General features: G+C 53.7%; 50 protein-coding genes (1 of these 50 running past the window's edge). 30 read left to right on the forward strand and 20 right to left on the reverse strand.

Annotated features, from left to right (window positions below; translation table 11 throughout):
* The 11 genes from ACYVGU_RS12940 to ACYVGU_RS12990 form a co-directional block, all read left to right on the forward strand.
* A protein-coding gene (locus tag ACYVGU_RS12940; protein ID WP_460615069.1) for an alpha/beta fold hydrolase crosses the window boundary here: on the forward strand, nt 1-671 show its 3' portion. It extends 106 nt beyond the left edge of the window; the window shows 671 of its 777 coding nt (coding positions 107-777); its start codon lies beyond the left edge, outside the window; its stop codon occupies nt 669-671.
* A 164-nt stretch (nt 672-835) separates the two neighbouring features.
* The gene (locus tag ACYVGU_RS12945) at nt 836-1,513 is read left to right on the forward strand and encodes a CBS domain-containing protein (RefSeq protein ID WP_460615070.1); all 678 of its coding nucleotides are present in this window, start codon (nt 836-838) and stop codon (nt 1,511-1,513) included.
* Between the two features lie 13 nt (nt 1,514-1,526).
* Entirely contained in the window at nt 1,527-2,993 is a 1,467-nt protein-coding gene (locus ACYVGU_RS12950; protein WP_460622437.1) for a BamA/TamA family outer membrane protein, read from the forward strand.
* 38 nt (nt 2,994-3,031) lie between these two features.
* Nucleotides 3,032-3,925 (forward strand): diacylglycerol kinase catalytic domain-containing protein, encoded by an 894-nt coding sequence (locus tag ACYVGU_RS12955; protein ID WP_460615072.1) that lies wholly within the window; start codon nt 3,032-3,034, stop codon nt 3,923-3,925.
* 126 nt (nt 3,926-4,051) lie between these two features.
* Nucleotides 4,052-4,933, forward strand: a complete 882-nt coding sequence (locus ACYVGU_RS12960) for a DUF6089 family protein (RefSeq protein WP_460615073.1) — start codon at nt 4,052-4,054, stop codon at nt 4,931-4,933.
* A 42-nt stretch (nt 4,934-4,975) separates the two neighbouring features.
* The gene (gene porG, locus ACYVGU_RS12965) at nt 4,976-5,737 is read left to right on the forward strand and encodes a type IX secretion system protein PorG (RefSeq protein WP_460615074.1); all 762 of its coding nucleotides are present in this window, start codon (nt 4,976-4,978) and stop codon (nt 5,735-5,737) included.
* A gap of 180 nt (nt 5,738-5,917) precedes the next feature.
* A complete protein-coding gene (locus ACYVGU_RS12970; protein WP_460615075.1) occupies nt 5,918-6,664 on the forward strand; it encodes an undecaprenyl diphosphate synthase family protein in 747 nt (248 codons plus the stop codon).
* 9 nt (nt 6,665-6,673) lie between these two features.
* Nucleotides 6,674-9,205, forward strand: a complete 2,532-nt coding sequence (bamA, locus tag ACYVGU_RS12975) for an outer membrane protein assembly factor BamA (RefSeq protein ID WP_460622438.1) — start codon at nt 6,674-6,676, stop codon at nt 9,203-9,205.
* Between the two features lie 40 nt (nt 9,206-9,245).
* A complete protein-coding gene (locus tag ACYVGU_RS12980) occupies nt 9,246-9,929 on the forward strand; it encodes an OmpH/Skp family outer membrane protein (RefSeq protein WP_460615077.1) in 684 nt (227 codons plus the stop codon).
* A gap of 45 nt (nt 9,930-9,974) precedes the next feature.
* Nucleotides 9,975-10,607 carry an OmpH/Skp family outer membrane protein gene (locus ACYVGU_RS12985; RefSeq protein WP_460615078.1) on the forward strand — a complete coding sequence of 211 codons (633 nt, stop codon included), beginning with the start codon at nt 9,975-9,977 and terminating at the stop codon, nt 10,605-10,607.
* 163 nt (nt 10,608-10,770) lie between these two features.
* Nucleotides 10,771-11,865, forward strand: a complete 1,095-nt coding sequence (locus ACYVGU_RS12990) for an RluA family pseudouridine synthase (RefSeq protein WP_460622439.1) — start codon at nt 10,771-10,773, stop codon at nt 11,863-11,865.
* An 81-nt stretch (nt 11,866-11,946) separates the two neighbouring features.
* Here ACYVGU_RS12990 and ACYVGU_RS12995 read toward each other — a convergent pair whose 3' ends face one another.
* The 8 genes from ACYVGU_RS12995 to mazG form a co-directional block, all read right to left on the reverse strand.
* Nucleotides 11,947-13,569 (reverse strand): tetratricopeptide repeat protein, encoded by a 1,623-nt coding sequence (locus ACYVGU_RS12995; protein ID WP_460615080.1) that lies wholly within the window; start codon nt 13,567-13,569, stop codon nt 11,947-11,949.
* A 47-nt stretch (nt 13,570-13,616) separates the two neighbouring features.
* On the reverse strand, nt 13,617-14,633 hold the full coding sequence (locus ACYVGU_RS13000; RefSeq protein WP_460622440.1) for a PstS family phosphate ABC transporter substrate-binding protein: 1,017 nt from the start codon (nt 14,631-14,633) through the stop codon (nt 13,617-13,619).
* A 485-nt stretch (nt 14,634-15,118) separates the two neighbouring features.
* Entirely contained in the window at nt 15,119-15,934 is an 816-nt protein-coding gene (locus tag ACYVGU_RS13005) for an energy transducer TonB (protein WP_460622441.1), read from the reverse strand.
* Between the two features lie 329 nt (nt 15,935-16,263).
* Nucleotides 16,264-17,094 carry an energy transducer TonB gene (locus tag ACYVGU_RS13010; RefSeq protein WP_460615083.1) on the reverse strand — a complete coding sequence of 277 codons (831 nt, stop codon included), beginning with the start codon at nt 17,092-17,094 and terminating at the stop codon, nt 16,264-16,266.
* Nucleotides 17,091-17,612, reverse strand: coding sequence for an ExbD/TolR family protein (locus ACYVGU_RS13015; RefSeq protein WP_460615084.1), 522 nt, complete (start codon nt 17,610-17,612; stop codon nt 17,091-17,093). The genes ACYVGU_RS13010 and ACYVGU_RS13015 overlap by 4 nt, the downstream gene beginning before the upstream one ends.
* 11 nt (nt 17,613-17,623) lie before the next feature.
* Nucleotides 17,624-18,253: an ExbD/TolR family protein gene (locus tag ACYVGU_RS13020; protein WP_460622442.1), complete on the reverse strand. Its 630-nt coding sequence runs from the start codon at nt 18,251-18,253 to the stop codon at nt 17,624-17,626.
* Nucleotides 18,254-18,323: 70 nt separating this feature from the next.
* Complete coding sequence (locus ACYVGU_RS13025) at nt 18,324-19,187, reverse strand: MotA/TolQ/ExbB proton channel family protein (RefSeq protein ID WP_460615174.1); 864 nt, start codon at nt 19,185-19,187, stop codon at nt 18,324-18,326.
* A 281-nt stretch (nt 19,188-19,468) separates the two neighbouring features.
* Nucleotides 19,469-20,308 carry a nucleoside triphosphate pyrophosphohydrolase gene (mazG, locus tag ACYVGU_RS13030; RefSeq protein ID WP_460622443.1) on the reverse strand — a complete coding sequence of 280 codons (840 nt, stop codon included), beginning with the start codon at nt 20,306-20,308 and terminating at the stop codon, nt 19,469-19,471.
* A 168-nt stretch (nt 20,309-20,476) separates the two neighbouring features.
* On the opposite strand from mazG, the gene glmM reads away from it, so the two are divergent.
* The 4 genes from glmM to ACYVGU_RS13050 all read left to right on the forward strand — a co-directional run bounded on the left by glmM (nt 20,477) and on the right by ACYVGU_RS13050 (nt 24,584).
* Nucleotides 20,477-21,865: a phosphohexomutase domain-containing protein gene (gene glmM, locus ACYVGU_RS13035; RefSeq protein WP_460622444.1), complete on the forward strand. Its 1,389-nt coding sequence runs from the start codon at nt 20,477-20,479 to the stop codon at nt 21,863-21,865.
* Nucleotides 21,866-21,996: 131 nt separating this feature from the next.
* Entirely contained in the window at nt 21,997-23,145 is a 1,149-nt protein-coding gene (locus ACYVGU_RS13040; protein ID WP_460622445.1) for a cysteine desulfurase family protein, read from the forward strand.
* A 247-nt stretch (nt 23,146-23,392) separates the two neighbouring features.
* Nucleotides 23,393-24,058: a hypothetical protein gene (locus tag ACYVGU_RS13045; RefSeq protein WP_460622446.1), complete on the forward strand. Its 666-nt coding sequence runs from the start codon at nt 23,393-23,395 to the stop codon at nt 24,056-24,058.
* A 40-nt stretch (nt 24,059-24,098) separates the two neighbouring features.
* Nucleotides 24,099-24,584, forward strand: a complete 486-nt coding sequence (locus tag ACYVGU_RS13050; RefSeq protein WP_460622447.1) for a YlmC/YmxH family sporulation protein — start codon at nt 24,099-24,101, stop codon at nt 24,582-24,584.
* Between the two features lie 103 nt (nt 24,585-24,687).
* Here the strand turns inward: ACYVGU_RS13050 and hemH are convergent, their stop codons facing one another.
* On the reverse strand, nt 24,688-25,731 hold the full coding sequence (gene hemH / locus ACYVGU_RS13055; RefSeq protein ID WP_460622448.1) for a ferrochelatase: 1,044 nt from the start codon (nt 25,729-25,731) through the stop codon (nt 24,688-24,690).
* A gap of 206 nt (nt 25,732-25,937) precedes the next feature.
* On the opposite strand from hemH, the gene era reads away from it, so the two are divergent.
* The 3 genes from era (at nt 25,938) to ACYVGU_RS13070 (ending at nt 28,799) form a co-directional block, all read left to right on the forward strand.
* Entirely contained in the window at nt 25,938-26,837 is a 900-nt protein-coding gene (era, locus tag ACYVGU_RS13060; protein ID WP_460615092.1) for a GTPase Era, read from the forward strand.
* Nucleotides 26,838-27,009: 172 nt separating this feature from the next.
* Nucleotides 27,010-28,332 carry a ribosome biogenesis GTPase Der gene (der, locus tag ACYVGU_RS13065; RefSeq protein WP_460615093.1) on the forward strand — a complete coding sequence of 441 codons (1,323 nt, stop codon included), beginning with the start codon at nt 27,010-27,012 and terminating at the stop codon, nt 28,330-28,332.
* A gap of 212 nt (nt 28,333-28,544) precedes the next feature.
* The gene (locus ACYVGU_RS13070; RefSeq protein ID WP_460615094.1) at nt 28,545-28,799 is read left to right on the forward strand and encodes a hypothetical protein; all 255 of its coding nucleotides are present in this window, start codon (nt 28,545-28,547) and stop codon (nt 28,797-28,799) included.
* Nucleotides 28,800-28,892: 93 nt separating this feature from the next.
* On the opposite strand, the gene ACYVGU_RS13075 is transcribed toward ACYVGU_RS13070, so the two are convergent.
* The 4 genes from ACYVGU_RS13075 to ACYVGU_RS13090 all read right to left on the reverse strand — a co-directional run bounded on the left by ACYVGU_RS13075 (nt 28,893) and on the right by ACYVGU_RS13090 (nt 31,981).
* Nucleotides 28,893-29,459, reverse strand: coding sequence for a hypothetical protein (locus tag ACYVGU_RS13075; RefSeq protein WP_460615095.1), 567 nt, complete (start codon nt 29,457-29,459; stop codon nt 28,893-28,895).
* Nucleotides 29,460-29,638: 179 nt separating this feature from the next.
* The gene (gene murQ / locus ACYVGU_RS13080) at nt 29,639-30,439 is read right to left on the reverse strand and encodes an N-acetylmuramic acid 6-phosphate etherase (RefSeq protein WP_460622449.1); all 801 of its coding nucleotides are present in this window, start codon (nt 30,437-30,439) and stop codon (nt 29,639-29,641) included.
* An 86-nt stretch (nt 30,440-30,525) separates the two neighbouring features.
* Nucleotides 30,526-30,789 carry a cytochrome b5-like heme/steroid binding domain-containing protein gene (locus ACYVGU_RS13085; RefSeq protein WP_460615097.1) on the reverse strand — a complete coding sequence of 88 codons (264 nt, stop codon included), beginning with the start codon at nt 30,787-30,789 and terminating at the stop codon, nt 30,526-30,528.
* Nucleotides 30,790-30,832: 43 nt separating this feature from the next.
* Complete coding sequence (locus ACYVGU_RS13090; protein WP_460615098.1) at nt 30,833-31,981, reverse strand: formimidoylglutamase; 1,149 nt, start codon at nt 31,979-31,981, stop codon at nt 30,833-30,835.
* A gap of 185 nt (nt 31,982-32,166) precedes the next feature.
* On the opposite strand from ACYVGU_RS13090, the gene ACYVGU_RS13095 reads away from it, so the two are divergent.
* The 6 genes from ACYVGU_RS13095 (at nt 32,167) to ACYVGU_RS13120 (ending at nt 42,485) form a co-directional block, all read left to right on the forward strand.
* Nucleotides 32,167-33,963, forward strand: coding sequence for an AMP-dependent synthetase/ligase (locus ACYVGU_RS13095; RefSeq protein ID WP_460622450.1), 1,797 nt, complete (start codon nt 32,167-32,169; stop codon nt 33,961-33,963).
* 447 nt (nt 33,964-34,410) lie between these two features.
* Nucleotides 34,411-34,887 (forward strand): MarR family winged helix-turn-helix transcriptional regulator, encoded by a 477-nt coding sequence (locus ACYVGU_RS13100; protein ID WP_088845435.1) that lies wholly within the window; start codon nt 34,411-34,413, stop codon nt 34,885-34,887.
* Between the two features lie 144 nt (nt 34,888-35,031).
* Nucleotides 35,032-37,440, forward strand: a complete 2,409-nt coding sequence (locus ACYVGU_RS13105) for a 3-hydroxyacyl-CoA dehydrogenase/enoyl-CoA hydratase family protein (protein WP_460622451.1) — start codon at nt 35,032-35,034, stop codon at nt 37,438-37,440.
* 170 nt (nt 37,441-37,610) lie between these two features.
* Nucleotides 37,611-38,789 carry an acetyl-CoA C-acyltransferase gene (locus ACYVGU_RS13110; protein WP_088845437.1) on the forward strand — a complete coding sequence of 393 codons (1,179 nt, stop codon included), beginning with the start codon at nt 37,611-37,613 and terminating at the stop codon, nt 38,787-38,789.
* Nucleotides 38,790-39,122: 333 nt separating this feature from the next.
* Complete coding sequence (locus tag ACYVGU_RS13115) at nt 39,123-40,910, forward strand: acyl-CoA dehydrogenase family protein (protein WP_460615102.1); 1,788 nt, start codon at nt 39,123-39,125, stop codon at nt 40,908-40,910.
* Between the two features lie 150 nt (nt 40,911-41,060).
* The gene (locus ACYVGU_RS13120) at nt 41,061-42,485 is read left to right on the forward strand and encodes a Glu/Leu/Phe/Val family dehydrogenase (RefSeq protein ID WP_460622452.1); all 1,425 of its coding nucleotides are present in this window, start codon (nt 41,061-41,063) and stop codon (nt 42,483-42,485) included.
* A gap of 100 nt (nt 42,486-42,585) precedes the next feature.
* On the opposite strand, the gene ACYVGU_RS13125 is transcribed toward ACYVGU_RS13120, so the two are convergent.
* Nucleotides 42,586-44,031 carry a hypothetical protein gene (locus ACYVGU_RS13125; protein WP_460622453.1) on the reverse strand — a complete coding sequence of 482 codons (1,446 nt, stop codon included), beginning with the start codon at nt 44,029-44,031 and terminating at the stop codon, nt 42,586-42,588.
* Nucleotides 44,032-44,438: 407 nt separating this feature from the next.
* On the opposite strand from ACYVGU_RS13125, the gene ACYVGU_RS13130 reads away from it, so the two are divergent.
* Nucleotides 44,439-44,678, forward strand: coding sequence for a hypothetical protein (locus ACYVGU_RS13130; protein WP_460622454.1), 240 nt, complete (start codon nt 44,439-44,441; stop codon nt 44,676-44,678).
* A 143-nt stretch (nt 44,679-44,821) separates the two neighbouring features.
* On the opposite strand, the gene recG is transcribed toward ACYVGU_RS13130, so the two are convergent.
* From recG to mutY, 4 genes are all read right to left on the reverse strand, one after another.
* Nucleotides 44,822-46,921 (reverse strand): ATP-dependent DNA helicase RecG, encoded by a 2,100-nt coding sequence (gene recG / locus ACYVGU_RS13135; RefSeq protein WP_460615106.1) that lies wholly within the window; start codon nt 46,919-46,921, stop codon nt 44,822-44,824.
* Between the two features lie 80 nt (nt 46,922-47,001).
* Nucleotides 47,002-47,598, reverse strand: a complete 597-nt coding sequence (gene gldD / locus ACYVGU_RS13140; RefSeq protein WP_460615107.1) for a gliding motility lipoprotein GldD — start codon at nt 47,596-47,598, stop codon at nt 47,002-47,004.
* Nucleotides 47,599-47,759: 161 nt separating this feature from the next.
* The gene (locus tag ACYVGU_RS13145; protein ID WP_460615108.1) at nt 47,760-48,188 is read right to left on the reverse strand and encodes a single-stranded DNA-binding protein; all 429 of its coding nucleotides are present in this window, start codon (nt 48,186-48,188) and stop codon (nt 47,760-47,762) included.
* Nucleotides 48,189-48,283: 95 nt separating this feature from the next.
* Nucleotides 48,284-49,378 (reverse strand): A/G-specific adenine glycosylase, encoded by a 1,095-nt coding sequence (mutY, locus tag ACYVGU_RS13150; protein WP_460622455.1) that lies wholly within the window; start codon nt 49,376-49,378, stop codon nt 48,284-48,286.
* 197 nt (nt 49,379-49,575) lie between these two features.
* Between mutY and ACYVGU_RS13155 the strand changes: the two genes are divergently transcribed.
* From ACYVGU_RS13155 to ACYVGU_RS13170, 4 genes are all read left to right on the forward strand, one after another.
* Nucleotides 49,576-49,878 (forward strand): HU family DNA-binding protein, encoded by a 303-nt coding sequence (locus tag ACYVGU_RS13155; protein ID WP_044000827.1) that lies wholly within the window; start codon nt 49,576-49,578, stop codon nt 49,876-49,878.
* An 82-nt stretch (nt 49,879-49,960) separates the two neighbouring features.
* Nucleotides 49,961-50,872, forward strand: a complete 912-nt coding sequence (locus tag ACYVGU_RS13160) for a tetratricopeptide repeat protein (protein WP_460622456.1) — start codon at nt 49,961-49,963, stop codon at nt 50,870-50,872.
* 339 nt (nt 50,873-51,211) lie between these two features.
* A complete protein-coding gene (locus ACYVGU_RS13165) occupies nt 51,212-52,819 on the forward strand; it encodes an Rne/Rng family ribonuclease (protein WP_460615111.1) in 1,608 nt (535 codons plus the stop codon).
* 224 nt (nt 52,820-53,043) lie between these two features.
* Nucleotides 53,044-55,380, forward strand: a complete 2,337-nt coding sequence (locus ACYVGU_RS13170; RefSeq protein ID WP_460622457.1) for a hybrid sensor histidine kinase/response regulator — start codon at nt 53,044-53,046, stop codon at nt 55,378-55,380.
* Nucleotides 55,381-55,400: 20 nt separating this feature from the next.
* On the opposite strand, the gene ACYVGU_RS13175 is transcribed toward ACYVGU_RS13170, so the two are convergent.
* A complete protein-coding gene (locus tag ACYVGU_RS13175; RefSeq protein WP_460622458.1) occupies nt 55,401-56,117 on the reverse strand; it encodes a LytR/AlgR family response regulator transcription factor in 717 nt (238 codons plus the stop codon).
* Between the two features lie 336 nt (nt 56,118-56,453).
* On the opposite strand from ACYVGU_RS13175, the gene ACYVGU_RS13180 reads away from it, so the two are divergent.
* Complete coding sequence (locus ACYVGU_RS13180) at nt 56,454-56,861, forward strand: hypothetical protein (protein ID WP_460622459.1); 408 nt, start codon at nt 56,454-56,456, stop codon at nt 56,859-56,861.
* Nucleotides 56,862-56,973: 112 nt separating this feature from the next.
* On the opposite strand, the gene ACYVGU_RS13185 is transcribed toward ACYVGU_RS13180, so the two are convergent.
* Nucleotides 56,974-57,645 carry a porin family protein gene (locus ACYVGU_RS13185; RefSeq protein ID WP_460622460.1) on the reverse strand — a complete coding sequence of 224 codons (672 nt, stop codon included), beginning with the start codon at nt 57,643-57,645 and terminating at the stop codon, nt 56,974-56,976.
* Nucleotides 57,646-57,671 lie beyond the last annotated feature (26 nt).

Below are 57,671 nucleotides of genomic sequence, written 5' to 3' on the forward strand. Positions count from 1 at the left end.
ACGACGTGGTAGCGAAGTTCAGCTCAAGCCACCGCGTCATCATCCCGCTGCTTCCTATTTACGATATGCCGTTGCTGAAGGCGGGCGTGCCAGGCCTGGTGGGCTTTGTAGAAGACTTCCTGGCAGAAATCGGCCTCTCCGAAGCTACAACGGTATTGGGCAACTCTTTGGGCGGGCATATTGCTCTTGTATTCACGTTGCGCAACCCAACCAAGGTAGCGCGATTGGTCCTTACGGGCAGCAGCGGCCTGTTTGAAGACAGCATGGGCGGCTCTTTCCCCAAGCGCGGTAATTATGCCTACGTGCAGGAGCGAGTAGCCTATACCTTTTATGATCCGGCCGTAGCTACTCAAGAGCTGGTAGATGAAGTGTTCAGCGTCACGAATTCTAATGCTAAGTGCCTGCGCATCATTAGTATTGCGCGCTCAGCCCAGCGGCATAATCTAAGTAAGGAGCTCCACAACATCCGGGTGCCTACGCTCCTGGTTTGGGGCCTGAACGATACCATTACCCCTCCAATGGTAGCACACGAGTTTCACCGCCTGATCCGGGGCTCCGAGCTGCGTTTTCTGGACCACTGCGGGCACGCCCCCATGATGGAGCGCCCCGCCGAGTTCAACCACCTGCTCCAACAGTTTCTGGTGCGCACTAGCCTGCCGGTTGAGAGCTAAGGCAGCCGAAACTGGACCTTCATCGGTTGGGTGCAACTATTGACCTAGTGGTGCCGCCCTTACGGCTAGTTAGTACGTAAGTAGTACCAGAAAAACTTTCCTTTGGTCCTGGCGCTTATAGTGCCCCACTGGCTTCCTTTCGCTCTGCTATCTGGCTGTTTCTGATGAACTCTATTATTGCCGAAGATCTACTGAATCAAATGATTCCGCCGCTGAAAGCGACCGACTCAACCGAGAAGGCGGCGCGTTGGCTGGATGAGTTTCACGTGAGCCAGCTGCCCGTTCTCAACAACCGCCAGTACCTAGGCCTTATCACTGAGGCCGACCTGCTGGACCAGGAAGCCACCGAACAGGAGCTAGGCAAGATGGCGCTGAAATATGGTAACGTGCATGTGCAGCGTGACCAGCATTTCTACAACATTATCGAGCTGGCCGTACAAAATAAAATACAGCTAGTGCCCGTCCTGGATGACCAACATGAATACCTGGGCGTGGTAACCATCAGTGATACGCTGGCGGCTTTTGGGAAAGTACCCGTTGCCAGCCATCAGCAAGGCATTATTGTACTGGCCATGGAGGAGCGTGACTACTCGCTTACCCAAATCAGCCGTTACGTAGAAGAGAACAACGCCAAAATCATCAGTTCCCATGTGGCGCAGGATGAGCATGATCCGTATAGGATTCGCCTTACGCTTAAACTCAATACGCCCAATATTACCCGCATTATTGCCACGCTGGAGCGGTTTGGCTATTCTATTACGGCGCAGTTCAGCGGTACTGAGGAGGTAGGCGAAGACGAACAAGAACGCTACAGCGCCTTGTTGCGCTACCTCAACATTTGAGCCCGTTGCTGTAGTGCTGATTTGCTTACTGACGTTGCTGCTAGGTCTGTTTCCGGCGTCAACTCCCCCCAACTTACCACTTCCTTCTACCAGCGCGGTAGTATTCCCCGACTCTCTGCGCCGCGCAACTACTGACAGCCTGCTGCAGGTGCAGTGCCCTGACTACACCACGCTGCGGGTTGCCAGCATTTTGTTTGTGGGCAACAAAGTCACCAAGGAGCCAGTGTTGCGGGCCGAGCTGGATTTTCGGGAAGGCGACACTATGCCAGCCGAGGCGCTTGCCCGCAGGCTGGAGCTGAACCGGCGGCGACTATTCAATCTGCAGCTCTTTCATCAAGTACTCGTCCAGGTGGTTTGCCGCAACGGAGAGCTGACCATTCTCTACAGCCTGCAGGAGCGCTGGTATACATTCCCAGTGCCTATCCTGTCCCTGGCCGACCGAAACTTCCGCTCCTGGCTTGACCGGCCGGATCGGTGGCAGCGCGTCGATTATGGCTTGCACCTCGTTCGCCGCAACTTCCGGGGCCGTAACGAGCAGTTGCTGGCCAATTTGCAGCTAGGCTTTAACCGCAAATACGAGCTGTTCTATGAAGCGCCTGGCTACGGCCAAAAGCGGCGTATTGGGTTCGGGGGCGGCTATTCTTACTACCGCAGCCACGCGCTCGACTATACTACTACCAACGACCAGCTTCGAAACCTGCGCCAGGAGAATGATTTTCCTATTGAGCGGCAATATGCTACGGCTGGCCTGCGCTGGCGCCGGACAGTGCAGCACCTTACGGCGCTAGATATTTCGTACCACCAGGAGCGAATATCGGATTCCGTACGGTACTATAATCCAACGTATTTTCTGCATGCCTCCCAGCGCCGGTACCTTGATTTCAGCCTTACTAGTACCTTAAATCAGCGCAACACATTCGCTTACCCCCTTACCGGGCAGTTTGCCCAGGCTACGCTCTCGTACCGTACTTTCTTAACAAGCGGCAGTCCAGATATTATCACCCTGCGTGGCCGGTACGCCCGGTATATGGCCCTAGGTGGCCCCTTCTACTATAGTGTTGGTGCACTAGGGCAGATGCGTTTTTCTCGTCAGCTTTCGTACCTCGATAGTAGAGCCTTTGGCTACGATGTACTTGTGCGCGGCTATGACCGATATGTGGTGGAAGGACAGCACTTCGGGCTGTTGCAACAAGGGCTCACGTACCGGCTCTTGGATGTGGGCCAACTGCAAATCAATGGCCTGCGCAGTCGTCGGTTCAACACCATACCACTGGTATTTTATTTAAATACTTTTGTAGATATGGGTTACGTCCGGCAGCCAATCGTTATTGAGACTAACAGCCTTCCCAATCGGTTGCTGGCTTCAGCAGGCCTAGCGTTGCACCTAGTTACTTATTACGACTGGGTCTTGACCCTAGAGTACGCTCAGACTCTTCAGCGACAAGGTGGTTTCTTTTTTCGCACTCAGTTTCCCATCTGAGTTCTTTCTCGCGGCTTTGGCCGGGTTACGTTTTTGTTATGAAAATAGCCATTCTGGGTAAGCCTTTCAGCGAGCATCAAACCGCTTTTCTGCAGGATATGATTGACGATTTGATTCGTCGTCAGGCAGAAGTAAGCATACTGGAATCTTTTTATGAGTATTTAAGCCAGCATATACAGCTACCGGACTGCATCACCACCTTCCGCCGCGGCGACTCATTGGCAGGTACCCGCTTTGTGCTCAGCATCGGTGGTGACGGAACTCTACTGGACACTGTCACGCATGTGGGCGCCATGCAAATTCCCATCTTGGGCATCAATACAGGGCGTCTCGGATTTCTTGCTACCATTTCTCCAGACAAAATTGGGCCGGCCATTGATGCGCTATTCAAGGGGCACTTTGTACTCGAAGACCGAAGCCTGATTCGGGTAGATACTGACCCTGATACATTTGGCAGTATCAACTTCGGCCTCAATGAGTTCAGTATCCTGAAGCGAGATACTTCCTCTATGATTGTGGTCCACACCTATATCGATGGCGAGTACCTGAATTCCTACTGGGCTGATGGGCTGATAGTGGCTACACCCACAGGTTCAACGGGCTATTCGCTAAGCTGTGGCGGACCAGTTATGCTGCCTCAAACAAACAATTTTATCATAGCTCCCGTATGTCCCCACAATCTGAACGTGCGGCCCCTAATCGTGTCAGACCGGAGTGTGATTTCCTTCGAGATTGAAGGTAGGAGCAATAATTTCTTGCTTTCTCTCGACTCGCGGTCAATGACAGTGGAAGCCGGAATTCAGATTGCGGTTCGCCGCGAAAACTTTAACGCTCGCCTAGTAAAGCTTAATCATGTTAACTTCCTAAGTACCTTGCGTAGCAAATTGAACTGGGGCCTGGACCGCCGGAACCCTGCTGGGATACCTGTTTGAGCATAGGGTTTTTCTATTAATTGTTTTTAAAGTTCACGGCATCTGCTACTTTTGTCGCTATCTGCGACCGTGTCCATACACTTTTGTTCGCCTCCGAAATCGCAATATTTTTAACATTCGCTTAATATGAAGCAACTCTTCACCCACACTATTGCCCTGTTACTAGTCCTTGCGCTGGTGGCGTCTGAGGCCAGTGCGCAGCAGTTCAGCAAGCGGAAGCAATACAATTCCGTAGGTGTGAGCCTGAACGCCATGAACTATTTCGGCGACATCACACCTAAGCCTAGCATTCCTAGCTTTCGTGCCGGTGCCACCCGTCCTAACTTGGGTCTGACGTTCACCCGTCGTTTCACTCCACGTGTTTCTGCACGTGCTTCTTTGTCATACGGTCGTATCACGGGCGAAGACTCAAAAGCAGCTGATCAGAACGATGGCGACGCAAAATTCCGTTACAACCGTAACATGAACTTCCGGAATGACATTTTGGAGTTTGCTGCTACGGGTATCTTCGACCTGATCGAAAATCGTAACAACTATATTAAGCGTCCAGATTTCGTTCCATACGTGTTTGGTGGTGTAGGCGTAATTCGTCACAATCCTAAGGGCTTGAACGCCAGCGGTGACTATGTTGCTCTTCAGCCATTGCGTACTGAAGGTCAGTCTAGCGCGTATAGCCTGGGTCAATTTGTAATTCCTTTCGGCGCTGGTGCCCGGTACAAGCTCAACCGTCAGTTTGACATTGGCTTGGAGCTAGGCTTCCGCAAAACATTTACTGACTACTTAGACGATGTAAGCACCGACTACGTTAGCTCGAGAAATGATTTAGCTGCTGGTGATGCTCAGTACTTCGGCTGGGATATCACTCGTAACTTCCCAGGTACTTGGAACCGCGAAAACCAGAGCGGCTACCAGCGTGGTAAGAGCAATGAGAAAGATTGGTACACTACATTGGGTGTATCGCTAAACTATATCCTCGCTCCGCGAGTAAGAAGCCCCAAATTCCGATAGCCAGCAGCAACTGGCTGTTATATTTCACCAACAGTCAGTCTGATGACCAAATCGACTCTCTTCAAAACACTCCTGATCGGCTTGCTGCCGGTGAGGAGTGTTTTTTTTGCCCCTACCGCAACCGCCCAAAATACCAGCGAAATAGGCGTAGGATTAGGCGGACTCACATACAAAGGCGAGTTGTCTCCTTCGTATCAATTCCGCAACAACCGCCCGGCCTTCACGGCTTTCTATCGGAAAGACATTTCCGCCCCGGTAACTCTGCGAGCAGGCCTAACGGGCGGAATGCTGCGGGCTACTGACCAGACTGTGAAAGGTGTGAACGGTACTCCAGCCCCTTTGGCTGCTTATCGGAACTCCTATATGAAAGGTAGCTTGTTAGAAGTGTCGGGGGTGATGGAGTATAATTTCTTCGACTACCACGACCGGCACGACAAAGTCCATCTTACTCCGTATGTATTTGTGGGAGTGGCTGGATTTTATGCCCATACCAAAATGGGAGTAGAAGGCGGTAACTCAGGAGAGTACCAAGGAAATTTTGGGGTAGCAATACCTGCTGGCCTTGGCTTGAAGTATGCTTTGTCGAAGCATTGGAACCTTGGCTTGGAAGCAGGGGCTAGGAAAACATTCACGGATAAGTTGGATGGCTATGGGAAAGACTTGCCATCGTCTGGGAGCCAGGATGAGGTACGTGGTAATCCACACGATCAGGACTGGTATTTCTATAACGGCGTGAGTGTTTCGTACACGTTCTATAAAATTCGCTGCCCCGATAAGAATATGGAAAAGGGCAGGAAGGAGTAGTAAAGGCGGCACTAGCCGCCTTTACTAAACGAAGTGCCGGATTGTTTAGCGGTTCACAGCCCTTCGCATACTAAATGCGGAGGGCTGTTCGTATTTTAGCAGCCAAGCACAACTGATTATCAGGCAGAGGGGAATGCAACCATTTGCGTAACTTGCGGCCTCTTTACGCAAAAAGTACCAATGGCCGTCCGGTCCGAGATAGATTCCCAGAATATTCCTGCCCACGTAGCTGTTATCATGGATGGTAATGGCCGGTGGGCCAAGCAGAAGGGTGGCCTACGCATTTTCGGGCACCAAAGCGCCATTACGGCGGTGCGCGAAACTGTGGAGGCAGCCGCCGAGGTAGGTGTGCAGTACCTAACCTTATATGCCTTCTCCACCGAGAACTGGTCGAGGCCGGCGCACGAGGTGATGGCACTTATGCAACTCTTGGTGCACACCATTCGGCAGGAAACGCCTACACTGCTCAAGAACAGCATTCGGCTGCAGGCTATCGGGCAGATTGAAAACCTACCGAAATCTTGCCAAAAGGAGCTGGCGGAGGCCATTGAGCTTACCAAAGGTGGCACCCGCACCACACTGATATTAGCCTTGAGCTACAGTGGCCGCTGGGATCTGACGCAGGCTTCGCAGCGCATGGCCGTCGAGGTGGCTGCCGGTCGTCTGCAGCCAGAGCAGATAACGGAGCAGACAATTGCTGGATTCCTTACCACCGCGGGTATACCGGACCCAGCCTTGCTAATCCGGACGAGTGGTGAACAGCGCATCAGCAACTTTTTGCTGTGGCAGCTGGCCTATACTGAATTGTTTATTACAGAGCTGCTGTGGCCTGATTTCCGTCGGGAGCATTTCTACGATGCTTTGCGCGCCTATCAGCAGCGCGAGCGTCGGTTTGGAAAAACCAGTGAGCAGCTAACCGTTTCGTAATCTCAGAACATGAGTTCTTCCTACCATAAAATACTTCCGGCCGCTGCTCTTGCCTTAACTCTAGGAGCAGCTCCGGTTGGCACACTTCTGGCGCAAACGCAGCCTGCCACGGCAGCTGGTGAGCAACCACAACGGTATACGTTGGGCGGCGTCACGGTCAGTGGTGCGCGCTACCTGGATCCTAATACGCTTATTGGCCTGACTGGGTTAAAAATAGGCGACCCTATTACCATTCCGGGGGAGGAAATTGGTAAGGCTATCCGCCGGCTCTGGGATCAGGGCATATTGGGAGATGTAAGCGTAAGCATTGCCCGCACCGAGGGCACGCGTATTTTCCTAGATTTTAATCTGAAGGAGCGGCCCCGGCTATCCAAATTTGAGTTCTCGGGCATTGGCAAGGGCCAAGCTGATGAACTGAAAAACAAGATCAAGCTGATCCGGGGCAAAGTGGTGACGGATGCGCTGCTGAGCAATACTCGCTCGCAGGTGCGGAAGTTCTATACCAATAAGGGTTTCCTAGACGCGAAGGTCAATATTACGCAGCTGCCGGATTCGTCGCTTTCGAATAGCGTTGTCCTGAACATCAACGTTGACAAAGGCTCGAAGATCAAAATTAACGACATCGTCTTTGAAGGCAATTCCGCGTATTCAGACAGCAAGCTCAAGGGCAAACTGAAGAAAACGAAGGAAAAGAAGTTTCCGAAGCTCTTCAACTCCGGTAAGTTTCAGCCGAAGGAGTTTTCTGACGATAAGCAAAAGCTCCTCGACTTCTACAACAGCGAAGGCTACCGCGACGCGACTGTGTTGTCGGATACGCTGGAGCGGGTTGGTGATGCGTTGCGCCTGACCATTAAGATTGATGAGGGGCCTAAGTATTACTTCCGCAACATCAGCTGGAAGGGTAATTACCTCTACGATGACCGCACGCTGGCATCGGTTCTGGGCATTAAGGAGGGTAGTGTATATAGTAAAGAAACGCTGGATAAGCGCCTGAACTATAACCCGACCGGCCAAGACGTAACCTCGCTCTATATGAACGACGGCTACCTCTTCTTCCAGATCGAACCAGTTGAAACTAAAGTCGAAGGCGACTCAATTGATATTGAGATGCGCGTGACGGAGGGTGTGCAGGCTCGTATTAAAGATGTGAATATTGCGGGTAATACCAAGACCTCGGACCACGTGGTTCGGCGGGCCTTGTACACGTTGCCCGGCGATAAATTCAGCCGTGAACAGCTGATCCGTAGCCAGCGCGAAATTGCTACGCTAGGCTATTTTGACCCTGAAAAAATTGGGTTGAACCCCGTGCCGAATCAGGCCGATGGCACCGTGGACATCAACTACACGGTAGAGGAAAAGCCCTCCGACCAGATTACTCTCTCTGGTGGCTGGGGCGGATATGCCGGCTTTATCGGTACAGTGGGCCTAGTGTTTAACAACTTCTCCCTGCGGAAAGCTGGTACGCTGCGTAACTGGACGCCGGTACCCTCAGGTGATGGACAGCGTCTGGCGCTGAACGTACAAGCGAACGGCTTACAGTACCAGGCGTATTCCTTCTCCTTCACGGAGCCGTGGCTGGGTGGGCGTAAGCCGAACTCGCTGTCGGTGAGTTTAACCAAAACCATCTACCGCATCGGTACTAACTTCGATGCGTCTACCGGAAGCTTCCTTAAAACCAATGGGGGTAGCGTGAGCTTAGGCCGTCGTCTGCGGTGGCCCGATGACTACTTCACGCTGAGCAATGCGTTGTCGGTAACGCAGTATAAGCTCAACAAGTACCCTGGCTTTGAGGCATTCTTCGCGGGCGGAACGGGTAATGCTAACAACATTACCTTCAACACAACCCTAGCCCGAAACAGCATCGACAACCCAACGTTCACGCGGCGTGGTTCATCGTTGGCCTTGAGCGTTAACCTGACGCCTCCTTACTCTGTATTTCCGGGGGCGCACCCAAACGTGAATGAGTGGGTTGAGTTCCACAAATGGATGTTTGATGCCTCGTGGTTCTCGCCGGTGGTAGGCAAGCTGGTGTTGAATACCCGCGCCCACTTCGGCTTTATTGGCAGCTACGGAGGCGGCCGCCAGATCGGTCCGTTTGAACGCTTTAAGTTGGGCGGCTCCGGACTAGGGTACGGCGGCTCTGCTAACTTCCTAGCCGGTACTGAATACATCGGTCTGCGTGGCTATGCTGACCCCAATGACCCCAACTCGCTACCGGCTTCTCGCCAGTCTTCTACGGGTGGCGTTGCGTACAACAAGTTTGTGCTGGAAATGCGGTATCCGGTCAGCCTGAACCCGGCCGCGACGGTGTATGTACTTAGCTTCGCTGAGGCAGGCAACTCCTTTGAAACGTACAGTAATTACAACCCTTATAAGCTGTACCGTTCAGCTGGGGTAGGCGCTCGTATTTTCATGTCGGCATTCGGTTTGCTAGGCTTCGATTACGGCTGGGGCTTCGACAAAATACCGCCTTCTGCAGCCGGTGGTCAGAACCAGCAGAAGGGCATATTCCACTTTATCATTGGTCAGCAGCTCCGTTAAGCCCGGCGGTGCGGCCGGCAGCACTTCATCTTTTTTTACTATGAACAAGATGTTTTCGTGGGTAGCAGCTGCCATGCTGTTGCTAGGGGTGTTTTTGCCGCAAACCCTGCTGGCGCAGAAGTTCGGCTATGTCGATTCAGAATTTCTGATGAGCAAGCTCCCTGCTTATGCCCAAGCCCAACAGGAACTGAATACGCTTTCCAGCAACTGGCAAAAAGATATCGAGAGTCAGAAAAAAGACTTAGATAAGCTCTACCGGAATTATCAGGCCGAAGAAGTGGTTCTTACAGAGCCGATGAAGAAGAAGCGGCAGGATGAGATTCTGAAGAAGGAGCAGGACATTCGGGATTATCAGAACAAGATATTCGGCTTTGAAGGCCAGCTCTTTAAGAAGCGCCAGGAGCTAACCAAGCCGGTACAGGATCAGGTGTTTGAAGCCATTGAAAAAGTGGCTAAGAAAAAACAACTGGCCATCGTCTTTGATAAGTCCGGCGACCTGACCATGCTGTATACTAACCCTGTGCACGATTACACGGAGTTTGTGTTGGAGGAGTTAGGCTTGGCCTCCGAAGACCGTAACCAGCCTGCCCAAAAAGGAGCTGTGCGGACGGTGACCACCCCACAGGCGCCTGCAGGAAGCGCTGCTGTAGACGATGAGCCTGCTCCTGCCCGTACCAAGCAGCCGACCCGCACTACTACGCGTCCGGCAACACGAAAAAACTAACTTTGCGCATCTAACTCTCTGACATTTCCCTTTTTGATGACCACCATGAACAAATTCCGCGTTGCGCTGGCTGCTGCCGCCCTTACTTTCACCACGGCTACGGTTTCGATGGCCCAGACGGCCGCACCGCTGAAAATCGGGTACACCAGCGTGGAGTACGTGCTGAGCCAGATGCCTGAGAGCAAGCAAATTGAGTCACAGTTGAAAGACTACAGCGCTCAGCTTAAAAACCAGCTCGATACCAAATACAGCGAGTTCCAGACGAAAGCTGATGCTTTCCAGAAAGGTGCTACGGCCATGTCTGACCCAGTTCGTGCCGATAAGCAGAAAGAACTGCAGAACTTGCAGCAGTCAATTCAGGAGTTTCAGCAGAACGCAGAGACCTCTTTGCAGCAAAAGCAGCAAGCACTGCTGAAGCCAGCGCTGGACAAGCTCCAGAAGAACATTGATGCTGTAGCTGAGGAAAACGGCTACACCTACATTCTGAACTCTGATGGCGCTAGCCCAGTGTTGCTGCACGGCCCCAAAGAAGGTGACGTGTCGGACCTGGTGCTGAAGAAAATGGGTATCACGCCTGGTGCAGCTGCTGCCAAAATCAGCACGCCTGCGGCTTCCGCTCCGGCTGCTACTTCCGCAGCTCCGGCTGCTTCAAAAACCAAGACGAAGACCAAGAAGTAATCTGATATACGCGGCATTGCCCGTATTCACTGCACAGCCGAGGCCTATGCCTCGGCTGTTGCTGTTTTATAGACGCCTGTCAGCCTTGGCGACCGACTAGGGTCGTTGGTGGTTACAGCCTTAGTCAGCCTGAAAATTAACCTTTGCTGCTTTTGTGTGCTTTATGTTGGAGCCTGAAGAAGAAGTTACTGCGCATTTGCCTACTTACTTGCCACCCTCTGACCCCGCTGACCCGGAGGAGGATGAAACGGATGAAGGTGATGAGCTATATGAGCACCACCGCATCCGTGCCGACAAACGCCAGGTACTGCTACGGCTAGATAAATTCTTGCTGAATCGGCTGCATAGCACGTCGCGCACCCGTATTCAGGCGGCTATCAAAGCCGAGGCCGTGCAGGTAAACGACCAGCCCGTAAAGTCTAACTACCGCGTTAAGCCGTTTGATGTAATTACCGTTACGCTGCCTGAGCCGCCAATTGACTTTCGGGTATTGCCTGAGCCCATGGATTTGGACATCCGCTACGAGGATGCCGAACTGCTCATTGTGAACAAGCCGGCTGGCCTGGTAGTGCATCCGGCGTTTGGTAACTGGCATGGCACATTAGTTAATGGGCTAGCTCATCACTTGCAGAACCTGCCAACAGGGCGCAATGGCGAAATACGGCCAGGATTGGTGCATCGTATCGATAAGGATACTTCCGGGCTGCTGGTAGTGGGTAAAACTGAGTGGGCCATGACCCATTTGTCGAACCAGTTTTTCCATCATACCATTGAGCGCACCTATTTGGCGTTAGTGTGGGGAGTACCCAAAGAAGAAACCGGGACTATTCGTGGCAACGTAGGCCGTAGTCTGAAGGATCGGAAGGTGCAGTCTGTTTTCCCGGAAGGCGACCATGGAAAGCACGCCGTAACGCACTATAAAGTGTTGCGCTCTTTTGGTAAGGTAGCCTTGCTCCAGTGTAATCTGGAAACGGGACGTACGCATCAGATCAGGGTGCATATGAGGCATATCGGTCACCCTTTGTTTGGGGATGCTACGTATGGCGGCGATAAGATTGTGTATGGCCAGCGCACAGGTGCCTACAAGACGTTTGCAGAGAAATTGCTGGCCCTTATGCCTAGGCAAGCGCTACATGCAAAGTCCCTAGGGTTTGAGCACCCCGTCACGCGCGAACACATGCAGTTTGAAGCCGAATTACCCCTCGATTTTGCAACCGTGCTGGCAGAATGGGACAAGTATACAAGTAACGAAGAGTAACGCTTCCTAGGTTCTTAAAACAGCAAAAGCCCCCTACCACAGTAGGGGGCTTTTGAATTCTGATCAGACTACTGCTGAAAACTACTTGCGCTTGACGGCAGCCTTAGGGGCAGCTTTAGGCTTTGTAATCTCGGCAATGGCCGTTTTAGCCTGCTGATCATTGGGATCCAGCGCCAGCGCCTGCTGCCAGTAGGGCAGAGCAGAGGTCTTATCACCCTTCTGATAGTAGTAGTAGCCAAGGTACTTGTTGGCCTCAATCAGGCCAGTCTTGTACTTGGCAGCATCCGCAGAAGCGCCTGCTACCTCTATGTATTTCTCGTAGTATGGCTTAGCCAAGCCTTTCTTCGAGTCTTTATCGATGTTGGCATTGGCACGAGCACGCATCTGGTAGCCAGGTACATACGTTGGGCGCTCTGTCAGAACAACGCCGTATAGGCTATCAGCCTGAGCAAATTGCTCATTCATCTCATATGCCCGGCCTAGGTATACTTTATCCGTGAGGTCAGCACCATTGTTCGCCTTGATTTTGGCTTTGTAAACAATAATGGCATTAGGATAATCCTTAGCCGAGAGGTAAGCTTGGGCTAGCTCATTCTGCAACTCAGGCGCCTTCTTGGGGTCGGCGTCAATTGCTTTCTTAATGATGGCAGCACCTTCACTGGTCTTACCGCCTTTGATGAGCATCTTACCGTAGTACACGTTGTCTTCGGTAATTACTTTGTTCTCAGCCTGAGCAGCCTGCATGTATTGCTGCATAGCGGCCAGTGCCTCGTCGTTCTTGCCGGTTTCGTACAGGGTGTACGCCTTGAGACGGTTCATGGTAAGGTTCTTTGGCTCTTTGGCCAATACCTTTTCAATCTCAACCAGTGCCTCAGGATACTTCTTCGTCAGATAGAGGAACGAAGCGTATTTGGCATCCGTCGTAGAAGATTTCTCTGCTAGGGAAGAATACTTCTGAAACTGTGCCAACGCGTCATCGTAGCGACCAGCAAAGTAATAGGTCTCGGCCAAGGCATTGTAAGCCGGAGCATAGTTCGGATCAATGCTGATGGCCTTGTCGAAGTTGGTTTTGGCTTCGTTGTAAGTACGGGCACGCATGTTCAGTTGGCCTTTCCGTACATATGCCTGCGCATTGTTTGGATCGGCAAGCGAAGCGCGCTCGTAGCTGTTCATAGCTTCACCACCGCCAGTTTCCGACTTCAGGTACAAGTCGCCACGCGCAATCATCAGCGCCGGATCGTCCTTGCCTTTCGCCAGCTTTTCACCAGCGCTTACATAGGCCAAAGCTTTGCTAGTGTCCTTAATGTCTGACTCGGCATAGGCCTGAGCAATCATTGTGAACACCTTCACATCTTTGCCCTTCGAGGCTTTCACAGCATTGTCGAACTGAATTTCAGCTTCGGCTGCTTTGCCTTGCGCCAAGGCAGCACGCCCGGCGGCAACCATGGTCATCGGATCTTTTTTATCCAGCGTGACCCGATTAAAATAATACGCAGCCGAATCAGGCATGTCGCGCAGCTGATACAAACGGCCTAATTCAAACGATGCTTCGTTCGACTGGCCCTGACGGAGTAGGGCAGCGCGTGCTTCGCTGTAACGCTCCAACTCAATGGCTTTTTGAGCACCCGAAGTTTGGGCAAGGGCGGCAGAGCCGGAAACAGACAAAGCAGCGAGGAGCGTGAGCTTCCAGGGCTTGAGGTTCATGAGCAAAAGGTTTAGTGGAAATGCGTATTAGGAAAGGGAAAGTACGGTTACTGGGGCTTTACTTCAACGAGGCGGACTTGGCCGGTAGCCGGCATCAGTCCTGACTTCAGCATGATAAGCTGCCCTTTGTTACCTGCTACGAAGGATGCAAAACCGGTGCCAAGTCCGGCGCGCGCTTCTCGGCTGATAACGTATAATTCGCGGCGCAGAGGGTATGTTTTCTGAGCCAGATAAGCCTGATATGGCTGAACGTAATCTTCAGGAGTAGAACCCGAAGATTTGGGGCTGATACCTACTACCCGGACGCGCTTCAAAAACTTCTGTACGGAGGCATCATCCTGGTCACTGATCCAGTTCACTCCAATTACACCAATAGCGTTCGGATGAGTAGCAACGTAATCTAGCAGCGCAGGGTTCGATTTGGATGCAAAGGCCCTGTTAGTCAGAGCAGTCCCGCGGGTAACGGAATCCAACACAAAGCGGGCGGTGCTGGAGTTATTGTTATCGAACACTACCGTAATGTCCCCAGTCTTATTCTTGCTATTCAACTGAGACCATTGCTGCTGCTGGCCCGTAAAGATGCCCTTCAGCTGCGCTATTGTCAGCAAAGAGTCAGGGTTACTAGGGTGCACAACAATGGCAACCCCATCGACCCCAATTTTCAGGGAGCGGGGAGCAAGCTTCAGTCGTTCTAAGCGGCTTTTCTCTTGTGGAGTTAGGTCACGTGCTACCACAGCTAGCCGCACACTATCACTGGCTAAGAAAGCCTGTATGACATCAATCTCCGGCTTGTACACAGCTCGTACCTGGGCTCCGGTATAAAGCTTCTGGAAGGTGTCGACTTGTGATTTCAGGATAGGCTCAAACGTCTCATCGACCGCAATGCTGATCTTACCACTGGTAGGCGTGTCAGTAGCTTGGGTACCAGAATTGTTGCTATTCCCGCAGCTCATCACGAGGCAGCTGGTTGCAAGCAAAGTCCCGATTCCCCATTGTTTAAAGCTCGCCATCCTGATTTTTTTTGAAATGTTGCTGGTATGTGCGGACAAATCTAATGATTCCATAAAATACGAAGACGGTAGCCAGCAGTCGTCGGGCTGTGAGGGGCAGGCTTAAGGCGCCTTCAGGGGCTAGCCACAGATAAACACCTATGCCAGCGTACAGCAGCGACATGATCAAGGTAAAGTACCGGATCAGAGAAGAAGGCTTCCGGTTCCCGAGCCGTTCTTCAGTAGTAGGTCGTTCAAGCATGCAGACTCAAAGCAGATGGTTATAAACTAAACGCAAAAACACAGAAATTTTGTTCGATTTTCTGGAATCGGCTCAATTTACATCCAAATCTAGGCTTCCTAGGCCATAATAGTGATTTTTATATATGACGCGAAAGTAGGTAAGCAGGTTGTGCTACTTGTATCTGTTCACTACCCTCGAGTAGCTCACTAGGGTAATCATATGCAAAAACTGAAACGCAACTGGCCTGCCTAAAGCCAGTTGTGTTTCAGTTTTTGCGAAGCAAAATCACTCTGATAAAGGTGCTTGAACCTAGTAATTATTCATACTGAAAGGTGATAGGCAGCGTGTAACGCACCCTAACAGGATGATTGTTCTGATAACCAGGTTTCCAGGCGGGCATCTGCCGAATCACGCGTGATGCTTCCTCATCAGTGCCGTAGCCCAAGCCCTTCAACACGTCTACATCGGTGATACTGCCATCGGCATTCACCGTAAACGAAATGTAAACCTTGCCTTCTACGCCCGCTTTAAGCGCTTGCGGGGGGTAGTGAAGTTGGCGTTGCAGGTATTTGGTTAAGGCTGCTACTCCACCGGCAAATTCTGGCATCACCTCTACATGCACGAAGGGTTGGTTTACTGCAGGTGCTGCAGGCAGTTCAACAGTATCATGGCTGCTGCCACCACCCACACCAACCTCCATATCCCCTGCGGCCACTGGACCTTCCATTGAGGGCCCATCGACGGTAGTTTCAGGCGCAGTTGATGGTGGCGTTGCTTTCACCTGATCATCGGGTACAATCTTTAATGGAGTAGCAGGGCGTGGTACAGGCGCTACCGCAGACGCCGCCGCAGTTGCTGGTTTTGGCTGCTCGAATCGTACATCCTCCAGCTTAATAACTGACTCATCGCCTAAATCCACCAAAGGAGCGGCCTCAACAACCGATGGCCAGAATTGCTGCATAGCCAACGGCACTGCTATCAGGAAAGCTGCCAAGGAAGTTGAAATCAGTACCGCCGTTATAATATGACGGCCATATACTTTCCGCAATACATAGGCTCCATAGGCCTTATTGCGTCCCTCGAAAACGATATCATCGAGAGAAGGGAGGGAGGTGTGTGCGGCTGCGGTCATGGGATATAGGATTAAGTGAACGGAATGCGATTCAGTACCTAATTTCCAAGCCTGCTTCCGCCTCTACCCTTATTTCATGCCGGCTTTCAACAGGTAAACGCTATATCGGAATGCGATAGTATGCGCGCCGACTATATTTTTTATCCTTAAGCAGATAACAGAAAGAAGCCATAGCTACTACCATCCTTTTTTCCTCTAAGCGGGTCCTATTTGATCAGGAGAATGAACCTAGGAATCACTAGAGCCGAAAAGGGCATAAAGCAAAAACCCCGAACCAGAGAGTATCCGATTCGGGGTTTAAGATGGTAACAACTGAGTTGCTTACCGTACTATTTGATAGCGAAGGTTACCGGAACAGTGTAGTACACTGATACAGCACGGCCGTTCTGCTTACCAGGAGTGAAGCGAGGCAGGTTTTTGATTACCCGCATCGACTCTTCGTCGCAACCGGCACCAATACCTTTCTGCACTTCCACGTTTGTAACCGCTCCATCAGGACCTACTACAAACTTGATAAAAACGCGGCCTTCCACTTGGTTACGCAGGGCCATTGCCGGGTACTTAATGTTCTTGGCAATGTACTGCAGTAGCGCTTCTTGTCCACCGGGGAATACCGGCATCTGTTCTACGTACGTGTATGGCTTGGTTTCTACAACCTCCTCAACTGCTTTCGTGCCTTCCCCGGGTTCCAATCCAGCAAGGTCTGCCGGGTTGTCGGTGTTGCCTTTCACAGTCTCGTTTGCTACAACCTTATCCTTCAACTCTTCTTGGTCAGGAATTTCCTCCTGCTTCTGTACCTCTTCGTCCTTTTTGATGACGGGCGGTACAAACTTAACCGTGGAGAGCTTTGGCGGCGGTGGCGGCGGTGCGTCTGGCGGCGGCGGCGGTGGTGGTGGCGGCTTGGTAGCATCCAGCGGGGGAGCCTCAAGCTGGTTTACTTTGAGCATTTTATCATCAACAACCACCTCTTCTTTCTTCATCATGCGTGCCACCAAAGGGAAGGCAATCATGACAGCGAAGATGGCAATTGCGATAAGAACTGCTCTGGTTACGTGCTTACCATATACCCGCCGGATGACGTAGGCTCCATAGGCCTTGTTGCGACCCTCGAAGACAATATCGTCGAGAGAAGCATTGGCCAACTGTGCGTTGTCCATCATAATCCAGAAGATTTAATGAGTTCTTGGTCAGGTTTGGCAATGGGCACCAACGCGTACTTTTTAGTCTCGGTGATGTTCATCTCATCAAGAATATCGACCATATTCTTGTAGTTGGACTTTTCATCGGGCTTGATCAGTACCACCAGATCCTTGTTGCTTCTGCGCTGCAGTAGCACCTTCCGGATGCCATTGGCATCGTAACCGGAAAGTTTTAGCTCAGGTTTGGTAGTGCTGCTTAGTAGGCCGTCGTAATAGTACAGCTTGTTGTTCTCGCCTAACAGCAAGGTTAGGGCATTCGAAGCTTTAATTGCTGGGGGCTCCGGATCAGTAGGCTTCGGCTTCACAGGCATAGCCACTTCCATTACGGTAGGCTTGCTGAATGTAGTCGTGAGCATGAAGAAGGTGAGGAGCAGGAAGGCCAAGTCAACCATCGGGGTCATGTCGATTTTGGTCGACATTTTTTTGGCCCGCTTCTTACCTCCTTTACCGGAGTCAGCTTGTTGTTGTATTTCTGCCATGTCTGTGCGGGTTAGTTACCGGCCACCGGTTTGGTTTCGAGGTCGGTAATCAGGTTGAACCGGTTAATGTTCTTTTCCTGCATCAGTTTAATGACTTTCATCACCGTTGGTACGTCTGCGTTACCGTCGCCTTTAATAGCAACGTACGCTGCCTTACCATAGGTGGACTTGCGGCTAAGCTGCTGAGCTGTCTGTACCCATTCGATAAACTGGTTGTTGGTAGAGTCAGCAGGAACACCTTCCTGCTTTACCAGTTTACGCTGTTCACTGTCTAGGCTCAAAAGAGCAGGCAGTTTCTCAATAGGGGTACCGAAGCTCGAAGCAACGCCTTTGAAGGCCTGAACCTGTGCCGCCGTGAAACTCACGCCGTATTTGGCTCCTACCTGTTTCAGCAAGTCTGCTTTGATAGCATCATCATCTACACCAAAGAATACGCGCTTGTCTTTGTCTACTGAAATGGTGATTACGTGAGACTCTGGCAGGCGAATTTCTGAAGTAGAAGAAGGCGTATCAACCACTACTGCCTCTTCCGGGGCAAACTTAGTGGTGAGCATGAAGAAAGTCACCAGCAGGAAGGCCAGGTCAACCATCGGGGTCATGTCCAACGATGGCGACGTTCTATGAGGCTTTACTTTAGGCATTGCTGGTGTAGTTGGTTAGCGTAATTCAGAAACGAAGATGGCTGTATTTTAGTGCTGTAGGCACTAAAAATTAAGCAGCGTGGTGTTCGGTTTCGCCGTGCTGAGCAGCGAAGGTCTGAATGATGCTGAAGCCAGCTTCGTCAATGCTGTAAGTCAGCTCGTCAATTTTGCTGGTGAAGAAGTTGTAGGCTACGATAGCCAGAGCCGAAGTACCGATACCCAGAGCCGTGTTGATCAGTGCTTCCGAGATACCGTTAGCCAGACCTACTGCGTCAGGAGCACCACCTTGTGCCAGAGCCGAGAAGGCCTTGATCATACCGAATACCGTACCGAGCAGACCTACCAGTGTAGCGATAGACGCCAGAGTGGACAGGATAACCAGGTTTTTCTCCAGCATTGGCAGTTCCAAAGCAGTCGATTCTTCGATTTCCTTCTGGATAGCCAAGATCTTCTGGTCTTTCTCCATGTTACGCTCACGAGCCATCTCCTGGTATTTGCCCAGGCCGGCTTTCACTACGTTAGCTACTGAGCCTTTCTGCTGGTCGCAAACGGCAATAGCACCGGTGATGTCGTTCACATTCAGCTTCTGACGGATCGTGCGAACGAACGACTCGATGCTTTTGCTGCCTTTAGCACGGCTAATGGTCAGGGCGCGCTCAATCGAGAAGATGATTACGCACAGGAACATCGTCATCAGCACTGGTACGATAGGACCACCTTTGTATACTACGCCAAAGTAGTCACCCGATACCGGGTTGTTTTCGTTGTTGCCGCCTTGGAAGTGGCTACCATCACCTAAAACGAATTTGTAGATGATTACGCTTACGATAAACGCCAAGACGATGGCGAGAATGGCAAACAGGGACGAGCCACCGCCCTTGGCTTCGCCCTTAGGCGCTGCAGCAGCGGCGGGCCGAGCCGCGGGCTTGTTCATGGCATTCTTTTGTTCCATTGTTCCGGAGAATTAGTGGGTTGTTGGTGAAAGGTTGAAGTTGAACGTAAAAAATGTGGACTAGTAGACTAGATAACCGTGAAGACAGAGAAGCCCCGCTCACCCGCACGCCGCCAGTTAAGGCTACTTAGCGTGGGTCTGCTCGTGTGCGGGGCCTAGTCCAAAAGGATATCTAGCCTTGGCAAACCTAAGTAAAAACATGTGTGCCGCCAAATAGAAAATGGGTTTAAACGCTCTAAAACCATTTGCAACACAAAAAAAGGCTATTTCTGCTGTCCGGTTTCAATTCCGGCAGCAGCTAGTTTTTTAGCCTGCTCCCAGTATACGTCCATCTGCGCTAAAGTTAGGTTATGGAGTTGATGACCGTCCTGGGTGGCTTGGGTTTCAAGGTACTGGAAACGGCTAATGAACTTACGGTTAGTACGTTCAAGGGCCTCTTCAGGGTTAATGCCGGCATGCCGAGCGAAGTTGATTAAGGAAAATAAAAGGTCGCCAAATTCCTCGGCTGCTCTTTCCGTATTTATTTCTGAGGGGTGGGGAGTCGCAAACTCATGCTGAAATTCCTGTAGCTCTTCCTGCACTTTTTCCCATACTTGCTCGGGTTTTTCCCAATCAAAGCCAGCACCGCGGGCTTTCTCTTGGATGCGCATGGCCTTCACCAAGGCCGGTAACGAGGTAGGTACGCCGCCTAGTACCGAGGAGTTACCCTTTTCCTGCAGTTTCAGCTGCTCCCAGTTACGCTTCACATCTTCTTCGCTATCGGCCTTTACATCGCCATAGATGTGCGGATGACGAAAAATCAGCTTTTCACACTGGGCATTTAGCACATCTGCAATATCAAAAGCGCCTTGCTCACTGGCGATTTTTGCATAGAAGATGAGATGCAACATTACGTCGCCGAGCTCTTTTTTCAGGTCCGGGAGGTCGCCGCGAATGATGGCATCACTGAGCTCATAGGTTTCCTCAATGGTGAGATGACGCAGGCTTTCCAGGGTTTGTTTCCGGTCCCAGGGGCATTCGGCCCGCAGGCGGTTGAGCACGTCCAGCAGGCGTCCGAATGCCTCCAATTGTGCGGTACGGCGAGCGTCAATAGTGTTTTCCATGCAGTCAAATATACAGTGCGCGGTTATTTTCTGTTCCAAAGGTCTTCTTACTACGTCGCAGGGTTAACGTCCGGACTTCTGATTTCCGCGTAGGGAAAGCAGGGGTAGTTGCCTACTTTTGCACCCTCTTTACTTGATTTTCGCTTACCTCTAAATACTGACAGCACTGTGGCACTGATTAAATCCATTTCGGGCATTCGCGGAACAATCGGGGGGGCTGCGGGCCAAGGCCTGACTCCCATTGATGTAGTCAAATACGCCGCCGCCTTCGGTACGTGGGTGTTGCAAGAAACGCAGAACAATACAATCGTCATCGGCCGCGATGCCCGCCTTTCCGGCGATATGGTGAGCCGCTTGGTTTCGGCTACACTGCAGGGGCTAGGTATTGATGTAATCGACCTAGGCCTTAGCACCACGCCAACTGTAGAAATGGCTGTGCCCGCGAAAAATGCTGGCGGAGGTATCATCCTGACGGCTTCGCACAATCCCAAGCAGTGGAATGCGCTGAAACTCCTCAATAACAAGGGCGAGTTTATCTCTGATGCCGATGGGCAGCGCGTACTGGCTCTCGGCGACTCTGAAGCTTTCGACTTTGCTCCGGTAACGAAGCTAGGCAAGTACTCGACCGATGACACGTTCCTGCAGGAGCACATCAATGCTATTCTGGCGCTGCCGCTAGTGGATAAGGCAGCTATCAAGGCCAAAAACTTCCGAGTAGTAGTAGATGCTGTCAACTCTACGGGCGGTTTCGCTGTGCCAATGCTGCTTGAGCAACTAGGGGTAGAAGTAATTGAAAAGCTCTTCTGCGAGCCAACCGGCGACTTTGCCCACAACCCGGAGCCTCTGCCCGAAAACCTCCGCGACATTGCGCGCGTGCTGGAAAAAGGCAGCTTCGACCTAGGTATTGTAGTGGACCCCGATGTGGACCGCTTGGCTCTGGTGAATGAAGACGGTACCATGTTCGGCGAAGAATACACCCTAGTAGCTGTAGCCGACTATGTGTTGCAGCAAAACGGCGGTGGTAACACGGTAAGTAACCTGAGCAGCACCCGTGCCCTGCGCGACGTAACCGAAAAGCAAGGCGGCAGCTACGCCGCTGCGGCCGTAGGTGAGGTGAACGTGGTGAATAAAATGAAAGAAACCAACGCCGTAATCGGTGGGGAGGGCAACGGCGGTATTATCTACCCTGAGCTACACTACGGCCGTGATTCCTTGGTAGGCATTGCGCTGTTTTTAAGCCATCTGGCCAAAACTGGTCTTACCATGACGCGCTTGCGGGCTTCGTACCCAAGTTACTTCATCTCGAAAAACAAGATTGAGCTAACGCCCGAAATCAACACCGACCAGGTGCTGGTGCAAATGCAGGAACGTTATGCCAAGCAGCCTATCAATACAATTGATGGGGTGAAAATCGAGTTTGACAAGGAGTGGGTGCACCTGCGCAAGTCGAACACGGAGCCCATTATCCGCATTTATGCCGAATCGGACTCAAACGCCACGGCCGACCATCTGGCGAACAAAATCATCGGCGACATCAAGGAAATTATCACGCAATAAGGCCTGATTCCCGCCTTTTGGGCGGATGTCATTTACTTGTAAACGTACAGGATTCCGGCTACCCCGCTGGAATCCTGTATTTTTGTAGCGCCTTCCCTTCAACTATCCACTGCTTACGTTTTGCCTTGCTCATGAACGTGTATTTCGATAACGCCGCTACCACGCCGCTGGACCCCGAAGTGCTGGACGCCATGCTGCCCTTTATGCGGGACCATTTTGGCAACCCCAGCAGCATTCATGGCCACGGCCGACAGGTACGCGCCGCTATTGAAAATGCCCGCAAGACTATTGCACACCTGATTAATGCCGCGCCGGCCGAAATCGTGTTTACCTCCTGCGGAACAGAAGCCGACAACTATGCGGCTTTTGGCAGCGTGAGAACCCTAGGGTTGAAACACGCCATAACCTCGCCGCTGGAGCACCATGCCGTGCTGCACACCATGCACGCGCTGGAAAAAGCCGGCGACATCAAGCTGAGCTACCTCCGGCACGACGCTAAAGGCCAGCTAGATTTGGAGCACTTAGAGGAGTTACTGGCTACCAACCCGCGCACGTTTGTGAGCCTGATGCATGCCAACAACGAAATCGGGAATCTCAACGATATCAAGACCATTGGTGAGATATGCGAGCGGCACAATGCCGTGTTTCACACCGACACGGTGCAAACCATGGGGCATTACCAGCACGATGTGCAGCAGCTGAAAGCACATTTTCTGGTGGGTTCGGGCCATAAGTTTCATGGGCCGAAGGGGGTAGGGTTTCTGTACCGCCGCTCAGGCTTGCTGGTGGATGCGCTGATTCATGGCGGCTCGCAAGAGCGCAACCAGCGCGCGGGCACCGAGAATGTGTACGGCATCATTGGGTTGGCCAAAGCGCTGGAAATTGCTTGCCGTGGCATGGCAGAGCACCAGCGCCATATTCAGGAGCTGAAAGACCGCTTTATCCAGAAGCTGCGGGCCGAAATTGAGGACGTGCAGTTTAACGGCACCTCTGCTGATGTGGAGAAAAGCCTCTACACCGTGCTCAGCGTAAGCCTGCCGCCGTCCGTGATGAACGAGATGCTGCTGTTTAATCTGGACATCAACAAGGTGTCGGTATCAGGAGGCTCGGCCTGTACCAGCGGCGCCAATGCCGGCTCGCACGTGCTCAGCGCCCTCAATGCTGACCCTGACCGTGGCACCATTCGGTTCTCGATGAGCAAGTACAACACAGCCGAGGAGGTAGATTATGCCGTGGAGCAACTCGCCAAAATGTACCGCAAGGAACCGCTGAGCATCTAACCTGCCTGGCTTTCTATACCCACACACGGCCCGCTGCTTCTGGTAGCGGGCCGTGTGTGTTTGGGAGGTTGAGCTCGAAATCAAAGCTAGTACTTTGGATGCGGGGTCAGACGGTACGGGTAGAATTTACTAGGCCCCTTAGGTGCTCGAACCGCAGGAAGCCGGGTGCAGGCATACAGATAACGACGGAGCGCATCGTATTTTGGCCCGCATTCGTAAGGATTGCCCACACTCTGCTCTGCGCACTATGGCCGACATCAACATTCAACGCAAAAAATCTTCTCCGAGCCCCTGGCTTCTGATTCTGCTGGTACTGGCAGTGGTTGGGGTAGGTGCCTACTTTCTGTTTCGGGCCGAAAACGCGCCGCCTACTGATGTGCCCGCTCCGGTCGGCTCCGGCATTCCGGCCCCTCCTGATAGTGCCACGGGTGCTGAAACCGGTCCGAAGCCTGCTGCTGATGCTGTTGGGAATATGGCCGCCGAAAGCGCAGATCCGGTTGCGCAGGCTACTCCTGAGGCCTTGGCCACCTTTGCCCAGGGTGATGCCAGCCAACCCCAGTATGCCCGGGAAGGCTTACGCTTGCTCACTGCTACCCTTGTTAGCCTAGCCGACCGCGACGACCTGCGAGATGCGGCCATTGCAACTCGCCGCGACGACCTCACCAGCGCTACCAACCGGATTGATGAAGCCGGCTCCAGCTTGCGGCCGGGATATGTAGCCAGCGCGGCCCTGTTGCAGGCGATGCAGCAAAAAGTGGCGCCTACCCTAGAAAACGAGGCTAACCAGCTTACCATACAGGCCTCGAGCCTGAGTGGCCGCTCTGCTACTCCAGAAGACCAGCAACAGCTACGCGACTACCTCACGCGGGCCGCCCGCTTGGTTTCCAGCCTCAACGAACTGCCGGTTCGTTAGGTCGTTATTTCTCTTAAACCTGCTACTCAGTTTCTCTGCAATGGAGCCTCTCACTGACCCAATTCCTTCCGCCCAAGGTATGCACCTGCGGCGCCTGAACGATCTGAAAGAGTTTGAAGTGGCCGACGGTAATCCGGATGTGCGCGGCTGGTCGGTGCGCGGCGCCGACGGCCGGCAGTTTGGGCAGGTGTTCGAACTGATTGTGGATGTGGAGGCCTTAAAAGTGCGCTACCTCGATATCGAGCTTTCGGAAAACCTGCACATCAATGAGCGAGACCGGCACATTCTGCTGCCCATTGGCGTAGCGGCCTTGGATGAAGAGGGCGACAACGTGTTTGTACCCTCGCTTACGTCTCAAACGGTGCTGGAATACCCGCCGCACATTGAGATTCAGATAACCCGCGACTATGAGCAGGCCATGCTGCGTGCCCTCAACTTAACGCTGCCCGAGGCTCCAGAGCGCGACTTCTATAACCAGCCCGGCTACGACGACGCCTCGTTTTATCAACGCCGCCGACTAGGGTAGGCAACAGCAGCAACCACCTCTCCCATAAAAACACTAGCCCCGCTAGAAAGTCAAGCAGTTGCTGACTCTAGCGGGGCTAGTGTTGTGTGGAAAAGGCTATTCGTTAGTTCCGCCGAATCATGTCAGCTACGGCATCTACCCATTGCGGGTGTGAGTTCAGGGAAGGAACCAGCTGCCAGTGCTCTCCACCGGCTTCCTCAAACATTTCCTTGAATTCTTCCCCTACTTCAATAGTCGTCTCTAGGCAGTCGGCTACAAAAGCGGGAGAAAAGGCCAACACGCTTTTGATGCCTTTGGCAGGGAATTCTTTAATAACCTCATCCGTGTACGGCTGCAGCCACGGGTCGCGGAGGCGGCTTTGTAGGCGGCTCTGGAAGGTGGTAGTGTACTGCTCCGGCGCCAGGTTGAGGGCTTTTGCTAGCTGCCGTGAGGTCTCGAAGCACTGTGCCCGGTAGCAGTAGCGGTTGTTTTTGTTATAGCTGTTGCAGCAGCTACCCAGCTTGCAGTAGCCTTTGTGGCTGCCCTTCAGCACGTGCCGCTCCGGAATGCCATGGTAGCTGAACACAAAGTGGTCGTAGTTGTGCTTGGCCATTTCCTCCTTGGCCAGCGTAGCAAACGTGCCCACAAAGCCCGGCTCATCCACAAAGTTGCTGATAAAGCTGATGCTGGGCACTACCCACCATTTGCTCACCAACTCCATTACTTTTTCCTGTACCGAGCCGGTGCTGGCCGAAGCATACTGCGGGAAGAGGGGTAGTACAATAATGCGGTCTACGGCCGCGTCACGTAGTTCCTCCAGCGCACTCTCAATGCTGGGGTTCTGGTAGCGCATGCCAAATGCCACGAGGTAGTCTTTGCCCAGTTTTTCCTGAACTAGCTTCTGCAGATCAAGCCCGTGGTAGAGCAGGGGAGAGCCGCGTTCCGTCCAGAGCTGCTGATATATTTTGGCCGATTTGGGGGCTCGTAAGGGCACAATCAGGCCTTGAAACAGCGGATAGCGCACCGCCGCCGGCATATCAATTACGCGGGCATCGGTCAGGAATTCGTTGAGGTAGCGGCGCACGTCCCCGGTCTGGGGCGAGTCGGGAGTACCAAGATTCACGAGCAGGACGCCAATGCGGCCTTGCGAAGCAGAAGAAGTGGGCATAGAAGAAAGAACGGTCGTCCGTCCGAAGACAAAGGTAGGGCCTTCAGGGTTTGAAGAGAAGCCTGTATTTTTCTGCCGCACTAGCTTATCAATCGGCAAAAAGCCCTGCTGGCGTGCACTCAACCTGCTTACCTACTTGATTTTATCTGACACAATGCCCATCTGGTAGTAAAGCGGTACCTTTGCAGACTTATTTCGAAAATACTGTGAATCCCGAACCTACTCCGCACCGCGCTGGCTTTGTGAGCATTATCGGCAAACCCAACGTGGGCAAGTCGACGCTGATGAACGCCCTGATGGGCGAGCGGCTCAGCATCGTTACCAGCAAAGCCCAGACCACGCGCCACCGCATTCTGGGCATCCTCAACGGCGACGACTTTCAGCTGGTCTACTCCGATACGCCTGGCATCATTCAGCCCAAATACGAGCTGCACAACGCCATGATGTCGTTTGTGTACAGCTCCCTGGAAGATGCCGACGTGATTCTGTTCGTGACGGATATCTACGAAAAGCACGATGAGGAGCCGGTGGTTGAGCGCCTGCGCAAAATGGTGGATACGCCTATTCTGCTGCTGGTCAACAAAATTGATCAGGCTGACCAAGCCGAGGTGGAGGCTAAGGTGGAGTACTGGCGTGAGCATTTGCCAAATGCTACCCGGGTGCTGCCCATTTCAGCGTTGGAGAAGTTCGGAACCGGCGAGTTGCTCGATCTGATTTTGGGTTACCTGCCGGTGCATCCGCCGTATTACCCCAAAGATGAACTTACCGACAAACCGGAGCGTTTCTTCGCCGCCGAAATGATTCGGGAGAAAATCTTCAAGCTCTACAAGAAAGAAGTGCCTTATAGCTGTGAGGTAGAAATTGAAGAGTTCAAAGAAGAAGAAGACATCATCCGGATGCGCTCCATTATCTACGTGGAACGGGCCAGCCAGAAAGGAATCATCATTGGCCAGCAAGGCGCTGCTTTAAAGAAAGTAGGCACCTGGGCTCGCGAGGAAATGGAGAAGTTCTTTCAGAAGAAAGTGTTTCTCGAAATCCATGTTAAAGTCAACGAAAACTGGCGCACTGATCCTAAAGCTCTGAGCCGTTTCGGCTATAATCAATAAGTGAAATTGTGAAAGGTGATGTTGTGAATTCATAGTCTAGCGGCGTTTCTTAGGCCTGCTGAACTTCATTTTACCACTTCACCTTTCACAATTTCACCTCTGCCGACCATACTTCACATAACTACTCCGGGCACTGCCGAAACTGGTCGGGCCGGCGGCTGGAGTCAGACACATGAAAAATACCATTGCAATTGTGGGCCGCCCCAACGTGGGTAAGTCTACCCTGTTTAACCGCCTCGTAGGCCAGCGCAAAGCCATCATGGACAATGAGTCCGGCGTAACGCGCGACCGGCACTATGGCTACGGCGACTGGACCGGCAAGTACTACACCGTTATCGACACGGGTGGGTACGTGCACAACTCCGAAGACATCTTTGAAGGCGAAATCAACAAGCAGGTAAAGCTGGCCATTGAGGAAGCCGATGTAGTGTTGTTTATGGTGGACGTAGACGCCGGTTTGCACTCGCTCGACGAAGAGTTTGCCAGCGTACTGCGCCGCTACCAAGGCAAAAAGCCTATCTACATCGTAGCCAATAAGGCCGATACCAACGCTCGCGCTCATGCGTCTGGCGAATTTTATGCCCTAGGCCTCGGCGACGGCGAAATCTATCCAATCAGCTCCCAGAGCGGCTCGGGCACTGGCGACCTGCTGGATGCCGTCATCAGCCACTTTCCGGAAGAAGGCGTGGAAGAGCCCGACCTGGGCATTCCGAAGATTGCGGTAGTAGGCCGCCCGAACGTAGGTAAATCGTCGTTTGTAAACCTGCTGCTCGGCACTGACCGTAGCATCGTAACGGATATTGCCGGCACTACCCGCGACTCTATCCAGGCGCGCTACAATGCCTTTGGTCAGGAATTCATCCTAGTAGACACGGCGGGTTTGCGCCGCAAAACCAAGGTGCACGAAGACGTTGAGTTTTACTCGGTGTTGCGCTCTATCCGGGCCCTAGAGGAGTCGGATATCTGCATCGTGATGGTAGACGCGACCCGCGGCCTAGAAGCCCAAGACCTGAACATCATTGGCCTAGCCGACAAAAACCGCAAGGGCATCGTGATTCTGGTCAACAAGTGGGACCTGATTGAGGACAAGCAAACCAATACGGCCAAGGAGTTCGAGGACAAAATCCGCGAAAAGATTGCGCCTATCAGCTATCCGCCTATCATCTTCACCTCGGTGCTGACCAAGCAGCGCGTGCACAAAGCCATTGAAACGGCCATTCAGGTGTACGAAAACAAGCGCAAGAAAATCCCGACTTCGGAGCTGAACGAGGTAATGCTGCGCGAAATTGAGAAGTATCCGCCGCCCATTCAGAAGGGCAAGCTGGTGCGCATTAAGTACGTAACGCAGCTACCTACTCACAACCCGGTGTTTGCGTTCTTCTGCAACCTGCCGCAGTACGTGAAGGAAAGCTACACGCGCTATCTGGAAAACCGCCTGCGTGAAAACTTCGATTTCACGGGGGTACCAATTGGTATCGTATTCCGGAAGAAATAGCCGGGCTTTCGCCCAGTTTGCAGCCCGCTGGCCTTTTTATGGCTGGCGGGCTGTTGCGTTTTAAGGGCAGACGCAAACACCAGAAAAAAAATTAAGCTCAGCAGGGTTACCTTCTTAACCGCTGAGTATAAAGTCGTGAATCTAGCTTCTGTTCAACCTGGAGAGAAGCAGATTTTTAAAACGACTTTTCAACACTCTCTAATTTCCCCATCATGAAAAAGGTATTGTTCCTCGCCCTGGCTGCTGTTTCGTTCTCTTTCGCTTCTTGCGACAGCAAAACTGAAAACGCTCAGGAAAACACTGCTGACAACGTAGAAGCTGCTGGTGAGCAGAAAGCTGACGCTATGGAAGAGCAGGCTGACGCAGTTCGTGACTCGGCTGACGCTAAGGCTGACGTAATGGAAGATGCAGCTGACGCTAACCCAAGCCAGGCTACTCCAGCTCCTGCTACGACTCCAGCTCAGTAATTCTAGCTGCGTCTTAGACGTAAAAAAGAGGCTCTCCACAACGGAGAGCCTCTTTTTTTGTGCCTTATTGCGAGGAACACATGGCGGCTGAAATTACCCTAGGCGCCGCTGCAACATCCCATCAACTACCTCAAAGAGCTTGCGGGGCGGATAGGTTCGCCAGGGTAATTCATCTAGCTGGCCGCCAAAATTGATGTACGTATCCACGTTATACTGGCGCATTTCCCGAATGACGTGCTCCTGGAAGTTGACGGCCGCAATCCAGCCGTCTTCCACGTCCTCAAACCACTCTTCGTAGTAGTCGTCTTCGGAACCGTGGAAGTTGAACACGTTTTCGCCGATCAGGATGAATTTGCGGATGCCCTCATGCGTCATCAAATCAATGATGTTGCGCTTGAGGTGCATGATGTCGTTTTCGATGGCATCATTCCACTCCCCGATAAATTCGATGATGGCAATGCCTTGGTCATAATCCACAAACAGAATTTTCAGGAACAGCGTCTCGGAATCAAGGCTGTCCCACTGCGGATGGATGTAGTAGCCGTAAATGGTATTTACATAGCTGTCGAGGCTGTTTTCGGCTTCAAACAGGGGGGAGCGGGGGTCTTCGGAGGCTGAGTATTGTTCCAGCCAGGCGTAGTGCGGCTCAATGGTGTGCATAAGGAAGAGAAATAAAGCACACGCCTGGGCTTGTGCTGAACCAGCGTGAAGCGGGTAGTGCCTCACTCTCTGCCTTAACTCCGAACAAACGCAGTGGGTTTCCCAGTAGTGGTAGAATAGAAATTCACGGTGCAGCTTAACCGGCTAGGCACCCTGTAGCCGTGAACCTACTGACTGGCTTACTGCCGAGCCTCGAGGGCAGCTCGTACTGAGCCGTGCTGCAGCAACAAGGCAGCGGCTTCGGGCTGTGAGATGCCGAGCTCGTCCATCAGCATACGCTCGCCGCGGTCTACCAATTTGGCATTGCTGAGCTGCATATCTACCATTTTGTTGCCTTTCACGCGGCCCAACCGAATAAAGGTAGCCGTGGTAAGCATGTTCAGCACCAGCTTTTGGGCCGTGCCCGCCTTCAGGCGCGTGCTTCCCGTCACGAATTCTGGGCCGGTAACTACTTCCACCGGAAAGTCAGCGGCGGCAGCTACGGCTGAGCCTGCGTTGCACACAATACAGCCGGTGACTAGGCCGTGGCGGCGCGCTTGCTCGAGACCTCCAATTACGTAGGGTGTGCGCCCCGAGGCTGCAATGCCCACCACAATATCCTGGGCAGTAATGGCATGTTGCTGCAGATCCAGCCAGGCTTGCTCGGCGTCATCCTCAGCGTTTTCCACGGCCTTCCGGATGGCGGTGTCGCCGCCGGCAATCAGGCCAATTACTACCCCCTGCGGAACGCCAAAGGTAGGTGGACACTCCGAGGCGTCGAGAATTCCTAGGCGGCCACTGGTGCCCGCGCCAATGTAGAATAAGCGCCCGCCTGCACGGAGCCGGGCTACGGTAGCTTCCACCAACGCTTCAATCTGGGGTAAGGCTTTGGCTACAGCCAGCGGAACGGTCTGATCAACACTATTGATACCAGCCAGCAGCTCACGGGTTGAAAGCGTTTCGAGGTTATGAAAATGGGAAGAACTTTCAGTTGTGCTCATGAAGAGAGGTAGTGATGATGGCCTGGCGCAGCAGCAAGTGCATACTTAATACGGCTTACGGCCCCTGAACTGCCTAGGGCGTTGCGTTACGCTAGCTGGCCGATAACCGGGAATTTGTCGAAAACGTTGGGTGTGTGCGGGGCGTCTCGTTCCAGTTCCTGCGTCAGGTCTTGGCCGGCCCAGTGCTCGTAGTGGTTGCCGCGCTTCCAGAGGCGGGAGCGGGTTACGTCGTAAATCAGGCCTTTGTAGCTCACCCAAATTTCGTCCCGGTCCTGGCCGTTGCGCAGGGCCAGTTGGGCTTTAGTATACGTTTTCAGGGGTTCGGTAGGCAACTCTGGCGTCGGGCTCATGTACTAGGGTATCGTTCTTCGCAAACCGGCCTTCCCCGCACGGTTAGCCTAGCAGGGCCTGGGTCAGAATCCAGCGGTTGGGTAGGTCGCCCTGTGCAGCGCGCAGATAATCTTGGTAGCTGCAGGGTACAATGCGCTTTATGTCGCTGTCGGCGAGGCTTTCTACCTCCAGCCACCACTTTTCGGTGCGCTTGCTTTTATAGAAAACCAGCTTGGCCGGCGTGCCGGGCAGGCCTACGGCGTAGCGCATAAAACGGCGACTCTGAAAATCAGTTTCCTGCCGCCGATGATAATAGCCTTCCACAAAATACCAGAGCATGGTGGCCAGGGTAGCCGCGGCTAGTCCGTGTGGGTCGTGGTTGGGGCGGTAGCCGTACAGGCCAAACGAAGTCAGGGTATCGTTGTGGCCGGCATACCAAGCCAGCTGGGCCGCTTCTTCATTGCTCAGGCCAAACGGGTTAGCGGGCCAATAGGCCGGGGCATCGTTCCAGCGCAGGGCAGCTACATCAAAGCTTATAAAGTCGGCCTGGCGCAGCAGCGGCTCGGCTTGGCGAACATCAGCATGAATGGCGCCCAGGCGCAGAGTTTCGAAGTGCAGTTTCTCCAGAGCCGCCAGCACGTCGGGGGCTACTAGGTACTGCTGGTGCGCCAACTGCGCAAAGTTGAACAAGAAGCTCGGCTCGTGCAGCAGCATACGGCGCAAGTGGCTGTCTTCGGGCCGTGAGCCCTCCACTTCGGCCATGTCTACGCGCGCATCTACGGTGGCAAAGCTTACGGCCCGGTCTAGGGTCTCATAGGCGAGAAACTGCCCATAGTCGAGGTCGTGGGAGCCGCCCAGCAGAATAGGCACGGTATTCTGGTCGAGCAGGGCGGCAATAATTTCGCGTAGGCGCTGGTACGTGTCTTCCAGGGTCAGGCCGGGCCGCAGGTTGCCTAGGTCTACCAACCGCACCGGGCCGGTACCCTTCTGGAGCTGATAAAAGCGGCGGCGCACCGTATCGGCGCCGTGCTGCTCGGGAGCTGGTGCGGCGCTTCCTCGCCACTCATCCAGCCCAATCAAGGCCAGATCAGCCGCGCGCCAGTCCGGGAACGTATCCAGAAAAGGCGTGACATAGGCAGCCAGCGTAGTCGGGGCCGTAGCCAGACCGGTCAGCTCTTCGGAAAGCGGATCAAAAAAGATGGCCAGATTCATCGTGCACAGAGGGAGCAGGCTCTGACAAAGCTACGCAAAAGCCCGGCACAGCCCTATCGTGTTTTGGCCCGCTACGTGCTTTCCTGCGAAAAAAGTAGTTATTTAAGCAGCCGTTCCTGTTCGGCTTGCTCTCTCATGAGACCTAGCAGGAACTTCTTCGCCTCTCACGTTGCCAACCCACCACAGTGCCCACTCTCTCTATGGACATTCGTCGCACCTTCGATATTCTGCCCCAGCTGCAGCAGAAGTACAATAAACCCGACTGCTTCGCTGCCAAAATAAACGGCCAGTATACCCCTGTCAGCACCGATACGGTGGTTGAAAAAGTAAACCAGGTGAGCCTGGGCTTGCGCGCTCTGGGCATCGGGAAAGATGATAAGGTGGCCATTATTTCCATGAACCGCCCGGAGTGGATGTACGCCGATTTTGGTATTGCCCAGCTTGGGGCTACCAGCGTGCCCATGTACCCCAGCATTACGGTAGAAGATTATAAATACATCTTCACTGATGCGGGCGTAAAGGCGATTTTTGTGGCTGATGCCAAGCTGCTCGACAAGGTGCGCGAAGCCACCCAAGGGCTGAATATTCCGCAGGAAAACGTGTTCACCTTCGATAAGATTGAAGGTGCCCGGCACTTTGAGGAGCTGTTGGACCTAGGAAAAAAAGGCAACCCCGCCGACTTGGAGCCGCTGAAAGCCGCCGTGCAGCCCGACGACCTGCTCACCCTGATTTATACTTCCGGCACCACGGGCCAGCCCAAAGGCGTAATGCTGACGCACAACAACCTGCTCAGCAACTGCCGCAACTCCCAGCGCTTTGTGCCGGTTACCAAAGATGACAAGGCCCTGAGCTTTCTGCCGCTCTGCCACATCTTCGAGCGGATGGTAACGCACCTGTACCTCATCAATGGAGTGAGCATCTACTATGCCGAGAGCATGGAAACCATTGCCGACAACCTGCGCGAAGTGAAGCCCGAAATCTTCACCACCGTGCCGCGCCTCTTGGAAAAGGTGTACGACAAAATTGTAGCTAAAGGCCACACCCTGGAAGGCGTAAAAAAGCAGCTGTTCTTCTGGGCCCTTAACTTGGGCCTGGAGTATGACAACCAGAAAGACCACGGCTTCTTCTATAACACGCAGCTAGCACTGGCCAACAAGCTCATCTTCAATAAGTGGCGTGAGGCCCTGGGTGGTAACCTGCGTTGCATCGTGAGTGGGGGAGGTGCTTTGCAGCCACGCCTAGCCCGCGTGTTCTGGTCGGCCGGAATCCGGGTGATGGAAGGCTACGGCCTCACTGAAACCTCGCCGGTAATTGCGGTAGGCGGCTACGAGCCCGAAAACAACATGATCGGCACCGTGGGCCCCATCATCGACAACACCGAGGTGAAAATTGCGCCGGACGGCGAGATTCTGACCAAGTCGGAGTCGGTGATGAAAGGCTACTACAACAAGCCCGAGCTGACGGCCAAGGAATTTGACGCCGAAGGCTGGTTCCACACCGGTGACATCGGAGAAATTGTGGATGGCAAGTTCCTGAAAATCACCGACCGCAAGAAGGAGATGTTCAAGACCTCGGGCGGCAAGTACATTGCTCCGCAGGTGCTGGAAGGCAAGCTCAAAGAGTCGCCGCTGGTAGAGCAGTGCATGGTAGTCGGCGACGGTCAGAAGTTTCCATCCGCGCTCGTTATTCCGTCCTTCGATGACCTCAAAGGCTGGTGCAAGCGCAACGACGTGGATTGCAACTGCTCAAACGAGGAGTTGATCAAGAATGAGAAGGTAGTGAAGATGTATGAGGACTTGGTGAACAAGTACAACAGCAGCTTCGCCCAGTGGGAACAGGTAAAGAAAATCGTGCTGCTCCCTCAGCTCTGGACCGTGGAAACCGGCGAAATGACGCCTACCATGAAAGTGAAGCGCAAAGCCATTACTGAGAATAATAAATCGGTAATTGAGAGCCTATATAATCAGGCTGCGGTACGCTAGTTTTCAAGATTTTCATACAACGGCCCCGCTGTTACAGTGGGGCCGTTTGTGTTACTAGCCTATATCAGAGCTGAAAGCCTCAAATGATTTTCGTGCGGTTTTTTAAGCTTGGGCTGAAAATTTTAGAACGTCAAGCTGAGCAAATCCGAAATGCTGTTATTCTGACTAGTTAGTGGGCCTAGCGACGATATAACGAGGAAGTAGGGATGCTCCGGCTGCGCGGACGCCAGACCAAGCATGACCGTTTAAATATTCAAAACGACTTTTCTGACGCAGCCAGATCATCAAATTTCAGTAGAGGTAGTACTACCATGTGTCTATGAGTGAAGGCACACGAACGACAGTATAGTAGGATGGCACAAGCAGCAAAGACAAACTTTTTTTGCCTAACTTAGTATGCAAGCATAACATATTTCTGTATGTTTACCGGACTTGCTGCCCTCACCCATGACACCCGAAGAAACCGTCGATTATAACATTAAAGTTGCCTGGCACGCCATTTCGCGTATGTACAATACGCAAGCGGCCAAGCACGACATCACCACGAGCATTGGCTTCGTGCTGCTGAACATCGACCAGGAAAACGGTACTCCTGCCACCAAAATAGCGCCTTTGCTTGGCTTAGAAACTCGCTCCTTAACGCGTATTCTACGCAGCATGGAAGAGAAAGGTCTGATCTATAAACAAGCTGATACTCAGGATAAACGCTCGGTGCGCATCTTCCTGACGGAAGAAGGCCTGCGCGGCAAAGAAATTTCCCGCCAAACGGTGCGCCACTTCAATTTGAAGGTGCGCGAGAAAATTCCGCAGAGCGAGCTGAACGTGTTTTTCAAAGTGGTAGGCCAGATTACCGGCATGATTGAGGGCAAAACCCTCTACGACGACTTCAAACCGAAACCTCTGCGCTCCGAGTCGCCGGCCTAGTCCAGCAGCTCGGGGCTTTTTACTGCCTGAACGTGCTCCTGATCTGGGGCTTTTTAGTAGTCATAAATTCGGCATGACGAGTAGTTTGCTAGCCGGTTCTCCTTTCTGATTCTTTCATTTCTCACCCACTCATTCCCCCCACGAATGAATCGTACCATCAAAAAAGTAGCTGTATTGGGCTCCGGTGTGATGGGCTCGCGCATTGCGTGCCACTTCGCCAACATCGGCGTGCAAGTATTGCTGCTCGACATCGCACCGAAAGAGCTTCTGCCCGCTGAAGAAGCGAAAGGCCTGAAGCTGGACAACCCGGCGGTGAAAAACCGCATTGTCAACAGCTCCCTGCAGGCTGCCGTAGCGGCTAACCCCTCGCCGCTGTACCGCAAAGCCGATGCTAGCCGCATCAAGACCGGCAACTTCGACGACAACCTCAAGGACATTGCGACCTGCGACTGGACGATTGAGGTAGTGGTAGAGCGCCTCGATATCAAAAAGAGCCTGTTTGAGCGCGTGGAGCAATACCGCAAGCCCGGCACGCTGATTACCTCGAACACCAGCGGCATCCCGATTCATATGATGACGGAAGGCCGCTCCGATGACTTTAAGAAGTACTTCTGCGGCACCCACTTCTTCAACCCGCCGCGCTACCTGAAGCTGCTCGAAATCATCCCGACCCCGGACACGGACCAGTCGGTAGTGGATTTCCTGATGCACTACGGCGACCTGTACCTGGGCAAAACTACCGTACTCGCCAAAGACACCCCCGCCTTCATTGCTAACCGCGTAGGTGTTTTCGCCATCATGGACGTGGTGCAGGTGATGAGCCAGCTCGGCCTCTCGGTAGAAGAAGTTGATAAGCTAACCGGCCCGGTTATCGGTCACGCCAAGTCGGCCACGTTCCGGACTTCTGACGTGGTAGGCCTGGATACAATGATTAATGTAGCCAACGGCTTAGCCCAAAATCTGCCGAACGACGAGGCCAAAGCGGTGTTCCAACTGCCCGACTTCATCAAGAAGATGGCTGAGAACAAGTGGCTAGGCGACAAAACTGCCCAAGGCTTCTACAAGAAAGTAAAGGGCGAAGGCGGCAAGTCGGAAATTCAGGCGCTTGACCTCGCTACGCTGGAGTACAAGCCCAGCGTCCGTGTGAAGTTTGCTACCCTGGAAAGCACGAAGCCCATTGAGAAGCTGGCCGACCGCTTTAAGGTGCTGGTAGCTGGCAAAGACAAAGCCGCTGACTTCTACCGCAAGACGTTCGCGGGCCTGTTTGCCTACGTGAGCAACCGGATTCCGGAAATCACCGATTCCCTGTTCAAAATCGACGACGCGCTGCGTGCTGGCTTCGGCTGGGAAATGGGTCCGTTTGAAACCTGGGATGCTCTGGGTGTTCAGAAAGGATTGGAACTGGCTCAAGCTGAAGGCAAAACCGTAGCGCCGTGGGTGCAGGAAATGCTGGCCGCTGGCAACGCTACCTTCTATAAGGTGAGCGAGCAGGGCGTAAAGCAGTTCTACGACATCGAGTCGAAGGCCTACAAAGCCATTCCGGGTGTTGAGAACTTTATCATCCTCGACAACCTGCGCGCTACGGGTAAGGTCATCTGGAAAAACGCCGGTGCTTCGGTGCTCGACCTCGGCGACGGTATCCTGAACGTGGAGTTCCACAGCAAGATGAATGCGCTGGGCTCCGATGTAATCCAGGGCTTGATGAAGGGCGTGGAAATTGCCGAAAAGGACTTCCGCGGTATGGTAGTCGGCAACGACGCCCCGAACTTCTCGGCGGGTGCCAACCTAGGCCTGGTGTACATGTTCGCGCTAGACCAAGAGTACGACGAGCTGAACCTGATGATTGCCCAGTTCCAGCAGGCCATGATGCGCATGCGCTACAGCAGCATTCCGGTAGTCGGTGCGCCGCACGGCCTCGCCTTAGGTGGTGGCTGCGAGCTGAACCTGCACTGCGACCGGGTAGTTGCAGCTGCTGAAACCTACATGGGCCTCGTAGAATTTGGCGTAGGCCTGATTCCTGGCGGTGGTGGCACCAAGGAAATGACCTTGCGCACCGCAGCCAAGTACGAAGAAGGGGAGCCCGAATACAACTTGCTTCGCAACAGCTTCATGACCATCAGCACCGCTAAAGTTTCGACTTCGGCTGCTGAGGCCTTCGACTTAGGCTTCCTGCGCCGCGGCGACGAGGTAGTGGTAAACAGCAACCGCGTCATCGCGCAAGCTAAAGCCGCTGCCATTGAGTTGGCGGAAGATGGCTACACCCAGCCGGTACAGAAAACCAACATCAAGGTGCAAGGCAAAGGCGCCCTGGGTATGTTCCTGACCGGCGTGCATGCCATGAAGGAAGGCCGCTACATCTCCGACCACGACGTGAAGATTGCCAACAAACTGGCCTACATCATGTGCGGCGGCGACCTAAGCAGCCCCACCGAAGTATCGGAGCAGTACCTGCTGGATCTGGAGCGCGAAGCTTTCCTTTCGCTGACCGGCGAGCGGAAAACGCTGGAGCGGATTCAGAGCATTCTGACCACCGGCAAACCCTTGAGAAACTAGAGCTAAAGACTAGTTCCCCTCCTCGGATGAGGAGGGGTTAGGGGTGGTTGACTGGCCTAGAACGAACCTAGTAGTGCTAGGTGTTCTAGGATAAGCAACTGCTCTACCCTTCAAGGGGAACTAGGTCTAGATCAGCTCTAATCCCACTACTTTCTTCAAGACTCACTACAATGAATGCATATATCGTAGCTGGTTACCGCACGGCCGTTGGCAAAGCCACCCGCGGCGGTTTCCGCTTCACCCGCCCCGATGACCTCGCCGCTGACGTCATCAAGCACCTAGTAGCCTCCGTGCCTGCTCTCGACCCCACGCGTATCGACGATGTGATGGTAGGTAACGCGGTACCGGAAGCGGAGCAAGGCCTGCAAATGGGCCGCTTGATTTCGTTGCTGGCTCTGCCCATGAACGTATCGGGCCTCATCGTGAACCGCTACTGCGGTTCCGGCGTGGAAACCATAGCCATGGCTGCCAGCAAAATCTCGGCTGGTATGGCCGAATGCATCGTGGCCGGTGGCACCGAGAGCATGAGCATGGTGCCTACCGTAGGCTGGAAAACGGTGCCCAACTACAAGCTGGCTCAGCAGCACCCCGACTACTACCTGGGCATGGGCCTCACGGCCGAAGCCGTAGCGCAGGACTATAAAGTGTCGCGCGAAGACCAGGATCAGTTTGCGTACAACTCGCACCAGAAGGCCATCAAGGCAATTCAGGCCGGCAAGTTCAAGGAGCAGATTGTGCCCATCACGGTAGAGGAAACCTACCTCGACCAAGCCACTGGCAAGAAGAAAAACCGCTCGTTTGTAGTAGATACCGACGAAGGCCCCCGGGCTGACACGTCCATTGAGGCACTGGCCAAGCTGCGTCCGGTATTCGCGGCCAACGGTTCAGTAACAGCTGGTAACTCTTCTCAGACTTCTGACGGGGCGGCTTTCGTCATCGTAATGTCGGAGCGCATGGTGAAGGAGCTGAACCTGGAGCCCATTGCGCGCATGATTACCTATGCCACTGAAGGCATCGACCCGCGCATCATGGGCATGGGCCCGATCAAGGCTATTCCGAAGGCGTTGCGCCAAGCGGGCATGAAGCTCCAAGACATCGACCTGTTTGAACTGAACGAGGCCTTCGCTTCCCAGTCGATTGCTATTACCCGCGAGCTGGACATTGATGAGAGCAAGCTGAACGTGAACGGCGGTGCCATTGCGCTAGGCCATCCGCTCGGTTGCTCCGGCGCTAAGCTCAGCATTCAGCTCTTCCACGAGCTGCGGGCGCAGGGCAAGAAGTACGGCATGGTAACCGCCTGCGTGGGCGGTGGCCAGGGCGTAGCTGGCATCTATGAGTTGCTGAAATAAGCCGGTAGCGTATTTGGAGGTCGGTGGCGTGCGCCGCCGGAAAGCGTGGCAGCGTTTTTCCACTGGAAAACTCAACTGGCCCACGACACCGACCACCGAATATGCTCCGTTTTCAGAACCAGATACTTAGGTAAACGGTTCTGCTTAAAAAGATTAAGAACCCCGGCACTCGGGGTTTCTTTTTCAGAAAGTACTCGGCAAGCATAACATAATTTGCTATCTTTCGGTATCCCACACTGAAGGGGCTAATGGCAGCCAAGTAGTAGGTATGCCGAGCATCTTCTTTCTCTTTTCGACATCGATTTTTTTCCAACCCCAACATCTCACCCGGTCATGGAAGTAACCAACAAGCTTGTGAAAGGCGGCGAGTTCATCATCAAGGAAACCGACGCTCAGGACGTATTTACCCCCGCCGATTTTTCGGAGGAGCAGAACATGATGCACCAGACGGCTCTGGACTTCGTGGAAAAAGAAGTGCAGCCCCTACTGGAGCGCCTCGATAACCACGAAGAAGGCCTGATGCGCGGCCTGATGGAGAAAGCTGGTCAGCTAGGCCTGTTCGGGGTAAGCATCCCGGAGCAGTACGGCGGGCTGGATATGGACTTCACGACTTCTCTGCGCGTAACTGAAGGCGTGGGTGGTGGCCACTCATTCCCAGTTGCTTTCGCGGCTCACACAGGTATTGCTATGCTGCCCATTCTGTACTTCGGCAACGAAGAGCAGAAGGCGAAGTACCTGCCAGGCCTGACCAGCGGTGAGCTGATGGGTGCCTACTGCCTCACGGAGCCAGGTTCGGGCTCTGACGCGCTGGGTGCTAAAACCAAAGCTATTCCGACCGAAGACGGCGAGTTCTACGTGCTGAACGGCCAGAAAATGTGGATTACGAACGGTGGTTTCGCCGACGTATTCATTGTGTTTGCTCAGGTTGACGGCGACAAGTTCACTGGCTTCATTGTGGAGCGCAACACGCCTGGCCTGAGCCTCGGCAACGAAGAGCACAAGATGGGCATCAAAGGCTCTTCTACCCGTCAGGTGTTCCTGTCGGATGTGAAAGTGCCGAAGTCAGCTGTTTTGGGTGAGATTGGCAAAGGCCACCTCATTGCTTTCAACATCCTGAACATTGGTCGTATTAAGCTGGCCGCTGCTTGCTTGGGTGCTACCAAAATGGCTTCTACGCTGAGCATCAAGTATGCCAACGAGCGGGTGCAGTTCAAACTGCCCATCAGCAAGTTCGGCGCTATCAAATACAAGCTGGCCCAGCAGGCCGTGCGCATTTACGCCGTTGAATCGGCTATTTACCGCGCCGGTATGGACATTGCCCGCATGGAGCAGGAGTTGCTGGCTAAAGGCCAGAGCCACAACGAGGCTTTGTTGGGTGCTGCCCGCGAGTTTGCCGTGGAGTGCGCTATCCTGAAAGTAGAAGGCTCCGAAGTGCTTGACTACGTAGTGGATGAAGGTGTGCAGGTGTATGGTGGCTACGGCTTCTCGGCCGACTACCCCATGGACCGTGCATATCGGGATTCGCGCATCAACCGCATCTTCGAGGGCACGAACGAAATCAACCGCATGCTGGCCGTCGACATGATCCTGAAGAAGGCCATGAAAGGCGAGCTGGACCTAATGGGCCCGGCCCAGGCTGTGCAGCAGGAGCTGATGGCCATTCCAGACTTCAACTTAGAAGAAGAAACCGGCTTGTTCGCGGCTGAGAAGAAGACCATTGCCAAGCTGAAAAAGGCCATCCTGATGGTAGCTGGCACGGCCGTGCAGAAGTACATGAACTCGCTCGCCAAAGAGCAGGAAGTACTGATGAACATCGCCGACATGGCTATTAAAGTCTATACCGCCGAAAGCACCATTCTGCGCGTGGAGAAAGAAGCCGGTGTGAAAGGCGAAGAGGCAGTTTCGACGCAGATCGACATTGCCCGCGTGTACCTCTACGATACCGTAGACCAAGTAAACAAGTTCGGCAAAGACGCCATCGGCACCATGACCGAGGGCGACGAGCAGCGCCTGCTGGCTATGGGCCTGAAGCGCTTCACTAAGGCAGACCTCTACAACGCCAAGGAAGCCCGTCGTCGCATTGCTGACCACCTGATTGCCGCCAACGAGTACACCTACTAGGGCTGAGGTGGCCTAGCGGCCGAATACCCTAAGTACTTGAATTCAACAAAGCCGTTTCCATGCGTGGGAGCGGCTTTGTTGCGTTTACACAACGCAGTAGTTATATCCGCCGTTTGCTAGCAGATACTCCACCTTCAACTCCCACTAGGTATGGCTAACGAACAGGTACAGGGAAAAGACTTTTACGAGAGTGTGCTGCGATTCTACGACCATGCGGCAAGCTTCTCGAAACTGGACCCCGGCATTATAGCCCAAATCAGGGCCTGCAACAGCATTTACAAGGTCAACTTTCCAGTAGAAGTTGATGGTCACGTGCAGGTTTTTGAGGGCATCCGAGTGCAGCACAGCCACCACAAGCTGCCTAGCAAAGGCGGTATTCGCTACAGTGTGTATGTAGATGAGGAGGAGGTAATGGCCCTGGCCACACTCATGACTTTCAAGTGTGCCCTAGTAGATGTGCCGTTCGGTGGAGCTAAAGGCGGCGTGAAAATCAACCCGCGCACTACTCCCGTGAACATTCTGGAGCGCGTTACGCGCCGCTATGCTACGGAACTGATCAAGAAGAACCTGATTGGCCCCGGTATGGATGTGCCAGCTCCTGACTACGGCACCAGCGGCCGCGAAATGGCCTGGATTGCCGATACCTATATGACCTTCAAGTACGGCGACACCAGTGCTCTTGGCTGCGTAACCGGCAAACCGGTAGGCCAGGGTGGTATCCGGGGCAGGACCGAGGCGACTGGCCTAGGCGTGTTCTACGGTCTGCGCGAGTTGCTGCTGGATGAGCCGATGCTTAAAAAAGTAGGCCTGACCAGTGGAGTTGCTGGCAAGCGCATTATCGTGCAAGGCCTGGGCAATGTGGGCTACTACGCTGCCCACTTCTGCCAAGCTGATGGCGGCATTATAACTGGTATTGCTGAGCGCGAAGGTGGTATCTACAGCGAGAGTGGCCTAGATGTGGCCGCTGTGTTCAAACACCGCCAGGAAACAGGCTCCGTGCTGGGTTTCCCCGGCGCAAAGGATATTGCAGAGTCACTGGATTTGCTGGAGTACGAGTGCGACGTATTGATTCCGGCCGCGCTGGAAAACCAGATTCATGAGGGCAACGCAGGCAAGATCAAGGCGAAGATCATTGCAGAAGGTGCCAACGGTCCAACCACTCAGGGTGCCGAGAAAATTCTACTCGAGAAAGGTGTCATCATTCTGCCCGACCTGTATCTGAACGCAGGCGGCGTAACAGTATCGTACTTCGAGTGGCTGAAAAACCTGTCCAACGTGCGCTTCGGCCGAATGGGCAAGCGGGCCGAAGAAGGCGCCATGCGCCGCCTAGTAGCCACCATTGAGCGGACAACAGGTAAAACCATTTCACCGGAAGAGCGCCAGCAAATTGTGCACGGCGCCGATGAAATTGACCTCGTGCGCTCTGGCCTGGAGGACACCATGATTACCGCTTATCAATCTATCCGGAAGGTGATGGATGAGGTAGAGGGCATTACGGATCTGCGCACGGCTGCTTTCTACAGCGCTATCGAGAAGATTGGCGTAAGCTACCAGTCGCTAGGTATCTTTCCATAAGGAAGCCGATAGATCAAACACCATTAAACGGAAAGGCCGCCCCCAGTTTGGGGGCGGCCTTTCTGCAAAATTAAGGGCTAGTGTTGCTGTTACTAGGCCGTTACTTCATTACAATCTTGTTCAGCATCAGCGCCGCCGATTTTTTACTAGGTCGGCTAACCCCGATAAGTGTCTTGGGGTCCAGCCACGTGGTGAAGTCCTTCACGTACGAGGGGTTTTGATCCGAGGCAACGTGCAGCCCCAAGCCCTTAGGAGCCTGTACTGCACCCGTCAGGGCGTTAATCCGGCGCAGGTATAGGTCGGATTTATTCTTGAGCTTCTCCCAGGTAACCAGTTGTATTTCTGATCCGGTGATGGTGGCGCGGTACCCGATGCTGCTGAAGCCTTCCGTGGCGGGCGCTACCTGGTCTTTGGCAATAATAGTGTGCCACGTAGGCGACTGAAACTCATTGTACCCAAACAAGTGCAATTCTCGGGTGTGGCCCGGCGAGTTGTCGCCGCCTTCCTCATACTTCTTCTCCGCTAGTACTACCAGCTGCTTTTCATCAGTAAGCAGCAAATCAGTCAGATATACATCTTCCAAGCGTTTGGCGGTGGCAGCTGTGGCTTTGTTGACTTCGGCCAGGTACTCGGGGGTGAACTTTACCTCTGGGGCGAATTTCATGTCGCCTTCACCCGTGAAATCAAACTTAATCACCTTCAGGCTGTGATACAGGCCACTCAGGCGCTCGTTGCAGATAGCAGCAGCATAGAGTGTATTGTCGGATTGAAGGGCAAAGCGCGAGTCGAATACGTTGACCTCCTTGCCGCCGAACGTACCGCCTACGGAAACCGACATCACTTTTACCTCAGGCGAGTCGTTGCGGTAGCGGCGAACGGTCATCTTTTTCATGCCGTCGCTCACCAGGGTTACAAACTGAGAGCCATCGTTGCCCACATGAATGGTTGTCGAAAATAACGCGCCTTGATCGTGGAAATCGAAGTACCGGTCTTTCAGCTTCAGTAAGTTTTCGTCGTAGACAGTAGCAGCAACAGCCCGGATTTGCTCGGCGCGGCTGAGGTAACGCCACACAATCAGCTTGGTGCCGTCGGGGGAGAAGGCCGTGCCGGGGCGCCGGTCGCGCAGCCCTGCATCGAGCAGCTTTTTAGCCGGTGTTTTCTGGCCGCTACCTAGGTCGATACTATAGGCGGATAGCTGCTGCGCGGCCTCGGTGGTAAGATGCGTGACTACGGTGGCGTGACTGCTGCTACGGGCAAACCCATCTACCGACTCGCCGGCGGCCAGGGGTAGGGAGGTGCTCCACAGGCGCTTCAGTTCCGCATCATAGCGCTCAACGGCATACTCCGTCGGTGATTTATGAGCCAGAATAATAAAGCCACCCGTCGAGACTGGGAAAGTTTTCGTGGCCACTCGCTGGTTGTACCGATCTTCTGTCTGCTCGGGGAGGTAGCTAAAGGAGCTCGACTTCACGCGTTGAGCCAGCACCGGATTCGTGAACGTGCCAACCAGAGCTATTCCAGTGGCAAGGAGTAAGGAGAAACGCACGAAGAAAGCAGTTAGGTTAACAAATAGGCCGAAACCCAAAAATGCATTCTCCAAAGGTATCCAACTTCAGCAGGAGTCTGCACAAAACGATGGAGGGAGGCTGCGTTGCGGCTTCTGCAAAACTATTCATCCTTTCTTAACGTGCAGAAGCCGATAGTATTAATTGCTCTCCCGATCTTTGCAATCGAAAAGTGAGATAAAACTGCCGGTAAGGACCGCAGCTATCAGGAGGAGATGTATAGTAAAATATAAATTTTATATGCTTCTCCCGTAGATGCTATCCCTTTCCTTTAGTTAACCCTATAAAGCAGTTTATGCTCATTTTTTGCTCTGAAATTACCCTCTCGCCGGAGAGTTGGCTTTAATTTTGTTAGGGCCCAGAGCCGTTCTCAACCTTCTACGTTGCTATGAAATCTTTACTGCGTTTGTTTCTTATGATTGGACTTATCGTTGCTGGTAAGTTTACTAAACAGGGAGAGCAGTCCTCTGTTCAGGCCGCTGCTACCAAAACGATTTGGCAAATACCAGTTCGTAGTGCTTCCTTTTTCCATAACCAGCCGCCACTTAAGCGGCAGGTAACACAGGGCGGCGGCAGCCACTTTTGGCAATCCACTGCCCCCACCTCTGTTAGTACCACATTAGAGTAGCACCGCAGTAGGCGACTTTTCTAGAAGTCGCCTTTTTTATGCTCCTGCCTCTATAAATGGCGAGGGCTAGCCAACCGGCAGTGCTGGTTGGTTAGCCCTCGTTTTATCATCGGCCGTAGCCAGGGTTTGCTAAGTGCAGGCGCCTAGCTGATGCGGCTCCAGTTCACGGCGGTGGCGGGCAGGCTTTCAATGTGGCGCCGAATAGGTAGGTTTTCGGGCTTGGCGAGGCTAGGATCCTCTTGCAGCAGTTGTTGCGCCGCGGCGCGGCTTTCCGTCAGGATGCGCCCGTCCTTGGCTAGGTCAGCAATCAGCAGATCAAGTACGCCGCTTTGCTGGGTGCCCATTAGGTCGCCGGGACCCCGCAGTTTCAGGTCGATGTCAGCAATTTCAAACCCGTTGTTGGTGCGCACCATTGTCTCGATGCGGGTGCGCGAGTCTTTGCTGAGCTTATAGCCACTCATCAGGATGCAATAGCTCTGGTCGGCGCCCCGGCCCACGCGGCCGCGCAGCTGGTGTAGCTGCGAAAGGCCAAACCGCTCGGTGCTCTCAATCACCATTACGGAGGCGTTGGGTACGTTCACGCCCACCTCAATTACGGTGGTAGCCACCATAATCTGGGTTTCGTTTTTCACGAAGCGTTGCATTTCGGCGTCTTTCTCGCCGGCCGTCATGCGGCCGTGCACAATGCTGATCTGAAACTCTGGGAAGGCGCGGGCAATGCTCTCGTAGCCATCCATGAGGTCCTTGTAATCGGCCATGGCTTCGCTTTCCTCAATGAGCGGATACACGATGTACACCTGGCGGCCCAGCTTAATTTGGTCGCGCAGGAATTGGAACACCTTTAGGCGGTTGGAATCAAAGCGGTGCACCGTGACGATGGGTTTGCGGCCGGCCGGTAGCTCATCAATTACCGACACATCCAGGTCGCCGTACAGCGTCATGGCCAGCGTGCGCGGAATAGGCGTAGCGGTCATCACGAGCACGTGCGGAATGATGTGCGGGTTCTTCTGCCAGAGCTTGGAGCGCTGCGCTACGCCAAACCGGTGCTGCTCATCCATAATGGTGAGGCCCAGGTTCCGGAATTGTACCACATCCTCAAGCAGGGCGTGCGTGCCTACTAGCATATGCATCTCACCCGACCGAAGCTGCTCGTGCAGCACGCGGCGCTCAGCGGTGCGGGTGCTGCCCGTGAGTTTGCCAATTTTCAGACCTAGCAAATCGGCAAACTGCTTGAGACCCACGTAGTGCTGGTCAGCGAGAATTTCAGTGGGCGCCATCAGGCAGCTTTGCGCGCCGTTATCGGCAGCCATGAGCATGCTGATGAACGCCACAATGGTTTTGCCCGAGCCCACGTCGCCCTGCAGCAGGCGGTTCATTTGCTTGCCAGCGCAGAAATCCTTGTAGATATCGTGAATAACCCGTTTCTGGGCGCCGGTCAGGTCGAAGGGCATCACGTTCTTATAGAAATGCACTAGGGTCGGCACTTCCTTGAAGATCTGGCCCGCCAGCTCCACCTTGCGCTGGTCGCGCTGGCGCAGCAGCTTCAGCTGCACATAGAACAGCTCTTCGAACTTAAGCCGAAAGCGAGCCGCCTGCAGCAAATCGGTGCTCTGCGGAAAGTGAATCTGCTGATAGGCAGTAGCCTTGTCCATGAGTCCGTACTGCCGGATTAGGTCCTGCGACAGGTTTTCATGTACATGGGGCAGCGCAATCTTGAGCAGATCAGAAACCATCCGGGCAATAGCTTTGCTATCGACGCGATGGTAGTTCTTGAGCTTCTCAGTGGTGTTATACACCGGCTGCAAGTAGCTCTGGCCAGTCTTCTGCTCCGTTACTTCCTCCAGCTCGGGGTGGGCCATCTGGGGGCGCCCGTTGAACATCGTAGGTTTCCCGAATACGATGTACTCCTGGTGGTTGCGAATGATTTTCTCTAGGTAGTTAACGCCCTTAAACCATACCACTTCCAGCTCGCCACTGGCATCGGCTACCTTGGCTACCATGCGTTTTTTAGGGCCCTCGCCTACTACCTCGCGGTTACGCAAAATCCCCTTAATCTGCACATAGGGAAGGTCATCGTGCAGGTCGCAGATGTTGTAAAACTGCGTACGGTCAAGGTAGCGAAATGGGTAGCGCTGAATTAAGTCGCCATACGTGAACAGTTCCAGCTCTTTCTGCAACAGCTGGGCCCGCTGCAAGCCTACTCCGCGCAGGTATTCAAGTTTGGTCTGAAAGAAAGTACTCATAGATCAATGAAGCATGAAGAATGAGGAATGAGCAATGAACTGTACCGTCCGGCCATTCTTCATTGCTCATTCTTCATCACTCATTGATATTTCAGGGTATTCAGCATCTGCACAATGTCCTGCTTTACATACTCAATCACGGGGGCCAACGAGTCGTTGGCCGTGGCAGTACGGAAATACAGAGCGCCGCGGAAGAAATGCTTGGTGCTGTCGGTGGTATAAAACTGGAACTGGCTGGGTACTTCACCCTGCAGCTCAAACACCGAGATGCGCATGCCGTTGGGCGTTTTCAGCATCGTTTCGTCGATAGCCGTGGCTTTGATTTCGTGTTTGCTCGTGAGCTTGCGGGCGTCCTCCAGCATCTTGTTGTAGAGCTGTGGCTTGCCGGCCAGGCTGGCGTAGGTGATTTGCACATTGGCCTTGAGCGTGGGGTAGTACACGTTGATCCAGTGCGGCTGCGCCAGGTACGAAGAGTCGCGCAGCACCTTGGCGTAGCGCGAGTACTCAAACCGATACGGATGCCCGGGCGCCAGCTGCTGGTAGGCGTGCGGCGGCAAATCAATACGATTATACCCCTTCGGCTTGGGCGTGAAATCAGGGCTAGAGGTGCACCCCGCGGCCAGGGTCAGCAGGCTTAACATCGCGCCTCCGGCGCGCAGCAGTTGAGAAATGGCCATGCGAAGCAAAACAAATGAAGTATCAAAGGTAACTAAGAAACCAGCGTCCGCGCGCACCTCTTTTCAGCGCTTTCCGGGCACAATTGCGCCTTTACCTGCGAAAGAAACACAAAAAAGCCCCGGCAAAACCGGGGCTTTAAGGTAGTGAGAGCCGGCTGCCGTTAAAACGGCAGTTGGTCTAGCTCTGGTTCCTGCCGAAAGGTAGTAGGCGCTTCTGTAGCCGCAGCAGGTTGGCTGCCGCTACCTTCCGCCGACTGAGGCCGACCGCCAAGCATCGATATTTCATCGGCTATGATTTCCGTGATATAGCGCGTTTGGTTGTCCTTGTCCTGGTACTGACGGGTCCGGATTTTTCCTTCGACGTAAACCTGCTGCCCTTTGCGCAGATACTTTTCGGCCAGCTCGGCCAGCCCGCGCCAAGCGGCAATGTTATGCCACTCGGTGCGCTCTACGCGGTTGCCCTGCTTGTCTTTGTAGTACTCGTTGGTAGCCAGGGTGAAGTGAGCCACGCTGCTACCCCCTTCCAGATGACGAACCTCCGGATCTTTACCGAGGTTGCCTACCAGAATAACTTTATTTACGCCAGCCATATGCTTGATGGTTAGTGGAATGCAATTGAAAAAAAGGAGAGGTTTACTAGCTTAAATATAGCTATAAACCTCTTGCATTCCAAATTTGTTGGCAATTAAAACCCTATTTTACTAATATAGTTAGTTATCAAAACAGGCTTTGGTAAGCTTTCGATTTCGGCTGTTTTGTACGGGACCAATCCGCCAGCTGTTATCAATGCTTCCGCTGACAACGGCTCGGCCAGTTCCACCGGATGAAACTTGGCTTCTACCTTCTGATGGCTCAGGATATGGCGCAGGCTATGCACAGGCTCTGCTACCTGAGTTGCGGCAAACTGACCACCTAGTAAGCGCACGGCATCAACCACGGCCAGCGCAGGCAACTCCGCCGAATCGGATTCGTGCAGGGCAAAGTCGTACAAGCCTTCCCAGATGTCTTTAGGCCCACGCTTGCGCATATAAAGCGTATCAGCATGGCGCAATACCAAGTAGTGGAAGTAGCGGGTGCGTGCCGCCTTGGCCTTGCTTTTCACAGGCAGCTCCTGCACCATGCCATGCTGGAAGGCGTAGCATTGGCTCTGGAGTGGGCAAAACAGGCAGTCGGGCTTTAGCGGTGTACACTGAATGGCCCCAAACTCCATAATGGCTTGGTTAAACTCGGCGGGCTGGTCGGCCGGAATAAGGGTATCGGCTAGTTGCTGAAACACCTTGCGGCTAGCCGGCGCGGCAATATCCTGGGTTAACCCGAAGACTCGGGCTAGTACCCGGAACACGTTGCCATCTAGCACGGCCACCTGCTCATCATAGGCAAACGAGGCTATGGCGGCCGCAGTGTATTGACCCACGCCGCGTAGCTTCAACAGCTCAGCATAAGAGCCCGGAAACAGGCCCCCATACTCCTCTACCACCTGCTGGGCGGTGTGGTGCATGTTACGGGCTCGCGAGTAGTAGCCTAGGCCCTGCCAGTGCCGGAGCACCTCGTCCTGCGGGGCAGCAGCCAGGTCTTGTACCGTGGGGTAGCTGGAAATAAAATCGAGGTAGTAGGGAAGACCCTGTTTCACTCGGGTTTGTTGCAGAATCACCTCCGACAGCCAGATGGCGTATGGGTTGCGAGTGTGGCGCCAAGGCAAGTCGCGGCGGTGCCGTGGATACCAACTAAGCAGAGTATTAGCAAACCACGATGCTGAGGAAGTAGTTGAGACGAAAGTCAAGGCTTTGAGAAAGAATAAGTTGGATGCAACCGGGGAACGTAATCGGAATGCAGGAAAACCATTTGTAAAACCAAAAAAGGGGACTACCTTTGTGCCCCTCAAAACGTAGGCAAACTCTTACCGAGCAAGTGCTTACGTTTTGAGGACGGCATAATTTGCCAACCTAATTTTTTTCACTCCCTAGTACACTTACCAGCGTGACTAAAGCAGAAGTAATCGCCGAAATTGCCGACAAGACCGGCATTGAAAAGGCAGACGTTTCGGCAACCGTAGAAGCCTTCTTCAAAGTAGTGAAGGATTCGATGGCCGACGGCAACAACATCTATGTGCGCGGCTTTGGCTCGTTCGTTAACAAAAAGCGCGCGAAGAAAGTAGCCCGTAACATTTCAAAAAACACGTCGATCATCATCGACGAGCACTTCATCCCGAGCTTCAAGCCGTCTAAGACCTTCATTGGCAAGATCAAGAACAGCAAGAAGATCAAAGAACTGGCTGCTTAACCACCCGTTGTCGTAATATTGCTGGCGAGCCGCTGGGAATTCCTGTTAGGGAAGCCCGGCGGCCTGCTTTTTTCCTTTTCTGATGGTCAACAACACTTCTAAGCATCAACTTCTGATTCTGGCTATAGCCGTTGCGCTTATTGCTGGGCTGTTTGTGCTGCCGAAAGTACTTGTGCAAACCAAAAAGGACAAGGGAGACCTCACGCAGGCAGCCCGTACTGCTACCCGCGACAATGGTGCTGCGGCTCCTTCTACGGCCGGCAGCGGCCTAGATGAGCATGGGCACCCGGCGGGTAGCCACGAGCCCACGGCCGAGCAGCCACACATGACCGTGCCGGCCGCCCAGCGCCGCGAGATTAACACCTTGCTGGCGAAGTTTAACGCTTCCGGTGCCGATGTACAGGGCAAGCTTCGGCTGGCCCAGGAACTGGCAGCGAAGTACAAAGCAGTGGAGAAGTTCGACAGCGCCGGGTATTATTTTGAGCAGGTTGCTCTGGTACGCCCTGGTGAACAAGCATGGAAGCGTGCGGCTGACGAATATTTTGAAGCCTACAGCTTTGCTACGACTGAGGAGCGCCAGAAATTGCTAGGGGCCAAGTGCCAGGAACTGTACGCGAAGGTGTTGAAAAACAACCCCGACAACCTGGATGCTAAAACCAACCTAGGCATGGCGTACATGGCCGGCACCAATCCGGTGCAGGGCATTACACTGCTGCGCGAAGTTTTAGCAGCTGATCCTCGCAACGAGAAAGCCCTGTATAACCTTGGTTTACTGGCTATTCAGAGCAATCAATACGACAAGGCCGTAGAGCGTTTCCGGGAATTGGCGAAGGTCAACGCCGAAAACGTCAACGGACAGTTTTATCTTGGCGTCTCTTTAGCCCAAACCGGGGCCAAAGAAGAAGCTCGGAAGGCCTTCCTGAAGGCCAAGAGCATCAGCCCCGACCCGTCATTGGCGGCCTCCGTGGATGAGCAACTCCAAAAGCTGAACTAAGTACTTTTTTACAACCCTTAACCACTTCAACTCATGCCCTGCGGTAAAAAGAGAAAGCGTCATAAGATTGCCACTCACAAGCGGAAGAAGCGTCTGCGCAAGAACCGTCACAAGAAGAAGTAAGCCCCTTCGGGGTTTGCTGGCGGGGCTTTTCTATGCTGAAAAGCCATCCGCTTATCTCTCACTTAGGTTCTCTGAGAGTGGCCAGAAGTTTGCTTTCCCCGTGGCTTGAAAGGGAAGCTAGCGCATTTGCGCTGGCTTCCCTTTGCGGGTTTCGGGGGGTAGTAGACCTAGTAACTGGCTTCTTTTCCAGAGATTCTATTCTAACCGCTTAATCCATTGAGTAACGAATTAATCATTAATTCTACTCAGGACGGAGAACGGATTGCCCTGCTACAGGACAAGCGCCTCATCGAATATCATTTCGACCGTAACGATACGGCCTATTCGGTGGGTGATATTTTCCTGGGCACGGTCAAGAAAGTTATGCCCGGTCTGAACGCCGCGTTCATTGACATCGGGTATCAAAAAGACGCCTTTCTGCACTACGGCGACCTAGGGGAAAATTTTCCTTCCTTGGTCAAGTGGGGCAAAGGCGTACAATCGCAGAAAATCACCGTTGGGCCCCTGAAAACCTTCCAGTTTGACGGAACGCTCGACAAAGTCGGTAAGATCGACAACACGCTCAAGAAGGGCCAGCAGCTGCTGGTTCAGATTGTAAAGGAGCCCATTTCTACCAAGGGCCCGCGCTTGTCCACGGATATTTCCATGGCGGGCCGTTACCTGGTGTTGGTGCCCTTTTCCAATACCATCAGCGTATCCAAAAAAATTGTCAGCAAAACGGAGCGGGAGCGGCTAAAGCGCCTGATTGCCTCCATCAAGCCCGATAATTTTGGCGTGATCATCCGCACTGTGGCCGAAGGCCGCGAGGTGGCTGAGCTCGACAAGGATATGCAAAGCATGGTGGAGAAATGGAACACCTTGTTCCAGAACCTGCGCACCGGCAAACCCAACGATAAGGTGTTGGGCGAGCTAGGCCGCACGTCCTCCATGCTGCGCGACATGCTCAACGAGTCGTTCGATGCCATTACCGTGGACTCGGCGCCGATGTATGAGGAAATGCGCAGCTACCTGCAGCAGATTGCGCCCGACAAGCTGGGTTTGCTGAAGCTGCACTCCGGCAAGGCCAAAGTCTTTGAGCACCTGGGAATTGAAAAGCAGCTGAAAACGCTGTTTGGCAAAACCGTAACGGTGCCCGGAGGTGGTTACCTTGTTATTGAGCATACGGAGGCCCTGCACGTCATCGACGTGAACTCCGGCAACAAGAGCAACCAGGAAGGCGACCAAGAGGCCACGGCCCTGCACGTGAACCTTGCCGCCGCCCGAGAGGTAGCCCGCCAGCTTCGGCTGCGCGATATGGGCGGTATCATCGTTGTCGACTTCATTGATATGAAGTCGGGCGAGAGCCGCAAAAAGGTAGAAGATGCCGTGCACAGCATCATGAAGCTGGACAAAGCCCGGTATACCATTCTGCCTATTACCAAGTTTGGTTTGCTTCAGATTACCCGGCAGCGTGTGCGGCCGGCCGAAGCCATTGTTACCGGCGAGGTGTGCCCTACCTGCGGCGGAACCGGCAAGATTTCAGCTTCCATCCTCGTGACGGACGAAATCGACAACAGCATTGACGACCTGCTGGTGGCCCAAAACCAGTCGGGTATTACGCTTTCGGTGCATCCTTTCCTGCATGCTTACTATACCAAAGGCTTGGTAAGCCGGCAGATGAAATGGTACCTGAAGTATTATAAGTGGGTAAAAGTGATGAAGGACACCAGTCTGGGCCTCACTGAATACCGCATCGAGGACGAATACGGCGAGGAAATCGAGCTGCATTCGGCCGCGGCGGCCATGAGCCGGTTGCAGGACCGGGAATTGGAAATAACTGACTGACGGATTTTTTCTGCGAGAAAACTCCTCCTGATAGAAGAAAAGCCCACTTTGCTGACAGCAGGGTGGGCTTTTTGGTATCTGCTAGGCCAAGTACCGGCCGCAAGCGGTTTGGTGTTCACAGATGCCTAGCGAATACTGGCCGGGAAAAAAGCTGCATTCACCCAGAATCAGGGTCTGTTCGGCCGCCTAGGTCGTAGTTTCGGAGAAGCGCATGCTTTCCGTTTATGACCTTACCCCGTTTTGCTTTGTCCGACCAGTATTCAGAAATAGAGCAGGCCCGCCTGCGTATTCAGGAACTGGAAGCGGCCTTGCAGCAAGCAACTTACAAGGCAGAGCTTACCGCTCGCCGACTGGGCCAGCTCATGAACCATCTACAGGAAGGTATTATGCTGACCGATGAAGCAGGGTGTATTGTCCTGATCAACGACCCGTTCTGTAACCTTTGGGAGCTGCCGTTGCCGGCTACCCGCTGGATAGGGCAGCCTTGGCGCAACCTAGCTGCCGAAATGATTCCGCTGGCTGCCGACCCAGTTAATTACGAGCAGAATATAAAACAGGTACGCCAACTAGGCCTGCCAGCTTACAAAGAGATTATTGAGCTGAAAAGCGGCCGCGTGCTGGAACGGGACTTTATGCCCGTGAAAGGGGTAGACTCAACCACTACCAATTTCTTGGTGTGCATGCGGGACACCACCGACTACCACCGGGCTACAGAGCAACTGCGCTCCGTGGCTAGTATTTCGGGGCAGAACCCGAACCCAATGTTCCGGCTGGACGAGAGCGGCCAAATCCTGTACACGAACACGGCAACCAATGTGCTGTTTCAGTCCCTGGAGGAGGAAGATCAAAGCCGTTTGCTTGTTAAAACCCAGCGGCTGGCCGCTACGGCCCTGGAGCACAACCAGGCCTGGCAAGTAGATATTTCGATAGGGGCGGGCTTTCATACGGCCTTTGTGGCGCCTTTCCGCGAAGAGGGGTACGCCAACATTTACCTGGTGAATGTAACCAAGCGCATTCTGGCCGAGCAGGAGCTCAACCGGGCCAAAGATGAGGCGGAGGCGGCAGTGCGGGCCCGAGAAAACTTTCTGGCCAACATGAGCCACGAAATCCGAACGCCGATGAACGGGGTGCTGGGCATGGCCGCTCAGCTAACCAAAACGCCGCTTAACACGCATCAGCAGGGACTAGTGCGCATTATCCGTAGCTCAGGCCAGCACCTGCTGAACATCATCAATGATGTGCTGGATATGGCTAAGATTACCTCGGGCAAGCTGGAGCTGGAGCAGGCCGCTTTCAACCTCTGCGATTCGATGAGCGAAGCGCTGCAGCCGCTGGTGATGCAGGCCATTGAGAAAGGCATAACGGTGTCAGGCACCGCGCTGCGGGAGTCATGTCCGTTGCCGTGGGTTATTACCGATCCGTATCGCATCAATCAGGTGTTGATTAATCTGGTAGCCAATGCGATAAAGTTCACGGAGCCCGGCGGCCACATCACGGTCATTAGCCGGCAGGTAGCATCTACTGAGCAAACGCTCACGATTGAGTTTAGCGTTTCCGACACCGGTATTGGTATCCCGACAGAGCAGCAAGACCGTATTTTTGAAGGGTTTACACAGGCATACGCTGATACCACGCGCCGCTTCGGCGGGACGGGCCTGGGCCTAAGTATTTCCAAAGCTATTGTAGAGCAGTTGGGCGGCCAGCTAGAGGTGGAAAGCACCCTCGGCAGTGGCAGCACGTTCCGGTTTGTGCTCACCCTGCCGCGCACTGCGGCACTGGCTCCGGCTGCTGCCGCGGCACCTTCTTTCGACACCGGAAAGCTGCGCGGCCGGCGGGTGCTGCTCGTGGAGGACAATGAAATCAACCGCGACGTGGCCCGGATGCTGCTGGATGAATGGGGAGTGCTGGTTGATGAAGCAGAAGACGGAGCTAAAGGTGTAGAACTGCTCCGGCAGCGCCCCTATGATGTGGTGCTGATGGATATTCAGATGCCGGGCATGAGCGGGCTGGAGGCAACGGCCATCATCCGGCGCATGCCCGACGCTACCCGGGCCAATGTGCCTATTCTGGCGCTTACCGCCAATGCGTTCCGGGCCGATAGTACGCGCTACCTCGAAGCCGGTATGGATGCGTATCTGACCAAGCCCTTTGAAGAAGAGGAGCTGTACAACCGCATAACTGAGCTACTGCAGAAGCCCGCCGTTGCGGACGCCGCCCCTAGCAGTAGCTACGACCTCACGAAGCTGCAAGCACTGGCCCACGGTCGGCACGCCTTCGTTGAGAAAATCATTCGCTCCTTCCTGACGCACATTCCGGAAAGCCTGAGCCAGCTGGAAGAAGCGGCTGCGGCTCACGATTGGGTACGCGTAAACGCCGTGATTCACCACATCAAGCCCGGTGTGGAGTCGTTGGGGGTTCGGGGGGTAGCGGATGCGCTGCAGCAGTTGCAGCAGGATTCAGCGGGCCTAGAGGCGGATACGCACATCAGGCAGGCGGCAGTGACCGAAATTGTGCACTGCATTCAGCAAGCCCTGATGGAGCTGCCCCGGGAGCTTACCTGATACACTAGCCTCCGCCGTGGCTACAAGCCAGGCAAGCTGCGATAGAACGCCTCCTGATACGATTTCCCGACGGGCACCTCGTAGCTGCCCAGCACCAGCATGTTTTCCTCAATGCTGTCAATACGCTGCGTGTTCACGATGTAGCTGCGGTGCACCCGCACGAAATGCGCAAACGGCAGGCGCTCGACGAGGGCTTTGAGCGTGAGGTACACAATGTGCTTCTGCGTTTTAGTAACCAGAATGGAATAGGTGGAAAGCGCCTCGATGAACAGCACCTCATCAAAGTTGAGGCGGAGCATGCGCGAGCCAACCTTCACGAATAGCTCCGGGCTAAGGGGCTCCGGTTCCAACACCGTTACATTCTCTGACGAACGTCGTTCCAGAACCCGATGAACAGCTTGGGTGAACCGGGGAAATTCAACTGGCTTTACTAGGTAGTCATCAACGCGCAACTGGAAGGCATCCACGGCGAAGTCGCGGTGCGTGGTTACCATAATCACGGCCGGTTGCGGGTCGGGCAGCAGGCGCGCCAGCTCCAGCCCCGAAAGATGAGGCATCTCAATATCAAGAAGCAGCACGTCGGCCTTCCCACCCTGCCTGAAATACTGTAGCGCTTCTAGGCTGCCCGGCAAGGAGGCTACTAGCTCTAGCTCAGGTGTAAGCTCCACCATGTGTTCTAGGGTGAGCCGGTTGATTTCGTTGTCATCGACAATAACGCAGGCAATAGGTGCGGGCATACGAGCAAGGGGAGGTGTGGAGGCAATGCTGCTTTCTTCCTGCCTGAAACAGGACCTGGAGGCTGGAATCGGATATAAACCTAGCTACCACAGGAAATAAGCTCAACATTTATTAGATGAACAGGGGCCGGCTGTAGATAAACTCTACGGAAACAAAGGTGAGGACCTACGAAGTATGCTTCATAGTAGATTGAATGACTGAGAAAGAATTTCTAGGCCTCTGCTCAGGATACGGCGGTGTTCAGATAATAAACCAGTGACAAGCCCAACGGTACACTAGGTTTGATTCGTCTTCAAAGCCAACCTGGTTTAACCCACTGTCACACACCTGCGCTCATGAAAAAGTTGATGTTTCTGCTCCTCGTTTCGTTTCTGGCTGTTACCAGCGCGCTGGCCCATCCGTACCAGCGAAATGCGCATCGTCGGCCGGCCAAAGCGGTAAGCATTCCGGCTCAGTACGTGCAGCCACTCAACGACCGCGCCCTGCAGCTGACGTGCTTTTTCACCGATGTGCTGCGCCTTACGCGCAAACAGGCCAGCGAAGTTCGGCGCGTTACGCTACTGGAGTTGGTGCAGCAAAACAACCTAGTAGCGGCCGGCCCCATGCCCGTAGCAAAGCAATACGAGCTGGCCATGATGCGCATCCTGACGCCCGGCCAGTACAGCGCTTTCCATTGGCTGGAGGAGCGGCAGCCGGTAGCCAACCTGCTGATCAGTGATGTAAGAGAGCTGGTGAAACACTAGGTCCCAAAGCCAGCCGAACCGCCGTTTCTGCCCCACGGATATCATATACAAGCAAAACCGCCCGTGTGCTAAGTGCACACGGGCGGTTTTGCGTCTTACTAGGGCTAGTAATTTAGAACTTGATGCCCAGATCAAGCGCGAACTCACTGTTTTTCAGTTCTACATCTTTGAAGCCACGCTCATCCTCGAAATAGTTATCAATGTTGAGCAGGCCACGGTGGTAGCTCAGGCCGGCCAGCACTTTGGTGCTTTGGCCTAGCTGGTATTCCACACCAAAGCCCGCGCGCAGACCCACATCCGGAATAATAACGTGCTTAAGGGCTTTGGTTTCTTCGGACGTAGCGGGGTCGATGTAGCGCTTGTTGCCATTTATCCGGCCCGTGATGGCGCCGTTAAGCGAGCCACCCAGCTGGAAATACAGTTTGGTGTCGGTGGCAACGTCGTTGGTGAACAGCTTCACCGTAATCGGAATCTGGAGGTACTGCAGCCCGATTTTCATATTCCTGCGCTGACCCAGGTCCGTGTCGAAGTAGCTGACGGTGCCGCCCTTGCCGGCTAGCTCCAGGCCAGTGCTGAAGGCATAGTTCTGTCCGAAAAAGTAGTCGACCACCAGGCCGCCGCTAATGCCAAGCTTCGCCTTCTCGTTCTGGAAACCATAATCAGAAGGAGAGTCGGCGCGCAGGTGCGTGATAGACGGAGATACTTTCAGGCCGATTTCAACCTGGGCCGAGGCCGCGCCGATGGTGGCACCGCTGATCAAAAGGGCAAGCAGAGCTTTTTTCATGGCAATTGCGGAATTACGGTGAATAG

Source organism: Hymenobacter tenuis, from assembly GCF_054780495.1.

Excerpts from the sequence above, each read along its gene's own strand:
- ACYVGU_RS12945 (WP_460615070.1), top strand. The coding sequence starts at position 836 with ATGAACTCTATTATTGCCGAAGATCTACTGAATCAAATGATTCCGCCG.
- ACYVGU_RS12955 (WP_460615072.1), top strand. The coding sequence starts at position 3,032 with ATGAAAATAGCCATTCTGGGTAAGCCTTTCAGCGAGCATCAAACCGCT.
- ACYVGU_RS12960 (WP_460615073.1), top strand. The coding sequence starts at position 4,052 with ATGAAGCAACTCTTCACCCACACTATTGCCCTGTTACTAGTCCTTGCG.
- porG (WP_460615074.1), top strand. The coding sequence starts at position 4,976 with ATGACCAAATCGACTCTCTTCAAAACACTCCTGATCGGCTTGCTGCCG.
- ACYVGU_RS12970 (WP_460615075.1), top strand. The coding sequence starts at position 5,918 with ATGGCCGTCCGGTCCGAGATAGATTCCCAGAATATTCCTGCCCACGTA.
- bamA (WP_460622438.1), top strand. The coding sequence starts at position 6,674 with ATGAGTTCTTCCTACCATAAAATACTTCCGGCCGCTGCTCTTGCCTTA.
- ACYVGU_RS12980 (WP_460615077.1), top strand. The coding sequence starts at position 9,246 with ATGAACAAGATGTTTTCGTGGGTAGCAGCTGCCATGCTGTTGCTAGGG.
- ACYVGU_RS12985 (WP_460615078.1), top strand. The coding sequence starts at position 9,975 with ATGAACAAATTCCGCGTTGCGCTGGCTGCTGCCGCCCTTACTTTCACC.
- ACYVGU_RS12990 (WP_460622439.1), top strand. The coding sequence starts at position 10,771 with ATGTTGGAGCCTGAAGAAGAAGTTACTGCGCATTTGCCTACTTACTTG.
- ACYVGU_RS12995 (WP_460615080.1), bottom strand. The coding sequence starts at position 13,569 with ATGAACCTCAAGCCCTGGAAGCTCACGCTCCTCGCTGCTTTGTCTGTT.
- ACYVGU_RS13000 (WP_460622440.1), bottom strand. The coding sequence starts at position 14,633 with ATGGAATCATTAGATTTGTCCGCACATACCAGCAACATTTCAAAAAAA.
- ACYVGU_RS13005 (WP_460622441.1), bottom strand. The coding sequence starts at position 15,934 with ATGACCGCAGCCGCACACACCTCCCTCCCTTCTCTCGATGATATCGTT.
- ACYVGU_RS13010 (WP_460615083.1), bottom strand. The coding sequence starts at position 17,094 with ATGATGGACAACGCACAGTTGGCCAATGCTTCTCTCGACGATATTGTC.
- ACYVGU_RS13015 (WP_460615084.1), bottom strand. The coding sequence starts at position 17,612 with ATGGCAGAAATACAACAACAAGCTGACTCCGGTAAAGGAGGTAAGAAG.
- ACYVGU_RS13020 (WP_460622442.1), bottom strand. The coding sequence starts at position 18,253 with ATGCCTAAAGTAAAGCCTCATAGAACGTCGCCATCGTTGGACATGACC.
- ACYVGU_RS13025 (WP_460615174.1), bottom strand. The coding sequence starts at position 19,187 with ATGAACAAGCCCGCGGCTCGGCCCGCCGCTGCTGCAGCGCCTAAGGGC.
- mazG (WP_460622443.1), bottom strand. The coding sequence starts at position 20,308 with ATGGAAAACACTATTGACGCTCGCCGTACCGCACAATTGGAGGCATTC.
- ACYVGU_RS13040 (WP_460622445.1), top strand. The coding sequence starts at position 21,997 with ATGAACGTGTATTTCGATAACGCCGCTACCACGCCGCTGGACCCCGAA.
- ACYVGU_RS13045 (WP_460622446.1), top strand. The coding sequence starts at position 23,393 with ATGGCCGACATCAACATTCAACGCAAAAAATCTTCTCCGAGCCCCTGG.
- ACYVGU_RS13050 (WP_460622447.1), top strand. The coding sequence starts at position 24,099 with ATGGAGCCTCTCACTGACCCAATTCCTTCCGCCCAAGGTATGCACCTG.
- hemH (WP_460622448.1), bottom strand. The coding sequence starts at position 25,731 with ATGCCCACTTCTTCTGCTTCGCAAGGCCGCATTGGCGTCCTGCTCGTG.
- der (WP_460615093.1), top strand. The coding sequence starts at position 27,010 with ATGAAAAATACCATTGCAATTGTGGGCCGCCCCAACGTGGGTAAGTCT.
- ACYVGU_RS13070 (WP_460615094.1), top strand. The coding sequence starts at position 28,545 with ATGAAAAAGGTATTGTTCCTCGCCCTGGCTGCTGTTTCGTTCTCTTTC.
- ACYVGU_RS13075 (WP_460615095.1), bottom strand. The coding sequence starts at position 29,459 with ATGCACACCATTGAGCCGCACTACGCCTGGCTGGAACAATACTCAGCC.
- murQ (WP_460622449.1), bottom strand. The coding sequence starts at position 30,439 with ATGAGCACAACTGAAAGTTCTTCCCATTTTCATAACCTCGAAACGCTT.
- ACYVGU_RS13085 (WP_460615097.1), bottom strand. The coding sequence starts at position 30,789 with ATGAGCCCGACGCCAGAGTTGCCTACCGAACCCCTGAAAACGTATACT.
- ACYVGU_RS13090 (WP_460615098.1), bottom strand. The coding sequence starts at position 31,981 with ATGAATCTGGCCATCTTTTTTGATCCGCTTTCCGAAGAGCTGACCGGT.
- ACYVGU_RS13100 (WP_088845435.1), top strand. The coding sequence starts at position 34,411 with ATGACACCCGAAGAAACCGTCGATTATAACATTAAAGTTGCCTGGCAC.
- ACYVGU_RS13105 (WP_460622451.1), top strand. The coding sequence starts at position 35,032 with ATGAATCGTACCATCAAAAAAGTAGCTGTATTGGGCTCCGGTGTGATG.
- ACYVGU_RS13110 (WP_088845437.1), top strand. The coding sequence starts at position 37,611 with ATGAATGCATATATCGTAGCTGGTTACCGCACGGCCGTTGGCAAAGCC.
- ACYVGU_RS13115 (WP_460615102.1), top strand. The coding sequence starts at position 39,123 with ATGGAAGTAACCAACAAGCTTGTGAAAGGCGGCGAGTTCATCATCAAG.
- ACYVGU_RS13120 (WP_460622452.1), top strand. The coding sequence starts at position 41,061 with ATGGCTAACGAACAGGTACAGGGAAAAGACTTTTACGAGAGTGTGCTG.
- ACYVGU_RS13130 (WP_460622454.1), top strand. The coding sequence starts at position 44,439 with ATGAAATCTTTACTGCGTTTGTTTCTTATGATTGGACTTATCGTTGCT.
- recG (WP_460615106.1), bottom strand. The coding sequence starts at position 46,921 with ATGAGTACTTTCTTTCAGACCAAACTTGAATACCTGCGCGGAGTAGGC.
- gldD (WP_460615107.1), bottom strand. The coding sequence starts at position 47,598 with ATGGCCATTTCTCAACTGCTGCGCGCCGGAGGCGCGATGTTAAGCCTG.
- ACYVGU_RS13145 (WP_460615108.1), bottom strand. The coding sequence starts at position 48,188 with ATGGCTGGCGTAAATAAAGTTATTCTGGTAGGCAACCTCGGTAAAGAT.
- ACYVGU_RS13160 (WP_460622456.1), top strand. The coding sequence starts at position 49,961 with ATGGTCAACAACACTTCTAAGCATCAACTTCTGATTCTGGCTATAGCC.
- ACYVGU_RS13170 (WP_460622457.1), top strand. The coding sequence starts at position 53,044 with ATGACCTTACCCCGTTTTGCTTTGTCCGACCAGTATTCAGAAATAGAG.
- ACYVGU_RS13175 (WP_460622458.1), bottom strand. The coding sequence starts at position 56,117 with ATGCCCGCACCTATTGCCTGCGTTATTGTCGATGACAACGAAATCAAC.
- ACYVGU_RS13180 (WP_460622459.1), top strand. The coding sequence starts at position 56,454 with ATGAAAAAGTTGATGTTTCTGCTCCTCGTTTCGTTTCTGGCTGTTACC.
- ACYVGU_RS13185 (WP_460622460.1), bottom strand. The coding sequence starts at position 57,645 with ATGAAAAAAGCTCTGCTTGCCCTTTTGATCAGCGGTGCCACCATCGGC.